Here is a 49,795-nt window from a genome sequence, read left to right on the forward strand (position 1 = left end):
CCTGGTTTTGATCCTCTTCCGTTGTTCCCTTGCCCATTTCCATTATTCCCTTGTTGTGATCCTCTTCCGTTGCTTCCTTGCCCATTTCCATTATTCCCTTGTTGTGATCCTCTTCCGTTGTTCCCTTGCTGATTCCCATTATTTCCTTGTTGAGCTTCTCTACTTTTATTCTCCTGTTGATTCCCTCTATTTTCTTGCTGAGATCCTCTTCCATTGTTTTCTTTTATTTGCTTCGATGGCTGTTCCTCTGTTTTCTTTTGTTCTTTCTGCTCTTGCTTTTCATATTTTTTTTCGTCTACAGGAGATAAATCCATTGATGCATCAGGAGATGACTCCGGCTGTGATTGCACCTCTTCTTCATTTTCCACCGGATTAGGCGGCGTGGCAGGAGGAGTAAGCGATTTGTTTTTCTCATTCTCTTGCTTTATATAGACACCTGTGCCAATTCCAGCTTTTCTAGCATTCTCTCGTACTTGCATCGTGCTACTTTGATATTCAACTGTAATATGTTTTAACTCATATTCTTTCTTCAATTCTTTCATTGCCTTTTCTAACTGTGGTTCTAGCGCCTTGTCCTTTGCAACAGCTGTTAGCATAACTTGCTTATCATTCGTTAAATACTTATCCTCTTGACTTTGCTTTATAATAGTACGTATTACTTCTTGTAATTGTTTATTTTCCCATTGCTTCAATTCTTTTAAAATACGCCTTCCATCATCATTACAAGCCTGTAAATCTATAACACGAAAATCCTTCGTTACGCTCACCTCTAAACTTGGGTTTATATCAACTGAGACGTAAGCAAATACTTTTTCTTCTGGTTGGTTGTAGAAAAACAGCACTGCAAATAGAAAACAAGCAACAAGTATTGATGCAGGTTTTAAAAAGGAAGGGATCGAAAAATGCGATGCTTTTTGTTCTTGCTCATCAAATGAGATTTCCTCCCCGATCATGCAAGAATCCCCTTTTCTTTTACACGTAATAAACTCTCCATTTGGTGTTAAAACAACTACGCTATGCTTTTTTATATCCATCACAATTCCTTTATTCATCATGCTTTTCCCCTCTTATGTAATCCAGAATATATGTATAGTTGTTTGCAAAAATAATACACATTGCAATAATGTATTTTCTATGTCGTTCCAACGTTTTACGACTTACCCTAACACGCGGTTCAATATGTTTAAGCGGTAACTTTTTCTTTCGGAACAGCTCTTCCATCATTTCCTCTTCTTTTATAATAATTTTTACAATTTCTATTAAGTGCTCACGCGTATCACGATGCTTAGGAGATTCTTTAGCAAGCTCTGAGAATGTGATTTTAAACTCAGCTAGCACACTTTGAAAATGAAGAATTTCCTCCTTACGGTTACTATTTTCCATCTCTTTCATATACTCCGTAAGCGACACTTGCATTTCTAACATTTCCTCTTGCTCATCTTCTTTTAAAAAGACAAAGTTATGTTTAGACTCCTTACGTATATAGTCAATTACATCTCTTTTTATAAGAAGATCAGCAAACGCTAAAAAGGATTTTCCTTTTGTATATGAATACTGTTCAATTGCTTCGTTAAACGCAAACAATCCAATGCTATATTCATCATCCTGTTCTGTAATATACCGGCGGCAGACAGATGAGATTGATTTTCTAATAAAAGGCTGATACTGTACGATAAATGCTTCTTTATCTTCTTCGTTGTTTTGTATGTTACATACGATATCTTCTATTTTCGGTTTTCTTAAGATCTTCATTACTAAACTCAACACTTGTAATCTCCCAGCCTCCTTCAAATAGCAAAATGGCCACTACACAAGTGACCATTTAACCAGATTTTCTTGGTACTTTTCTTCGGTCTTGTTTTCTTGCTGTTAGTTATATTTTTAGAGTCTAACGTTTTCTTAATGATTTTTCCTTTTCTCTCGGCACTACAGTTAAGTTTGTATTTTTATCTACTTTCTTATTTTCTACCGTTCGTTTTGCTTATTCTCTTTCTATTTTATCTGCAATCCTTGAATAACTCTTCTTTATATAATTGGTAATTTCATCCTTCCATTTTGGATGCCCACTTAATCTAGTAATTTTATTAATGCTTCTATATTCTTTCATAGTCATTTTTCTTCTATTTATTTTCTTCACTATACATATTCGGAGGAATACATAGTTTTATGGGGGTCAAAAAATATTTTCATAAAAAAATACATATTTATTTCAAAAATAAAAACCATCAATTTGAAAAAAGATAATCAAATTGATGGTTTTCTTATAATATCTATTAAATTAAGTTGGATTCTCATTATATCTAAAAAAGTACTAGCTATCCTCTGCCGATTTTCTCCATTTTCATCTTTCTTGGTTATCATAATATGTCTTATCTGCGTATTTTCTATCATTTCCTTTTAGATAAGCTAAAATTACTTTTGGATTTTTAAGTAAAGTCCAGTCTCCATATGTATCAAATCTTCTGCATGAAGTTATCATTCCATTTTTAATAGTACCGAATTTCTTATTATTTTTCTTTCCCCACTCTTTTAAACGTTTAGCGAAATCTGCATCTTCTGCCATAAGCATGTTTTCATTAAATCCGTTGATTGCCATAAAGTCTTTTCTATAGCACCAAAAAATCCCTACAGATATAGCTCCGTACTTAAAAAGTAAGGGGATTATGATTAACATTGCGGAGAGAAATATTCCTAAAGATATTCTTTCAAACTTACCATTCACCCCACCACCAATGTATGTACCTGAAGCTAAATATTTATCTACATTAAACAACATAGACTCTGTCATTATGGTATCAGCGTCTATAGTAACGATTATTTCTCCACTAGCTATTTTAGCCCCTGCATTTCGAATTTTAGATAAGTTTTTATCGTTATTTTTCAATGTAACACAATTATAAGATTTTGCTATTTCCTCTGTTTTATCTGTACAACGATTTAAAACAACTATAACTTCCGTTTGCTCTTTATATGCCTCTGATGCCTTTGCAATTGAATCTAAACATTTTCTAATGTACTTTTCTTCATTATGCGCAGGAATTATAATAGAAAACTTCACATCTTTTTTCAAATTAACTCCTGAAGATTCGTTTGTCTCAGTCATAATATTCCCCCCTTATTTTATAAGGTAAATATCTACTATACATAAATTATATTAATATTTATTAGGTTATATTATAGAAACTGACGGTAAAGAGGCTCTTACTGTCGACGTTCAAAAGCAAGACGTACAGCAAGCCCCGTTAAAACACTTGCCATAAGCCAACGCTGTACTCGTAGCCACGTCGGGCGTGTGCCAAACCATTTTGCAATTTTACTTGCTGTACATACAATTACAAGGTTAACTATAAAGCTAACAGTGATTTGCGTAAGCCCCAAAACTGCACCTTGAAAAAGCAACGACCCCTTCTCTGGATCTTCAAATTGAGGTAGAAGTGATACATACAAAATAGCAATCTTTGGATTCAGAAGATTCGTCATGAGTCCCATCAGAAATAATTTCCTTGGTGGCTCATTAGAAATCATACGAGGTTCCATAATAGATGTAGCACCCGGTTTAATCGAATTCCAGGCGAGCCAGAGCAAGTAAGCAGCACCTGCCCACTTTACCGCTTCATATACAGCGGGAACAGCAACGAATAGAACTGTAAGTCCAAACATAGTTGCGATTATATAGATTACAAATCCGAGCATGATGCCCAATAAAGAAATAAATCCCGCCATACGTCCTTGCGTAATGGAACGGGAAATGAGGTAAATTATATTAGGCCCAGGTGAACAAACCATGCTAAGCGAAACAATTGCAAAAGCTACCAATGTACTCAAGCTGACCATAAACCTTCCCCCTTTATGTTACATAAAATTTCCTATTGTACATTTTATCATGATTGAGGAGAGAAAAGATTAATATAAACCGATGCAGCTAAGTAATATTATCGGATCGAATGTATTGTAATCACATACTTCTTATTCTCTTAAGTAAGGATCTAAGAGTACCCTATCCATAGAGCTACTAAAACCACTACAAATAAAGCTAAACAACATGTGATATTTCGAATCCACTTTTGTATATCACCAAAATACCTTTCTATATATAGCGTTGATAGTAAGCATAAGAAATAAAACAAAGAAAGGCAGCGAGGTATAGGTCCATTTTTATCTTCATGGCTGGAATTATACCCCTTACCAAACTTCTAAATAAAATGTATAGCTGAGTAGTTACCTTATTTCCCCAAAAAAAATTCTGATTATTTCTTTTTCACTTCTTCTACAAATTCCCATGTCTCTCCGTTATCTTTTGATTGATAAAGTGCACTACTATCGCCATTGTAGTCTCCATCTGCCCCTTGTCCCACTAACATATTAAAAACCCCATCTTTCTCATATGGCATACTAGGTGAATCAAAAGGACTTATTGTGGACTGTGTATGATCTAATTTCACTTCATGCGGCGGATATTCTACCTTTTTGAAAGATACTCCCCCATCATCTGTGCGATATAACTCTCCTTCATTACCAGAAGGCCTAATTGCTCCTAAAAACCCAAGTTTATCATTTATAAAAGTGATTCCTGATACACTACCAATCCCCCCATTAAATGGATCTGGATTGATAACCTCCCATGTTTTCCCTTCATCACTAGTCTTGCTTAATGAATAAAAGGCGCTCCCTAATGCTTTATCTGTCATATTTAGTTTATAACCAACTTCTTTCGATAGGAAAAACTGTTCTTTTTCATTCTTTAAATCTTGTTGTTTCTTCTCTTTAAGCATATCTTCTTTTGGAGGCGTCTTTGATTTACTCCAACTTGCGTCACTTATTAAATTATATCTAGCAGGGACTAGCTCTTGCTCTTTTCCAGGGACAAATATAGATACAGTATATCCAATGATATCAGAAGCTGCTTTTTTAAGACTCTGCCCCTTACCATCCTCAGTAATATTAATAATTCCCTCTGTATTGGATCCCCAATTTCTTTTTCCATAATAAATCAACCCATACTTACTTTCATTCCATTTTCTAACCGTTTGCTTAACTGGAATCGCCTTAACCGTTTCAATTAAAGGTTCTACTAATTTATCATCATTATAATCAGGCTTTGCGTATCCGTCTCGTATTATAGTAATATCTTCTGACTTCTTCTTATTATAAGAGATTAAATAAGTTTCTTCTTTCCCATCATCATTTTTCCCATAAACAAATGTATCAAACGCTGTGATTGTTCCATCTGAATGAAATGTAAGATCAAAATCAGTTGCCATATACAATTTCTTTGGCAAAGGATATTTTTTATTTATATCTTCAAAAATACCTTCTACTCCAGACTTATATATATTATTATGTTTAAGTTTAACTGACCTTTCATGTTTTAACTTTTCTATAAACCATGCCAATTTACCATTGTAATTTATTGCACTTTTATAAATCTGCATCCCATAAAATGATGTAATTGCAACAATAATGATAATAGAAATGGATCTCCATGCTATTGAATTTGTTAATTTTTTAGATTCATATTCTCTATTTTTTATCACCCGCATTGTAGTAAATGTAGTTATGGATATAAAAAGTACTATACATAATAACAAAATGTAAATATTATAATTCATTCTTCCGTACTTACAGTATAAGGCCAACTCATAACAAAAAATCCCGTATACAATTATTAGTATTGGATTTGTTACTAATGACAGAAGTATCCTTTTTGTATTTTCTCTAAATATAGAAACCACCCCTAATTACATGAATTACTGATATTAAGTATACTTTATTGTAAAGTAACAAAAAAGCTATTTAATCTTGCCGCAAAAAATACAATAGACATCTTTCTATTAAAGCCGTTTACAAATCTAGTTGTTTCATAGACAATGGATTTTTGAGTGAATACTAAAGTTGCTTCATTTATATGAATTACAAATTCAAGCATGATGCTCAATAAAAAAATAAATCCTGCCATACGCCCCTACGTAATGGAATGAGAAATAAGATAAATCAAAATAGGCTCAGGTGAACAAACCATACTAAGTGAAACAAGCGCAAAAGCTAGCAAAGTACTCAGGCTCACCATAAACCTTCCTTCTTTATGTTACATAAAATTTCCTATTGTACATTTTATCATGATTGAGGAGAGAAAAAATTAATATAAACCGATGCAGCTAAGTACTAGTATCGGATCGAATGTAGTGTAATCACATATTTCTCATTCTCTTAAGTAAGGACTAAAAATAACCTATCCATAGAGCTACTAAAACCACTACGAATAAAGCAAAGCAACATGTAATATTTCGAATCCACTTTTGTATATCATCAAAATACTTTTCTATAAATGCAGTGTAAATAGAAAGCATAAGAAGTAGCACAATGAAAGTAAAAGATCCCAATTTATCGTTAAATTTTTCATTAGTAAATGTACTTACATGAAGGAATAGAAAAACAAACGTTACTATGAATAGCTCAAATAATCTTTTTTTATTCAATCTTCCACCACCTTACAACAATTCCCTTTTATTCCATTTTATCAGAACATACTGTGTAGCAGTATATGAATATTATATTCATTTCAAAAAGGCCAACAATACAAGATCGTTAGCCTCTACTTTCCATATTCGCACCTTTTATCACTTTACTTCCTAACAACCGGAATCCACATTTCACCAAATACTAGGCCATTTCTCTGTCCCATCTCAACCGTTGTATTCGGTCCACCAACATAGGCAAAATCCTTTGCTTCTGGTAAAGCTTGACCGAAGGCGATGCCAGTAAGCTTATTACTTAGCTCTTTAGCCGTTTTGTCTTCCCCTTTCACTACTAAGTATTCTCCCCTCGGAAACTGAATCACTCTAGATTCTTCTTCTATTTGTGCTTCTGTCATGACACCCGCATAATACATCATTTTGTTATTCACCGCTTCGCTCACGGAAAAAATGTATTCATTTGTAGCTAAAGCTTTTAAAGTGTCCAGCCTTCCATCTTCTTTAACAGCCGACCAAAAGTCTTCCTTTTCTTTATTTATTCCAGCAAAGTTTGTGTATTCACTCTTAATTTCAGTTCCAATACCTAACACAATAAAGCTATCTTTTTCTTCTATAGTATAATTTTTCATATTCAAAACCTGCCTCTTTTTTTATTAATCAAACGATTTATCTTTTCATCTGATACGTTTATAATACCTTTAAACCATGTCAAAAAATGATACTGTTTAGGAGACCAAAATGAAAAAAGTTGAACGGATTAATACAATTATGCGGTATATCAACAACCGCTCTCACTTTACAATTTCTGAAATTATACAAGAATTTAACATATCACGGTCGACAGCTATTAGAGACATTAGAGAAATTGAAGCTATGGGAATGCCACTGGTCGCTGAAGTTGGGAGAACGGGTGGATATTTTGTTATGCATAATTCTATCCTGCCCGTTGTTCGCTTTACTGATAATGAAGTGAAAGCTCTTTTTATTGCCTTTATGGCTACGAGGAATCAACAACTTCCCTACCTAAAGAGTCGTCAATCTTTAGCCGAAAAACTACTAGGACTCATCTCAGAAACCCAGCAAGCTGACCTCGTTCTTTTAAATCAACTCTTGCTTTTCCAAGGGACTAACCCTCATAATCCCGATCTACTTGAGCTTTCTGATCTCCCCCATCCTATGTTAGAAAAACTCATTCAAATCCTTCTTTTGGATAACCATTTATTGATTACTATGAAAGAAGATGAAGAAATCAAGTCTTATCCAATTTATCTATTGCACCTTTATCAAGAAAAAAGCCATTGGATCATTGAAGGGTTTGACTTAAAAAAAGAAAAGAAGATGATGTTTCCTGTCGATGATCTCATTAATATCGAACCATACACGACGAACAAAAGGCTAAATAAGAAAAAGATTTTAGAAAAACTAAGTAAGAAGGACGAAGCAATTAACCTTGTATTTGAACTTGGTCCGACAGCAATTGCCCAGTTCAAAAAATACCATCCTTTAAAAATTTCAATATCTTATACTAATCCTTACCAATCCACAGCCATTTTAAAAACTTTTATCAATGTTAACAATCCCGATGAAGTGACGGAAATAATAAATTGGCTGCTTTTTCTAGGGAAGGATATTAAAATCAAAGAAATACCCGATGAAGTATTAGCAGATTTACAAAAACGAGTGTGCTTATACATTCCATAAGCAGTGAGCCTCAAATATTAAGCTTTATCACTGGATAATTATCCTATTTTTAAATACCATTTCATTTACTACAATGAGAGCATGATAAATAATAAAAGCACGGAAAATCTCCCGTGCTTTTCTAAATATATATTATTCCTGAAGGTTTCGTTTATCACGTTTCTTACCCTAACTGACGTTTAAATGCTTTACTGGCGAAAAAGTAAGAGATGACCATTATACCTACGCACCAAGCAAGCGCAATCCAAATATCGTTTCCAACAGTTCCTTCATATAAAAGAGCACGAATCGCATTCACGATTGAAGTTACAGGCTGATTCTCTGCAAACGCACGAACAATTTTTGGCATCGTTTCGGTAGGCACAAAGGCCGAACTAATAAATGGAAGAAAAACTAGCGGGTACGAGTAAGCAGTCGCCCCTTCCATAGACCTCGCTTTCAATCCTGGAATGATAGCTAGCCATGTTAGCGCCAGCGTAAACATCCCAAGTATCCCAGCTACCGCGAGCCAATCTAGAATATTAGCACTGGAACGGAAACCCATTAAGAGTGCAACAAGAATAACCACCACGATAGTAAGTACATTAGCAACCAGAGAGGTTAGAACGTGAGCCCACAATATCGATGAGCGCTTAATAGGCATCGTAATGAAACGTGCCATCAGCCCACTCTTTACATCCGTAAAGAGTCGCACGGAAGTGTAAGCTACACCGGATGCGATAGCCATTAGCAAAATTCCCGGCAATAAATAATTAACGTAGTTTTCCGTTCCAGTTTTTATTGCGCCGCCAAACACGTAGACAAATAATAGCATCATCATAATCGGTGTAATCGCTACTGTAATAATTGTATCCGGACTGCGCATAATGTTACGCATTAAACGACCTAGTAATACACCTGTTTTACTTTTCATTTACATCTCCTCCTTTTTGCCAATGATCGAAAGGAATATTTCTTCCAATGTCGGTTGCTTCTCGATATACTCCACTTTTGCTGGCGGGAACATCTCTTTTAGTTCAGCAAGAGTACCTGTCTTAATAATTTTTCCGCCATGCAAAATAGCGATACGGTCTGCCAGTTGTTCTGCTTCCTCCAAGTACTGAGTCGTAAGCAAAATAGTTGTACCGCTACCAGCAAGTTCCTTGACTGTATCCCACACTTCGATTCGCGCTTCAGGATCAAGTCCAGTCGTTGGTTCGTCAAGAAAAATAACTGCTGGCGCCCCAATCAAACTCATCGCGATATCAAGCCGGCGCTTCATCCCGCCTGAATACTGATCTGCCCTTTGGTTTGCCGCATCAGTCAGGCTAAATCTTGCAAGTAGATTGTCAGCAACTTGAGCGGGATTGGAAACACCACGTAATTTGGCGATCATTATCAAGTTTTCCCTCCCAGTCAGCATACCGTCTAAAGCTGCGAACTGCCCTGTCAAACTGATACTTTGACGAACATGATCTGATTGACTCTGTACATCAAATCCACAAATACTTACTTCACCGCTATCTTGCTTCATTAGTGTCGAAAGGATGTTGACCGTTGTCGTCTTTCCCGCTCCATTTGAGCCTAGCAGCGCGAAAATTTCTCCACGCTGCACCTCAAAATCTACCCCTTTTAAAACTTCCTTGTCTTTAAAGGATTTTTTCAAGCCTTTTACAGAAATCGCTGCATGACTCATACTTTTTTCCTCCCTATAAAAATGTTTTGCGAAGACTATTTATTTACCTCTATCTATTTAGTATCACTGATATTCTGTATTACTTAGTACCGAGTTAAAAATATAACTGAATAGCTATGATGGCAATTCATATGTGTAACCAGCTAATCAGTCGGTACTACTTATTCCATTTATTTTTTTCTCAATTTCTTCATAATACTTTCATTCAAATCTTCACGATACTTGGAGACGTAAGTTTTAGCATTTGCCACTAGTTCGTCAGCAAAGGAAGCCACGTCATCCCCAGTAATGTCAAGCACTTGTCTTCCTTCCGCTGCACCCGCTTCGAACAAATCGATTAATTCATACTGTATGTGTAACATATCCATCCCGTTACCCGCTGAAAAATTCCACATGTAGTTTTGAATTTTCTTAAATACAAATTGGTAGTCCTCTGGCAGAGCCTCAACTCGTGCCATCATCATTTTGTACTCTTTTTTATCACCAATTAACTTTTTGAACATTTCTAACATCTTATTTTCCTCCTTTTTTATAAAACCGAACAAGAAATTCTCAAAATATCGGCCGGAACATTTTATCTTATGAACCTATTTTGACTTCAAGACGTTAATTTTTGACGATACAAAATCCCATTTTTTCCAAAACAATTCAAGCTCCTGGCGGCCTTCTTCATTTAATGAATAAAACTTACGCGGCGGTCCCATATCTGATGGTTTCTTTTCAATATTCACAAGCTTTTTCTTCTCTAATCGTACGAGGATGGTATACACCGTACCTTCCACAACTTCGGTAAACCCAAGATCATTCAGGTGGCGGGTAATCTCATAGCCATACGTTTCACGGCGACTAATGATTTCCAGTACACACCCTTCCAGTGAACCTTTCAGCATTTCAGTTAAATTTTCCATGTCCTGATCCTCCTTTACCCCCTATTCTGTCTGACTTATATTTAGTATCACAGAGTACTAAGGCGAATTTTTTACTGAATAGTTTTTGTGAATCCGAACTATTTAGTATCACTTATTACATCTACATTGTATGACTAAGTAGCGATAGATGTCAACTGATTTTTATATTTTTTCTAAAATCCGCTATTACCTATTGTCTACTGAAAATATTTTGAGAAACAAAACTACTCAGTATTGCTTATTACAAGTACATTGTATGACTAAGTAGCGATGAATGTCAACTCGATTTTTATATTTTTTCTAAAATCAACTATTACCTATTCAATACCAGCCTATTTTCTTTTTTTATTTTGCCCCATACCTATCCCACTAAGAAAAGAAAATACCCCAAAACAAAAATTCTACATTTTTATTTTGGGGCGCTATACTATACCAAAGTTAATGAATATGGCTAGCTCTTCTTATTAATAAGACAGATCATTTTTTATTACGATAACATCATAGCCATATCTTCTGCTGCATTTGTAATTAGTTTTAAACCAAATGTTTCTTGTAATACATCAAGCACGCCAGGTGAAATAAATTCAGGAGCCTTTGGACCGATGCGAATATCTTGAATCCCAAGACTAAATAGCCCTAGTAAAATGGCAACCGCTTTTTGTTCAAACCATGATAGTACAATACTTACTGGCAATTCATTCACTTCACATTGAAAAGCATCAGCTAAAGCAGCCGCTATTTTCACTGTAGAAATTGAATTATTGCACTGTCCTAAATCAATGTAACGCGGAATTTCCGTACCAGGTACAACACCGTAATCCACATCATTAAAGCGGAATTTCCCGCAAGAAGTTGTTAAAATAACCGTTTCTGGCGGAAGTGACGTTGCTAATTCACGATAATATTCTCCGCCTTTTCCCGGTGCATCACAACCGGCGATAACAAAGAAACGCTTTATCTTCCCCTCTTTTACTGCATCAATAATTTCTGGAGCTAATGATAATACTGTATTATGATGAAACCCTGTCACTAACTGTTCATCCGACTCCATATGTACTTCTGGAAGTTCTAGTGCTTTTTGAATCAATGATGTAAAATCATCATTTTCAATTTTTTGTACACCTTCTAAACCTGCAATTTCATATGAAAAGAATCGATCAGAGTACGAGCCTTTAATTGGCATAACACAGTTCGTTGTAGCTAATATGGCACCAGTAAATTTTTCAAAAAGGCGTCTTTGATCATACCATGCCTTACCGATGTTTCCTTTTAAATGTTTATATTTTTTCAGCTGCGGGTATCCGTGTGCTGGTAGCATTTCAGAATGTGTATAAATATTAATGTCTTTTCCTTCTGTTTGCTTTAATAGTTCTTCTAGTGCAAATAAATTATGGCCCGTAACTACAATTGCTTTACCTTCTACACGATTTTGTGTAATTTGTACAGGCTCTGGCACACCAAAATGATTCGTATGTGCCTCATCCAATAACTCCATCACCCGTAAAGCTGATTTCCCGACTTTCATAGCCATATCAATATGCTCTTGTTCGTTAAAATTAGAATTTGTTAATGTCATATATAAAGCTTCTTGTGTTGTAGCATCTACAAATGCATCCGTATACCCTAGCTGAGCAGCATGTGTGCGATAAGCTGCAATTCCTTTTAGCCCAAACACAATCGTATCTTGTAAACTCGCAATCGTTTCATTCTTGCCACAAACACCCATTACTTTACATCCGCCTGTTGGCGTTTGTTCACATTGATAACAAAACATATCATCCCACCCTCTCCCAATCATTCATTACACCTTAAGCATAATACCCATTGAAAAAAAGTGATGTGATATCAATCACAATAATATATAAAGATTTGTGACAGTTCATATTGTTGACATAATACTTTTATTGACATCCAAAAAAATATACATTAGTGTGCACACATCTTTCGATACTTTTAAATAGCTAAATAATTAATTTGGAGAAATATATACAACGAAAAAATTTTTTGAATCCCTTATACAAATAATTGCAATTCATCACATATGAAAATAGACATACAAATACGCTATTCTTTCTATCATTCAATAGAAAGAATAGCGTATTTTTTATTTTAAGGAACTATCATTTTTTTATTAAAGCCTTCATTGTAAACCTCTTTATTTACAATACATTTACACTATCTTAACATTACTTACATTATTTATATGATATATTTATATAGAAGCTACTTAAGAAATTTCATATACATTTTATCTTTATGATCTCTAATCTAATCAATAAAAAGATCATGTTATATTTTTATAACAGGGGTGAATTACGATGACTGAAACTTTAAAAACACTTATAATGCTTGATGCTACTTACGTTGTTATTGCAATTATGACAGTACTAGTATTTGTATACTTGGAATTAAAATCTCAGTAATATATGCTGACGTAATCGACAGATTCAGCATTTAAATATAGTTAGAAGAAAGAGAGGAGAAAATTATTTCTCCTTTCTTTTGTATTTCTACAATTTCTTATTTTAATAAATCCAATGTATGTAAAAGTAATCCCTTGTCTCCTACTTCTCCATGACCAGGTACTACCGAATTTATATTTCCATATCGCTTCAGCACATTCTCAATCGATGTAGACCATTCATTTACATACGCATCCGCAACATTTCCTAAATCTTTAGCTTCCGCAGATTTTACTAAACAGCCTCCAGCTAAAATTTGATATTGTGGCAACCAAACAACAATATTATCTTCTGTATGTCCTTTCCCTGGATAGAACGTTTCTACTTTTGTATTGCCAAACTTCAAACTCGTAATTGTTTGTAAATCTCCAAGCGGCTCTTCATATCCACTGTTCTTTGCTAGTTCTGCGGTTAATGCTGTACTATGCGCTTTAATGCCTCTTTCTTTCAACGCTGTTATTCCGCCAATTCGATCAGCGTGCGCATGTGTAATAATGACATCCGTTACGCGCTTCTGAAATTTCTTTTCTACCATTTCTATTAGTTCCTTCGTTAATTTGTTATCCCAAGAAGAATCAACAAGTACTAGCCCTTTAGAAGTATTAAGAACTAGACCGTTCGAAGGAACTGCTTCTCCATTAAAATAACCTAACTCCGTATGAACCCATACATTCTTGTTTAACTGAGATATTGAAATGGTTCCCGTCTCATTTTTGATTACTATTTGCTCTACCTTTTGTGATGCTTGTACAGAAGAAATCGTGCTAACAAATTGAGTTGTTCCTAATAAACTTACACATAATCCTACTTTTAACAACGTATTCTTTTTCATGTTATCAACCCTTTCTTTCAAGCTAAATAGTTATTACCTATATTAGACAATTCATCTCAAATCTTTGTTCCATCGTTTTTTTTTACATTTTTTTACATAAATGATAAAAAAGCGTACAAAATGTTGTACGCTTTAAAACTTAATCTTCCATTCCATAATTCTCAAACTCTTCCTCATTCCCATAAAATACATTCAAATCAATATACTTTTCTTTTCCATTATAACCGCTTAATCTCCCGCGGTTCGTGTATTGCCAAAACGTCCATTTTCTCTCATCAGATAAACTCGGTTTTGTAAGAACACTACGAATCCATATATCACATTTTGGATTCGCATCCTTTATATATAAATCATACGCCTCTTGCGTTGCATACAATATTACTTTCTTATCGTAATGTTTTTCTAGCATTTCAATCATGACCGCCAACTCTTTCGTAACATCTTCACGCTTAGGCGGATTATCTTTTTTGTTAGCGTAAAACTCAACATCAATCACGGGTGGCAGTGCTTGTTTATATTTTGGAACAGTTCGTATAAATTGCTCTGCTTGTGTTTCACCCTTACTATCGAAACTAAAAAAATGATACGCTCCGATGCGCATATCTGTCTTATTCGCATTCCTCCAATTTTTCGAAAAGTACTCATCCACAAACGAACTTCCTTCAGTCGCCTTTATAAACGCAAACTTCATATTTTGCTTTTCCAACTCTCTCCAATCTATATCCCCTTGATACGATGCGACATCTACACCTTTTATTTCATACTTATCAGCACTTATTTGATTCGGAATGAATATGCCTTGAAAAACTAAGTAAACGACAACACTTATTACACTTATTAAAGTAAAGATTCCTCCTATAAAAAGCTTCTTTTTCATTCATATCACCCATCTTTACAAATTAAAATTCTACTTACCATTCACGCTTTTTATTAATTTTCATTTTTTCTTTAAACGCCTTCTCTAAATCAATATTTAATTTATTTGCTAAATCACATACATTCCAAATTACATCAAACATTTCTAAACCGATTTCTCTTTTCGCATCTTGTATTGTATCACGCTTTAATATGACTTCCGCTAATTCACCTAATTCCGCCATCGTATATATCGTACGCTCTTCAATTGTTGTATCTTGAAATCCTTTTTCTTTACTGAAATTTGATACATACCTCTGAAACTCCACAATATTCATACTTAATCTCCCCTCATTACCAATACTCCATTTTTCTATTACACTTAAAACCTAAATTATATTTTGTTAAATTATAACATTCGGACTATAATTTATTTATAGCCCATTAACGGAGGTGTTTGCAATGACTCTCTTCGCTTCACCAACATTATTTATAGTAGCAATCATTTCATTTGCACTAGCTTATTTCATCGGAGTAAAGCAGTACACTTGGCTCTTATCAGGATTCAACGAACGCCGCGTGCCTGATAAAGTGAAACTATCAAAAATAGTAGGTCTTTATAATTTAATTGCTGGTGTCATTGCGACAATCGGTAGTGTCTTCACTACGCCTAATGTCACAATCGTTATTCCTATCACTCTAATTGGACACTTTATAATCGCCGCTTATGTAAATACACGCATGGTGCAGTGAAAAAGATCACCCAAATGGATGATCTTTTTTATAATTTATCAACATATTGCTTCGCTTCTAGTAAAGAAAACCCAAAAGCTTCTCTTACTCTCTTAACTGCTGTAATTTTTTTGCCTTCTTCTACAAGCTGGCGTAGTTCTTTATTAATTTCAGGTTCTCTTTCTATAATTCCCATTTCTTTCGTAATTAATTGTAATCTATCTTCAATTCTCTTTAAACGCGCATCATTTTTCTTTTCAATTGTAGTTAATTTTTCAGCGATATAAATGAAACCAACAGCTACTATCAGTATAACCATCCAGAATTCCATGAATGTTCCCCCTTACTAACTTTCATTTGCTTTATTCCACTAACTTATGTAAATTTTACCACAATACACATTTAATGTATAATATCACTATATCAAACTGTTAATAAAACCTATTATTTTAGGGGGACACTTTATGAAAAGATTTTTAAATACGTTACTTCAATTTGTAGTTCTTTCAATCGTGCTACATTTGTTATTTGATATAGTTGGTTGGCTTGTTTTCAATGCACCAATTAAAAACAAACAAATCATCATTTCTTTAATAACAATCTCATGGGTTATGTACATGTACCGAGACAAATTTTTTCAAAAGTTCACTTCAAACTAACTAAAAAAGAAAACACTTCATTGGTGAATGACGAAGTGTTTTCTTTTTTTTACTACTGTATAATAAAAATACTATTCTGTCTTTAAAGAAAGGAGTCACCATGAACTTAAAAAGTAGCAATATATACGAGAAAATGAACCAATATTCCGTTGCAGGTTTAAGCCTCGCTGTTATATGTAATGGCAAACTAGATGAAGCGAATGCCTTTGGAACACTTGAAGCTGGAACAACTAGAGCTGTTACTACAAATTCTCTCTTTAATTCTTGTTCTATCAGCAAATTCATCACTACAATGCTCGTACTAATGTTATCAGATCAAGAAATCTTGCATTTAGACGAAGACGTAAATGATAAACTCACATCTTGGAACATTCCTACTAATCTATTTACTTCACAAAAAAGTATCACTTTGAGAAACTTATTAAGCCATCAATCTGGACTCATTGATCCACCTAATAGTTTTGAACATTATACACCTGCAAAAGGCTTACCTAATATGTCTGAGCTCCTTTCCGGTAAAACACTATATTGCCCCGTACCTATAGAGGTAACTTATAAACCAGAAAGTGAATTTCACTACTCAGACGCAAACTTTTGTATAATCGAACTACTACTAGAAGATATTACAGGAAGATCATTTAGTCAGTTATTAGAAGAACACATCTTCCAGCCATTACAAATGAAAAATAGTACACTTTTTTCTCCAAAAGACATAGATAAAACCGATGTTTTTGCTTGCGGACATAATAAAGATAGAACTGTAACAAATGAGAAGTATCCATTTTATCCATTCGCAGCTGCTTCGGGTATTTGGACAACACCAACTGACTTATCAGCTTTAGTTATTGAAATCATTCATTCCTTACAAGGAAAGGGCAAACTAAAACTTTCTCAAAAATTAGTAATAGACATGATTTCTCCTCAAGGTTGCTCAAAATGGACTGGATTAGGTGTTTTTCTAGATGATTCTAATGAAGAATTACAGATTTATTCACTCGGATGGGGCGTTGGATTTCAATGTATGATGGTTTGTTATCCATACTGCGGGAATGGTGCTGTTATTATGACTAATTCCGATTTAGGTGTTCATCAAATGGAAGGGATCATTGGTGAGGTTGTAAAAACGTTATCCTTATAATGAAAATAAAGAAGCTGTTCCTTCCAGCTTCTTTATCTATATAACATTTTTCGCAACAATTTTTATATGTTCTGGTGCGATAATCTCCGTTATACTTTCTTGGAAATCTTCCCGCAACATTTCTTCCAAATGTTCTAACTGCACTTCAACATGAGTGCATTCTAAATTATGTATATTTAACAGTGCATAATGATCTTTTTTCTTAATTACTAAATATTGATTTTCCTCTGTCACAAGTACAGAACCTAATCGGACTCCTAGTAAGCGTTGATCATCAAACTTCATAATTACTTCTCCTTCCCTCATATAAACAAAACTACAATGAAAATAATTACATTTATGGAAAAACACGCTTATTTAGACTATATCATAATTTACTAAAATAGAAATATCTTTTTCTGTTTTAATAAAAATCCCTATTTTTTCATATATTTCGATACAAAAAACTTTCTCAACATGAAATTTGAATTTTCAGTTTTTAATTCCATGAAAATCTATTATAATAAAGTTAATAAATGTTTGACCTCTCCTAATTCATGTACATATGGATGATCAGTAGTTCTTGCTACTGATCTATTTTTTTGATTTCAGAAAGTACATACGCTGCATCCTTTCCTACACCACAAATAAGTGCGGAACCCCTTTGAGATTGCCACGGTAATCCGATATAATACAATCCTTTTACTGGACTGATTCCCTTTATATGATTAGGAAATCCTTTCTCATTCACTGCCTGTTCAATTTCAATCCAATTATAATTTTGAACAAAACCAGTTGACCATATAACGCTTTCTGCACTATAAATATCACCATTCTGAAACATAATGTTATTTCCTGATGCACTTACTGCTTTTTCTTGCAGTTTAATTGCTCCATTACGAATAAGTTTCTTACCTTCAAAACCGAAAATAGGGTCCTTTCTCTTCTGAAACCATCTTCCCCTCTTTGTATTTATTTCAGCATACAATAAACCCACTTTTTCTAGCAGATTAAAAATACTTTTCCCAAAAAGTTGTAACGGTAAAAACGTTAAAGGATGACTAATAGACACCGTAACTTCATGCGTTTTTGCAAGTTCTACTGCGATTTGCATTCCTGAATTTCCGCCACCTACTACTAGTACTTTTCCCTTAGGAATTTGTGATGGTGATTTATATTGTGATGAATGTATTTGAAAAATATGTGATGATAGATTTGCTGAAACTGAGGGAATAAACGGTTGCTGAAAACCACCTGATGCGATAATAACTTTTTTCGTTTGTAAAATTTCTGTAGGAGTGTGTAATTCAAATATTTCTTTTTCTTTCTTTATCTTTAAAACTTCCGTTTGTAATTGTACCGGTAATTGAAAATGTCTTGCATATTCTTCTAAATAAGTTGCAATTTCATCTTTATGTGGAAATTCATTTTTTTCACCTATTAACGTCATACCCGGCAAGCTACTGTAAGACCTTGAGGTAAAAAGCTGCAAAGAATCATATCGATTTCTCCATGAATCACCAACTCGTTTTCCTGCCTCAAGTAATAAAAAATTATACCCTTCTTGCTTCAAGTAATATCCCATTGTTAATCCAGCTTGACCCGCCCCAATAATAATTAGATCTTTCATTCTAATCCCTCCTCTTCTTAAACATATGAATACTTATTCATATGTTCATACGTTTCCATAATCATAACATTTTCTTTTTATATGATTCAATATCTACTCAAAATAAAAAAGAGCAGTTCACTGCTCTATGAACTACTCTTCATTCCATTTCTACAATTTTTCCTCGTATAGTGTAATTCTATTTGAAAACGGATCAATTACAGTTAATTCAATTGTACCCCAAGATGTTTTTTCTATATTCGGCTTCGAATAAGCATATTCTTTACTTAATAATACAGAATGATAATCCTTTACATCATCTATTTTGATCCGAATCGCACCACCTGGTGAGGCATCACCATGATGTTCTGATAAATGTATCACAGCATCCTGTAACGAAATTTGCAAATATAATGGCATATTTTCCTCATACCGATGTTCCCAATCCAGTTTAAATCCTAAAAAACCTAAGTAAAATAGTTTTGCTTTTTCAATATCAAAAATTCTAAATATAGGTGTTATCATTTATACTCTCCTCCTATTTATAAACATCTGCTGCCAATTCTCTCAAAACATCCACGTTTACTACTTCATAGCATCCATCGTTCTTCTTTATTATCTCTTTATCACAAAAAATATTTAATGTTCGCAACAAATGCCGATAGCTCGTTCCTAACAACTCCGCTATTTCCGTTAAATTCCCACTAAACACAATTCTATTTTCATGCTGAACTGCTCGTTCTCCTGCTGCTAACATGTAACTCGCAAGTCTATTTTCAAGCGGATACAATAAATTAATTGTACTGTTTTTGGAAAGTCGGTTTAATTTATGTGCCAATGATCCGCAAATACATCTTAAAAATTTCGCATCATGAAATAGCTTATTTCTCACCTTTCCTAAAGGTAAACCCACACAATACGAATCTGCCATCACTTGTACATTTGAAGTAATCCTTTGGGAATGAATTAACTCCACATCTCCAAGTAACTGCAAACTATCATAAAAACACAGTAATACGGATTTCCCGTTACTTAATGTGTTAAACGCTTTCGCTTTTCCTTCAACAAAGAAATATAAATAATCTATCTCTTCATTTTCTCTACAAATAAACTCATTCTTTTTAAAAAATATAAGTTCCATATATGGCTTCATATCATGACTAAAAAATGAATCAATATTATTTTTCTTCATATACTCTGCTAATTTAATAGAATTACATACTTTCTTCATAGTTCCCCACCTTTACAACTCATCCCCATTGTAATCAAAATTTTCTTCTTCCACTATGACATATGTCATAACAATACACAATTTCAGCATGATACAGTCATTACAAATATGAAATACAAAGGGGATATTACATTGTATAACTTTCTTTCTGTCTTTATTGGTGTGCTCATCGCCGTTATGCTTCCATTGAATGGGATTTTATCTGAGCTAATTGGCAAGTACACAGCAAGTGTGGTCATTCACCTTGTCGGTTTAATTGCAGTTATCTTCATTTTAATCATAAACAAAAATAAAATTCGTTTCGATAAAAGTATTCCACTTTTTTTATATAGCGCTGGAGCGATTGGAGTATTCACTGTTCTTTTTAACAATATAAGTTTCTCCGTCCTTGGTGCTTCTATTACGATCGCATTAAGTTTACTCGGTCAATCTATTGCTTCCATCGTTATTGATCATTTCGGATTATTAGGAATGAAAGTTGCAAAGTTTGAAAAGAAAAAACTAATTGGATTATGTTTCATCTCTTCTGGAATTATAATCATGACAATTTATTAATGGGGGCAAGAAAATGCTATATATTACGATTGCTATTTTAGCTGGTGTTTCTATCGTTGTTGCTAGAATTATTAACGCGAATTTAGCAAAGGAAATTGGAAACTGGGAAGGCACGTTTTTCAATTATATTACTGGATTATTTTTCTCTATGTTATTTTTAATTTTCAGTTCAGATTCATTGTATATCCCTATTCATAAGTTGCAATCTATTCCTATCGCCGTATACTTAGGCGGATTAGTAGGCGTTATCGTTATTTCATTATCCAACTATATTACTCCTAAAATATCAGCCTTTTATTTAACATTACTCATCTTTATCGGACAATTATTTGCGGGGACTATTATTGATTTCTTCCTGACAAATGAACTCTCAATTGGTAAAGTTATCGGTGGCATTTTCGTATTAATTGGGCTCACTTACAATTTACTCATAGATCGCCCGATAAAAACTGTGAAGCATAACCAAGTTCAACTATAATACTTTACGCTTACCTATCATATATTAATAGAAAAGCTCTTCACACGAAGTAATAGAGAGGAGAAAATCCTATTAAAAAAATTATTTTATTGCTAGGTAGCGTATTAATTATTTCTGGAATTGCATGGTTTATAAACTCGGGAAAATCTATTCAAGATCTCTATACTGCAAATAAACCGAAAAAGAAAGCTACTATTATTTCAAGCTCGCGAGATCCAAATGAGCCCCCTGTTTTTTTAGGAAAACAGGAAATAAAAGATATACATGTAGAATCAATTAAAACAAAACAGGATATCTTTCTCACAAAAACAGATGAATTAAAAACGTTTATTAACAGTATGAATACCGCAAAAAAAGGTAAATTAACATTAGATGAAGAAGGATCAGACTTAATAGATTGTGATATGTGGATTACTTTCGAGGATGGAACTTATAAAAAATATTTCATATGGGTAGTTGATCATCACAGCAGCGAAGTGATGATTGCTCAGCAAGATACTCCTGATGATGTAAACCTTACGTACTATCAGTTAAACGAAGATAGTTCAAAAAAAGTTTATAATTTATTTAAAAAAATTATTTAAACGAAAAAGTCATGAGCACGCGAACTCATGACTTTTTGCACTATATATACTCCGGGAACACTCTACAACCCTTTTCCTGCTCTATATCATGACCAAAGAAAACAATCGGTTTCTCTTTTGTCACAACTTCTTTTAAGCGTTTGATTGAAGATAAAGCTAATTCTGGATCAAATCCTGCGAACGGCACTTCATCTTCAAAATTCTCTTTGGTGTACGATGCATCAATTGTTAATAAAACTGAACCGGATTGCTCCGTCTCAATGAATAACGACTGATGGCCTGGAGAATGACCTGGCGTATACAATAATTGAACACCTGGTACCACTTCATAATCCCCTTCAATAATTTTGTAGTTCAAATGCGGTAATATACATTCTTTCATATATTCTTCTCTATGAAGTGCTGCCTCATATTCCGTTCGCTGCACAATAATCGGTGTATTTGTAAAAGCACCGTTTCCTCCTGCATGATCAAAATGTAAGTGAGAACTAATAATATATAGAAGGTCTTCTGGATCATACCCTACACGCTTTAAAATATTGACAATTCTATCTTCTTCAGTCATTTTCGGTAAAATCTGTCCCTCAACAAATGTACCGTTAAAAAGCCCTTCATTATTAACTGCACTTTCTGGCATACCAGTGTCTACTAAAATAGGACCTTCTTCCGTCTCCAAAAGATAACACCAAACCGGCAAGTTTAATAGTTTCCCCGGTGTTAACGTACTGTTAACAGACGCATGGTCCAACATGCAACGACCTGCTGGGATGAAATAAAGTTTCTTTACTGTCATTATGTATCCACCTTTACATTTAGTTTTGGATAAAGTAATACATTAAAAAATTCTTCTTTTTAGAAATAAACTCCTTCTAGACTATCAGTACAGCTTGCATAAAAAAGAGGGTATTTTTTTACATAGCAGTATTCCACCAACTATAATATAGAAATAAAGGATTCTTACTTTAATGGAGGGATTACAAATGAAAGCAATTGGTTTACATGAATACTTACCTATTGAAGAAGAAAACAGTTTAATTGATCTGGAAATTGAAAAACCTGTTGCCACAGGAAGAGATATACTCGTAAAAATTAACGCTATTTCCGTTAATCCAGTTGATACAAAAGTTCGATCTCCAAAAGAGAAAAAAGAAGATGTAGCGAAAATACTTGGCTGGGATGCTAGTGGTGTTGTTGTACAAACCGGCGAAGGTTGTACATTATTTAAAGAAGGCGACGAAGTATTTTACGCTGGAAGCATTACGAGACAAGGTACATATAGTGAATATCATTTAGTTGATGAAAGAATTGTCGGTAAGAAACCAAAAACGTTAAATGATGCTGAATCTGCCGCAATTCCTTTAACAGCGATTACAGCATGGGAAGGTTTATTCGAGCGTTTAGGCATTGATCATACTAAAAAAGATACGAATTCATTTAAAAACATTTTAATTATCGGCGGAGCTGGTGGTGTCGGTTCAATCGCAATTCAACTTGCAAAATGGGCTGGACTAAATGTAAGCGCAACTGCTTCCCGCGGCGAAACGATAGACTGGGTTAAAAAGCTTGGAGCTGACCATACAATTGACCATCATACCCCTTTAAAAGAGCAATTACAAATCCTTGGATTCAGCGATGTAGATTATATTTTCTGCTTAAACAATACAGATCAACATTGGCAAGCAATATGTGACCTCATTAAACCACAAGGCAAAATTTGCTCTATCGTAGAAAATGAACACCCTCTTGAAATGAGTATTTTAAAAAGTAAAAGTGCTACACTCGTTTGGGAGTTTATGTTTACAAAAGCGATGTATGAAACTGGCGATATGATTATGCAGCACGAACTATTAAATAAAGTAAGCGAACTACTAGATGAAGGCATTTTAAAGACTACCTTAAATGAAACATTAACACCGATTAACGCTGAAAACTTAAAGAAAGCACATGCACTACTTGAAAGCGGGCACACCATTGGGAAAATCGTATTAGAGAAATTTTAATCATGATAGTGACAGATAGTATGTGAAATTATATTAACGATTTTTCGAATATATCTATCATAACGTACAATATATCAACGATTTTTCAAATATATCTATCACAAATCAAATTATATCGATTTATCGACAAATAGCAACAATATGAAAAGGCTGTTCCAGATGAACAGCCTTTTCTTTATTTACTTGAAATCTCTTTATTATTTTGAACGTCTAACGGAGCTCGCTTTCCTATTCCAAAAGCATAGAAACTAATTGTAACGATAGCTAAGAAAATAATACCTACAACTAATGAAATACGAGTATCATCGTTAAACCACATTCCGATTAATACCATAATTAAAAAGGCAATCGTTAAATAGTTTGTTACAGGAGCAAATGGCATTTTGAACGGATGATCTTTCATCTCTGCTCCCTTTTCTTTTCTAAAATTAATTTGACTAATTAAAATGACAAACCATGGTACCATACCAGGGAGTACACTCGCGCTATATACGTATACGAATAAATTTTTCGGTGCGATGTAACTTAAAACAACACCAACCGCCAGACCGATAATTACGCCAACTGTACCGAATAAAGGTACACCATTTCCAGAAAGTTTCGTGAAATATTTCGGTGCTTGTCCATTTACACCTAACGTATAAAGCATACGACCAGCACTATAAATACCACTATTACAACCAGACATTGCTGCTGTAATAACAACAAAGTTAATAAGTCCAGCTGCTGCCGTAATACCAACCTTCGCAAAAGTTGCTACGAACGGGCTACCAATTGTACTTAATTGATCCCACGGATACACAGTTACAATAACGAAAATAGCACCGATGTAGAAAATTAAAATACGCCAAATTGTACTTTGAATCGCTCTTGTAAGTGTCTTCTTCGGATCCTTCGCTTCACCAGCAGTAATACCGATTAATTCCACACCTTGATACGCTCCAACTACAAGTGATAATGCAAAGAAGAATCCTGAAAAACCACCTGTAAAGAAACCGCCATTTGACCAAAGATTAGATATGCCAATCGCTTCTCCGCCGTTACCAATTCCGAAGAAAATAAGGCCAAATCCTGCAATAATCATTAATAGAATCGTAACGATTTTAATCATCGCAAACCAAAATTCAAATTCACCAAATGACTTAACAGAAATTAAGTTAGCTGCACCAAGAATAACCATTGCAATTATACCTGGTATCCAAGCTGGTAAATCCGGGAACCAATATTGCATATACGCTCCAACCGCGATAATTTCTGACATCCCAACGATAACCCACTGGAACCAGTTACTCCACGCTGTCATATAACCAGCTAGTGGATGAATATACTTATGACCGAATGTCGCAAATGAGCCTGTACTTGGCTCCATATACAACATTTCTCCCATGGCACGCATGATGAAGAAGATGAAAATACCTGCAATTGCATAAGCAAGCATTACTGACGGACCTGTCCATTTAATTGTGCTGGCTGACCCCATAAACAAACCAACACCAATCGTTCCGCCTAAAGCAATCATTTGAATATGACGTGCTTCTAAACCTCTTTTCAATTCTTTGTTTGCCACTTCACTTCCCCCTCTTAGATGATTCATAACCGCATTTTAACACAAGATGCTTTCCCCTAATTCCTTTCGGCCCTGAAAATGATGAAGCAAACGTCATTTTACACTAGCTTTAAAGCTATCCTAAAATCGTTTTGTGCTCCTAATAAAATTCTCAAAACCTTTCATCTTCCAATATTCTATAAATCTTAAAATTACTTACCTTATATTAATTCATTAATCTGAAAAATTCAATTATTTTTTCAATAAATTATTATACATAAGTCTGATTAATTTTTAACTAAATTAACAATAAAATACATCTATTCAATATGATTCCGGCATGTATATTATTACAATATAAATAACCGAGGAGATGCTATCTTCCTCGGTTTCACATCTCAAATACTTCAACCTTTATAGTTGATAACGTAATTTCCCACACATTCGATTCATATACCAATAAGAAATTTAATATATTAATAAACTACTAACTTCTTTACCCCAGCCAAAATATAAAAGAGTCTCATTAAAAAATGAGACTCTTTTACAATTTCATATTTAAATCGATTTCGAAGTTTGCTTACCAAAGATAAACACCCTAGTAAACACTACCATTATAACTACAATAACTAGAAAATAAAGTGGCATCACCATTAACGATCCTGTATGCAGTTGACTCATTCCCCAAATTGTCATCGTTACAATTACATAGTACCCTAAGCTAAACAATGCACCTGCTGTACCAATGACATCTTGAAAATCTACTAACGCTAAACTTAAACAATTAGGTAATGCTACTCCAATTCCTAATAGCAATATAAACATCGCTACTAAAAATCCAATCATATATATTATGTTTGGATTTGATCCAACAAACGTAATAACAGATAAAAGGATAGCTCCTCCTGTCATTACGAGACAACCGATATATATAATTTTCTCTGGTTTATAAGTAGCAAGTAAACGTTTCGAAACTTTCGCTCCAACAATAGAAGCAGACGCTACAACAATTCCTAGAAATCCATACATACTAGGCGATAATTGAAAGTATTCACTAAAGATAAACGGCGCTTCTGCATAATAGCTAAATAAAACACCATTTGCTCCTCCAATTAATAGCCCATATGTTACTACTTTCGGATTTGTAATTAGCCTCTTCAAGACTGAAAATACATTTATTTTATTCGTTACTGAGCCCGTTTTTGTTTCAGGAAGAGAAACAAACGTATACAGAAAAATACCGATACTCATAACTACTAAACTTAAAAATACTATTTTAAATCCAAACATTTGATCAAGAAAGCCACCAATTAACGGTCCTATCGCTGGTGTAAAAGCAATGACTGCCGAGATTTGAGCAAACATAACATGCCTCTTATGCCCTTCTACACTTTCACGAAGAATCGTTTGCGTCACAACTGATCCTGCACTTGCTCCAAACGCTTGAATAAAACGACTTACCAATAAAAATTCAATGGAATTTGCAATATAGCATAAGAAACTCCCAGCGCCATATATTACAATTCCAAATAACATTGCTGGGCGACGGCCAATTATATCTGATAGCCATCCAATAAAAAATACACCTAAAGCAAATCCAGCAAAATACACACTAAGCGTTAACTGCACCTCATTATTACTTACATGTAACGCCTTTGAAATATCAGGTAAAGACGGTGTGTAAATCGTTTCACTAATTTGCGGAAATGCGACAAGAACAATCATTAACAAAAGTGATGGTACTGAGACTTTTTTCATTTTTCATACCCTCCTATAACTTTGAAAATCCCAGAAATAAAAAGACTTTCCTTAGCTACGGAACAGGAGGGGCCATTATAGAAATCCGGTCATAAAACAACAAAGAAAACACCTCAATTACGTATGTTAATACTTATAGGAGGGTAATATTAACATCGATTTTTAAATATACTTTTTCAATTATATTACATATTACTTTTATTTTTCTAGTATTAACGTTCAAATGTTCTTTTTATATTAGTGAACAACTAATACACGCCATAGAAGATAACTACTTGATATAACCACCTTATTATGGAATAATTAGAAATAGTTTGAATCTATAAACCTAATTATAAAATGATATACTCATATATTCCTAATGTCATAAAGCTGAACAAGTAGGAGGACTTTCGTAATGATTGAAATTTTAAGGACAGTAGTAAACTTTCTAATTTCTCTATTCTCAGGAGAATTACCATTTGTATATTATGTATGGATTATTACCCTATTCCTAATTCAAATAACCCAATCTACTCTAAACTATAAACTCTTTAACAAGAAAGACAATTTCAGCACTTATATATTGGAAGGATTACTTTCTTTTATTATTTTATTGTTTGGAGGAATATTAGTATCTAAGTTACTTGCTTACATAATAGACGATCCTACTATTAATATGACGAATTTAACACATTATTTTGTTTCTCTTATCATATTAACTATATTTGTCGTAATAACCTGTGTTAAAGACTTTATAGAGACATCTATAAAGAATAAAAATATATCTCTTTTGAGCTTTTTAGTAATTTCCTTCATAACAAGTATACTTTCATTCAAGTTTTTATCACCTTTAATTCAAGGTTCTTTTTCTCTTTCTAAATCTTTTATCACCACTTTAATCATTCTTGTAACTATATCAATCCCTCTATTAATTTCCTTAGAGGATAAGTATGCAGACGAAAAGGAAACGGAAAATTTATAGTTTCTCATTTACATAAAAGAAAGAGGGAGCTCCCCTCTTTCTTTTAAATCATCCCTTTTAATATCAATCCTAAAACTGACATTATTATCGCGCTAATAATAATTCGCAAAATCCAAGTAGTGTTTGTACTTATTTTTTCTAATTGCTTATTGATTGTTGCTATGTCTTTCTCATTAATAGTAGTACGCGTTTCTAAATTTCGAATGTCTCTCATCATTTCTTTTTGCTCCGCCTTGAGACTGTCAATTTTAGCGTAAACATCTTCCATATATTCACACCCTCTGTTCATCTTAATAGAAAAATCTATATATATTATGAGACAACCCTCTTACCTGTGAATACATTGCGTATATCCGCGTACCAAATTATTTGTACAATCTAATTGAATTACTCACATGTTTCCATTCTTCTATTTATAAATTAGCGTTAAGATAGATTAAAATTTAAAAAGGAATCCCTTGTTTATTTAACAACAAACAAGGTGCAATCCAACATTCGGGAGCACCTACGATAATTTCTATTGTTTTCATATTTACAACTCAATATAATCAGTATGATTTTCTGAAGAATCCACTTTTTGAACTGCTTAAAGTATACTAATATGAATACGAAATAGCTGTATTGATAAACTCTCTAGAACAATAAATATACTGGCTGAAACGGATCTATATCCAATATTTTTTCCAGTAACATGAATGGTTATTTCTGATAAATGCGTTTGTATATCATTGTTTTCAAAAATTTCATCCTCAACCTTTACAATATCTGCTTCACAATCTACTTCTTTAAAAGTTTTCAATAATTTTGTTTCCAATATACTACAATCAAAATTCTCATCTTTTATTACGGCAAATTTAACTTTCATATCGATTTCCCCATTTTTAACAAACTAAAATCACTAAATCAATATAAATATATATTATTCTATTAAATAATTCAAAATATATGTTTCTTATAAATCACTACTAAATATCAATTCTAAGGATTTAGATAAAAAAGAAAACAAATAAAGTGAAATTCTAATCAGTAGGTGGTTTGTCCATTCCCCGCTGATTATTTAGTTAAACCAATCGGACATTTAAGAGATTAAAAAATTACTCTTTCAATCACCAAGCTAATTAATAGATAATCCCCCTGTGCTCAGTGATTCAAAAAAAATTTTATTTTTAATTCATAGCTTCTGAGAACTTTTTGCTTTAATATTGATAAGTTGCTTCTTACATTCTGTAATATTGGAAATAACTATATAGTAAAACAAATTAACTATTAGGAGTGCTATTTATGTTTGATATACTTCGTCTCTTAATTATATTTCTCATTGCTATCTTTTTATTTTTCTCCATACTAATGGAGTTTAAAAAACCTCAAAAAAGTGTATTTTGGTTTTCAATTGAAGTCTTATCTCTTCTAGGGATTATAATGCTTTTTAAAGATTTTTTATCAAAAATATAACTTATTCCACGAATAATGACGTGTTTCAATACAATATCTTTATCTTTTGAACGATCTTATTTCTTAACACGGACTCTACCTCAAGTTGTCTTTTCTTTATAAAAAAATAGCCTGCCTATTTCCGTAGGCAGACTATATCTTTATTCCTCAATACAAAAGTATACTTTCTTTTTCACTCAAACTTTATGTAATGATACAGATTCCAAATAAATTATTGTCTTTTCTGTATTTTTATCATTGATTTTTTGTTCATAAATTCGTAACACATATAGATGAGTTATCATGCTAAAATTAGCTTATTCAAAAGAAGTTATTCTTAATGAATCGATAATTTTTAATACCCTGTTTAAAGCCTCGCCCCCCTGCGAGGCTTTTTCCTATTTAACTAGAGTAATGGTTATCAACTGTTACTATGCTGCTACGGATCCTACTTTTAGCTATTCAGTATCAGCACACGTAAAATTCTTTCCTCCATCATTTGATTTACAAACTGTATTTATCGATTTTTCGGTTATTTTTTCACTTTCATTAGAAACTTGATCTAAATTCATTCGATATAATTGTTCCGGATTTTCTTTTGAATTTCCTTCAATATGAATTGTATGATTGAACATCTCAGCCTTGAAGCTGCTAGATGTATTTATCATTTTTACTCCATTATTTTCACCTACATAGCGTTCAACTACTCTTTCGGCTTCTTTAAGTTGTTGAGATGTAGGATACGGTATAGATTCCGCTAAAATAACTACACCTACTAAATATGTAATATACAAACCACCTGCAATCAAGATAACTTTCTTTACTGTTTTATTAATCATGCTCTAACTCCCTTTTCTTATTTCTCTATTAATATATATAATTTCTCTAATTTACATCAATTTCTTTTTAATACATAACATTCGTTTTACATTTTATAAAAAGCACCTCTCTTACTAATTTTCAATTTGATAATATCATTTTATTTATTGTTTTTCAATAAATAATTATTATTAAGCGTTTTATTTTTACTGTTTTTTATTTTTGATTCAATTTAAAAACAAGTGACTTATTTAAGTCCACTACATCATCAGCAAGTTTGAAAATTTGTTAATTAATAAAATAAAAAGAGCAACTATATGTAGTCTCTCTCGTTCTATCTATGTAGATTAGTAGTTTAACTTCAGCACTCACTCTATTCAAGAATACTTTACTGAATATTCAATCTGATGATAAAATTGACCTAATTAATATTTTCTTCCATCACTGTATAAAAAATTACAATAAAAAAATAGCACTCTCACAATTAAGTAAACGCAAACTGTTTCTTCTATCTACTTACTATTTAAGGTTAATAATGATATAATCTGATTTAAAAATTCGACTTAAATTCATTGATGAATGGAGAGGTTTATATGAAATTAAAAGACAAAGTAGCAATCATAACTGGTGGTGCAAGTGGAATTGGCGAATCTACTGTTCGTCTTTTTATCAAAGAAGGTGCAAAAGTAGTTATTGCTGATTTTTCTGAACGTGGAAAAGAACTATCAGATGAATTGAATGCACATGGATACAATACGTTATTTATTAAAACCGATGTAACAAATGAGGCAGATATTAAACAGCTCATTCATGAGACAGTAAGTACATACGGTAAATTAGATATTATGTATGCAAATGCCGGCGTTGCTGATGATGCACCGGCAAACGAATTATCCTATGAAAAGTGGAAAAGAACTATTGATATTAATTTGTCTGGGGTATTCCTTTCTGATAAATATTCAATTGAACAATTTCTTAAACAAGGTACAGGTGGTGTCATCGTTAACGCTGGTTCGATTCATAGTTTTGTTTCATTACCTACCCCAACAGCATACTCCTCTGCAAAAGGTGGTGTGAAACTATTAACTCAAAATTTATGTACTGCCTACGCTAAATATGGAATACGTATTAATGCGGTGTGCCCTGGTTATATTGACACCCCTTTACTAGGTAGTGTTAATCCTCAACAAAAAGAATATTTAGCTTCACTTCATCCACAAGGCAGACTTGGAACACCAGAAGAAGTCGCTAAAGCTGTCTTGTTTTTAGCAAGTGATGATGCTAGTTTTGTTAACGGTACAACACTTCTTGTTGATGGAGGCTATACTGCACGTTAATTTAAAATTTTTGAAGCACCCTAAGAAATATATAGTCTTCAACAAGAAAAAGCACCATCACAAGTGACGGCGCTTTTTCTATGTAAGAGCAACTAGAAGGTATCCTTCTAGCCTACTCCCATTTATAAGTCCAAAACTGTTCAAGTTGCAGCCATTTTAATGTTGCTGCATCTTTGTTTTTTATTTTTGCATGCGTGTCTTCCAGCATTGCTTCTGTTTGTGAACGGTGCGCACCTAATGCAGTTAATTTATGATCAAATACTTCACTAATGTTATTTACAACATCCGGTTCTCCTAATACTGCTTCACGATTTTTCGTAATCGCAACAGCATGGATAACTGGGCGCTCTTCTTTTGGCATACGTGATACAGCGCGAACGACAGCGCGGCCAAATGCATTATGATCTGGATGTACACCGTGCTCTGGATAAAATGTAATAATTCGAGATGGATTTACTTCTTGAATGATTGCTTCAATTTTGTCAGCAACGAAATCAACATCTTCAAATTCTAACGTTTTATCATGGAAGCCAAGCATTCTTAAATCTTTAATACCCATCGCTTCACAAGCATCTTTCAATTCTTTCTTACGGATATTTGGAATCGTTTCACGGTTAGCGAATACGTTCTTACCCATGTTACGTCCCATTTGTCCTAGAGTACCACATGCATATGTTACAGGTACTCCTTGATCTGTTAATAAGCGAATTGTTCCTCCCGCAGCATATGCTTCATCATCTGGATGCGGAAATACAACAAGTACATGTCTCTCCATAAGTTTCCCTCCTTCTTATTTAAATGGTGTTAAGCTCAACTCAAGTGCAACTGCTAAGCGACCTAAATTATCATGTCCAGCCAGTAATAAACGCTCTTGATCGTCTACTTCCCAGTGCGTAATACCTTCAGCATATACCCAACCGTGATCCATTTTCAGACCAACTCGGTATGGATTTGTTCCAGTTATCTTCCCGCGTTCAAAACGGATAATTGCATTTCGAATGAAAGCACCAACTGTCATCATCTTTTCATTTATGTGTGATGCATACGCTCCGTTTGTCGTTTCTAAATGAATATATACATCTTTATTTACAAAACGTTCAATTTCATTTTGAATAAGAGAACTATCTTTTACTATTTCCATCGGAATTCACCTCTTTAAACCATTTTACGCAAAAATAATGTAAATTGCTATCTCTATATTAGAGGACAACGCTCACTTTTCCTAATAATTTGCACTGTGTTTTTTATATTTTTTATATGATATGTAAAAAATACATTTTTTCCTTCACTTTGTTAAATAGTTTTCTTTCTTTTTTGAATTTGCTACAATATATTTTATCCCGTATTATTGCAGCGAGATACATTTCGACAATTGAATACATAATTTAAAGAAGGTGACATGATTGGAACAGTCAGCACATGAAGTAGCAAATTGGCAATATTATTTTGCAATTGCCGTATTTTTAATCACGTACGGATTTATTATTTCTGAGAAATTGAATCGTGCTGTAATCGCACTATTCGGTGCTGCTATTATGATTATTTTTGGAGTTGTAGATTTACATACTGCTTTCACATCACATATTCAATGGGAAACGATTACCCTTTTAATTGGGATGATGATTCTCGTACATATTACGAGTCAATCAGGCGTCTTTGAATTTGTGGCCATTAAAGCGGCAAAAGCAGCTGGCGGAAAACCGATTCGCATTTTATTATTACTATCCCTATTAACTGCTGTCGGATCAGCATTTTTGGACAATGTAACGACTGTTTTATTAATCGTTCCTGTTACATTATCCATTACACGTATTTTAAAAGTAAATCCTGTGCCTTATTTGATTTCAGAAGTGCTGTTTTCAAATATAGGCGGAACAGCAACATTAATCGGTGATCCACCTAATATTATGATTGGATCAGCAAACAAGCATTTAGACTTTAACGCCTTTTTACTTAACTTAGCTCCAATCGTAATTATTATTTCTATCGTGACACTTGGCATTATTTACTTCATGTATCGTAACAAACTAAAAACAACACCTGAACAAATCGAAAAACTAATGGCATTAAACGAAAAAGATTACATTAAAGATCAAAGCCTCCTTTTAAAATCTATTTCGATTTTAGGACTAACTATTTTAGGCTTCGTACTTCATTCGATTATTCATGTAGACGCTGCTGTTATCGCGATGACAGGCGCTACACTTCTTATGTTAATCGGCGTGAAAGAACATGATATTGAAGATGTATTTGCCCACGTTGAATGGGTAACCATTTTCTTCTTCGCCGGATTATTTGTTCTCGTTGGCGGGTTAATTGATATCGGACTTATCTCTTCACTTGCAAAAGAAGTAATCGACGTAACAAACGGTGACATCGGATTTGCATCTATACTTATTTTATGGGTATCTGGCATCGCATCTGCGACAATCGACAACATCCCATTTGTCGCAACGATGATTCCTCTTATTCAAGACTTAGCTACAGGACTCGGACTATCTGTCGATTCTCCGCAAATCGAAGTACTATGGTGGGCGTTATCTCTTGGAGCTTGCTTAGGAGGAAATGGAACGCTAATCGGAGCATCTGCAAACGTAGTCGTTGCTGGTATTGCAAAACGTGAAGGACATGCTTTCTCTTATATGGACTTCTTAAAAATTGGTTTACCATTAACTATTGTTGCACTCTTGTTATCACATGCTTATATATATTTACGTTATTTAATGTAAAAGTTGTATTGCATGAAATTATATCGTCAAATACAAAAGGTTTGCAGCATCGTGCTGCAAACCTTTTTTTATCACCAAAATATACCGATAATTGCTAATCCACCCAATATCATACCACCAATTTGTCCAACGATTGCTGGTGATAATTGAACACCTTTTCTTACTTCAACAACCGGTCTTTCATGCCTTAATTGCTGCACTTCACTTTGAAGTTGATGTACACTTCCGTGTAATTCTTTAATTAATTCCTTTAATTCAGCGACCTCTTCATTTACTGGTTTACTTTTTTCTAAATTCATTTTTCATGACTCCTTATAAGTTCAATCAGTACATTGTAAAAATTCGCCAATTATCATTATATCTCCTGCATACTACATATATAATTTTGAATGTACTTTCTAACCTTGCAGCTCTATCCATTCATCCCGCAATATCCCCATAATGATACGATCAAAACACTTCCCATCTCTTTGAACCGCTTCTCTCATACAGCCTTCCATCCGAAAACCCATCTTTTTATACAACTCAATAGCAGCTTTATTATAAGAAATAACATCAAGACCGACGCGGTGTAAATTCAATTCATAAAAAGCATATTTTAAGATAAGATAGATCGCTTCTCTTCCATATCCCTTCCCCCTATCATTCGCATCTCCTATACCAATAGCTAATAAACCCGTTCTGTTATTCCACTCTATGCCATGAATTGCAACAAAACCAATTAAGCGATCATCTTGAACTGTCCTTAACATGAAAGAAACACTATTCGATCTCCGTCCCTTTAATAGCCCATCACTTGCTATTTCTTGTATCGATTGCGGGAATGCTACATCTGTATCTACATTCCTTAAATACTCACTATCTTCTTGCCACATAGCCATTACTTCAGCATCTGCTTCTCTAATAGCTGATAATTTAATCGTTTTATTTTGAAAAAGATTCATTGTCATTTCAAACTCCCCCTTTTTTAATAACAGGGATAATTATTAGCCTATTTATCCCCTTATTCTATAAACTGCTTTATACACGGGATACTTACAATAAGCGCTGACATTGGCACATCTCCTCTACACGAAATTAACTTCATTGTATAATTTTTCGTTTATTCAAACAATAATAAAAAGCCCTCCAAATTTAGAGGACCTTTCCTAATAGCGAAACTATATTATTTCGTAAACATTTTCTCCGCTTCATCCATTGCCATTTTGTTACCTAAAGCAGAATAGTCAAGCCATGGTTGGTCATTAATAATGTATACGTGCTTACCTTTAACAGCTTTTAAGTCTTTCCAAATTGGTGTTTCTTGAAGTTGTTTAAATGCAGCTTTCGCTTTATCATCTCTGTTAACGACAACGAAAATAGCATCTGCATCAAAGTCAGGTAATACTTCTTGTGAAATGACTTCGAAAGGACGGTTTCCATCAATTTTCTCTACACCATTTGCAGGTTGTAATCCTAAGTCTTGGAATAAAATTGGTCCCATCGGTCTTTTCGTACTAAATACTCGTAATTCTTTTGCAGTAACACGAATTGCCATTACTTTTTCGTTATTACCTAATTCTTTATCTATTAAACTTTTTACTCGTTTTGATTGCTCTTCGTAATCTTGAATATATTTATCCGCTTCTTTCTCACGGTTTACAAGTTTACCAACTTGTTTTAACTGATCTCTCCACGTGCCTTCATCTAAGTTGAAAGAATGTGTTTTTGCAATTTTTTCGTATTTCGCTAAATCTTTGCCCGCGTATTTTTCATCCACATAAATGTCAGTTGGCTTCAATTGAAGTAACGCTTCCATATTCGGATCTGTTACAACACCAAGTTTCTTCGTATCTTTCAACTGCTCTTTTGCGTGCGGTAAGAAATCTTTTAAATCTCCGCCAATAACAGAACCTACTGGTGTAATTCCTAATGCAAGTAAATTATTTGTTAAATGAATGGACATAGAGGCGATTTTTAGATCATTACTTTTTTCCGTTTTTTTCGTTGCCTCTTCATTAGCTTTCGTTTGACCACATGCTGCTAATACTAAAATACACATCATGCTAAATAAAATAGTAAGTTTCTTTTTCATATGTTCTCCTCTTTGAAGTATTTATTTTGTTTTTGTAAGTAAATAAAGAAAATACGGTGCTCCTAATGCCGCCACTACTACACCAGCTGGAATAGAGTTTGGCTCAAATATAGAACGACCTATCGTATCTGCTAGCACTAAAATAATCATTCCGATAATGCCAGCTAAAGGAAGAAAGTGTTGATATGTAGTACCTACTAACTTCCTTGCGATATGCGGAGCAACTAAACCGATAAAACCAATCCCTCCTGCCATCGATACACTTGCGCAAGATAATCCAACCGCTGTAGCTAAAAGTAATAACCGTTCTTTTTGAACAGAAACACCAAGTCCTGCCGCTACACTATCACCTAGTGACAATGCATTTAACGTTTTAGATTTTAGCCACGCATAAGGGGTTAGTATGAAAATCCAAGGTAATAATGCAAGGACATGAATCCAATCCCTTCCCCACACGTTACCAACTAGCCATCTAGAAGCGAATGTATACGTCTCATCATTTAACTTGAGAGAGAAAAATAACGAAATTGCACTAAAACCAGCTGAAACTGCAATACCAACGAGAATAAGTCTAATGGGAAGTAAACCATTTGACCGATCACTCGCAAGTAAAATAATAAGAAATGCAGCTAATACTCCTCCGCCAAATGTAAATAACGGTATTAAAATAGATGCACTTTCATTAATAGAATGAAAGAATGTAACGAATATAATTAGCCCGAAAGATGCACCTGAATGCAGTCCAAGAATACCAGGGTCTGCAAGTGCATTACGGGATAATCCTTGCAAAATCGCACCGGAAATCCCAAGGCCAATACCGGCTAACATTGTGATTATAATTCTTGGCATACGATAATCATATAGCACGGTTGCGCTCTCAAAATCACCATAACCAAAAAGTGTTTCAATTACTTTAAGTGGCTCTATACTCAGTGTCCCTGTATTTAGACTGATTAAAATTACAGCGATACTTACACATCCGAATATTGTAGTTACAGTAATAGCTCTCTTTTTATCCGTGTTAAAAAGATCTTTCACTTATAACGCCCTCCCAACTTTACGTGCTATATAGAGGAAGAACGGAACTCCAACAAGAGCTACCATAATCCCTATCGCAAGTTCCTTAGGAGGATTTACTGTTCTAGCTCCTAGGTCAGCTACAACTAATAACATAGCTCCTAATAATGCTGACATAGGAATAATGAGTCTATAATTCACACCAACTAATTTTCTAGCAATGTGCGGGATAACTAGTCCTACAAATCCAATAGAACCAACAGCTGAAACAGAAACACCTGCTAGAATAACTACTATAATCATCCCTAGTATTCTCGTTCGGTTCGTTTTCACTCCTAAATTTGTAGCAACATCATCCCCCATTGATATGAGTGAAATAGATCTCCCTAACACTATTGCAAAAATAATCGTTATAAGAATAATAGGGACTAAAAATTTCAAGTGTTCCCACTTAACCCCTGCAACACCACCAGCATACCAAAACGCTAAATCTTGGCTTAAATCATAATAAATCGCAACACCTGAACTTAATGAATGTAAAAGCGCTGCCATAACAGCTCCAGCAATCGTTAACCTCATTGGTGTTAACCCACCTGATGTTGCTGATCCAATAACAAAAATAAGTACTGTACTTAAGACTGCTCCAATAAAGGAAACAATCATTAAATAGGAATACGGCATATGCGGAAAAAAAGCAAAACTAAGTGCTACTACAAACATCGCTCCTGCATTTATGCCAAGTACACCTGCATCAGCTAAAGGATTTCTTGTTACTCCTTGCATAACCGCTCCAGCGACCGCAAAAGCTGCCCCTACAACTGCTGCTCCAATTACTCTCGGGAGCCTTAATTCATAAATAATTTGGTGCTGCGTTAATTTCGGATTGTAATCCAAAACCGCAGTCCACACCGTTTGTAAATGAATATCCTTTGCACCAAATGAAATGGCTAAAAATATAGATCCAATTAAACATAAAATTGTTAAGCTCATGAAACATATGAACTTAATATGTATCCAGCGGTTATTACCAGCATGTACAGTAGACTTATGTAACATGTTTCATTTCATCCTTTATATTCAGTTGTTTTTTGTAATTATTTTTTATTTATAATTATTATTGATAATAATTATCATTTTCATTTAGATATTATATCCCCACTTTTTTTAAATAGCAAACTATTTTTTCACTTTTCTACAATATTAAAATACTCATTACAATTCCCTTCTAAAACTTACAAATACATGCAAAATAGACTACTGGATTATTTTTTAAATTGTAGTATACTTATTGATTATTTTGATTTTCCCAATAAAAACATCGAAGGTGACACAATGTTCTATATAAAACAACTACTACATTTCACTTACGAACAAGCATTATCTTGCTTATTCCCAGTCATTATTTTCTTAACACTAGCCCTTTCAAAAATTGTTTCAATCCCAGGGTTATACCGCTATGATTTCATACTCATCGTATGCCTTCTTATGCAGTGGATTATGTACAAGACGGGTCTTGAAACAAAAGACGAACTAAAAGTAATTACCATCTTCCACCTCATCGGCCTTTTACTAGAAATATATAAAGTACATTTCGGTTCATGGAGTTATCCCGAAGAGGCATATTCAAAGGTTTTTGGAGTTCCGCTATACAGCGGTTTTATGTATGCGAGTGTCGCGAGTTACATATGTCAAGCGTGGAGAAGGTTGCATTTAAAAATGCATCATTGGCCGAAAGCTATTTTTGCCGTGCCGTTAGGAGCTATGATTTACTTCAATTTTTTCACACACCACTTTACATACGATTTTAGATGGATATTAACTTTACTACTATTCATTGTTTTCTCTCGCACATTTGTACAATTTTCATTACAAGGCGTTACATATAAAATGCCACTCGTTCTCTCCTTTTTCCTTATCGGATTTTTCATTTGGATTGCAGAGAACATCGCAACATTTTTCGGAGCATGGCAATATCCAAATCAACGGGAAGCATGGAGTCTCGTTCACTTAAGCAAAATTAGTTCATGGTTTTTACTCGTTGTTATTAGCATTATGATTGTCACGCAGCTCAAACATTTGAAGGAATCAAAAAGATAATGCTGATTATGTAAAAACAGTTAGCCCATCACTCATTAGAGAGTGATGAGCTAACTGTTTTTAGTAATATTTTTTAAACCGTCCTTATCAAGGGAGTTATAATTTACAAGAGTATAAGCAATTACACATTATGAACTGCTACTAGCAGAAGATGTTGCTACAGATGAAGCGGCAATCGTTGCCATCATGGCTGCCTGTTGTGCTTGTATGAGGACTTCTATCATTGTTTGTAAACCTGTGTTAGTAGCTTTACTTTCCTCACCTTTCTGACTTACGAACAGTTGAATAGCAATAAGAATAGTTGTATCTGTATGCCAACGGAACAATTTATCCCCCTGCAATTTTTCAATAAATGCTCGAATAGAATGAATCTCTTTTTCTCCGTCCTCGAGTAACGCTAGTAGCCCGATAGCTGGGTAATGCATCTGTTTTACTTTTACCTTTTCTTGCTTTAACAAATTCCATATATTTGTACATTTTGCAACTAATAGTTCTTCCCTGACATCCTTCTTTAGTGAAAGAATATGACTCAAAAATTGAAGATCATTCCCTTTACGCAAACCAGCTGTCGCTAGTTTCTGATAAAGACGTTCCACTCGGTCCATAAGTGTTTCTACATGCTCTGATTGTCCTGCTAATAAAACTGCGAGCGGATAATCATTTGTACTTGTAAGAAAGAGGTGATCCTTTTTCATGCGTTTATATACTTGCATTGAACGCTGAATATGTGTGTCATGCTGTTCATTTTCTTCTGTTAAAAGCACAGCTGCTGCGAGATAAGTAAATATACTCCGGCTAAAGCCACCAGTGACCAATTGTTCATATAAATCTAAAAACTTCCGAAAAGCTTCCTTGTAATCTGTAAAGTGAATATCTAATGTTGCGGCCACTACAAAACGATGATAAGACTTTAAGTATGAAAACATCCCTACCTGATTCTTAATATAACTACTAATTTCTAAAAAACGTCCGAGATCAAACAATTTATCACTACCTGCATACATAGCAGCAATCATCATTCCTGTTCGAGAATCACTCGTTTTCCATTTTAGTTCTCCCTTTAACTGTACATATGTATGTTTATATTGCTCCAACTTTTGCTCTAATGTAATCATAGTATTCACCCCTATTTCTAGTTCTTCTCTATCATTATACATATATTCCATATTTAGGAATACTACAATTAATAATCACACCATAAAAATTATAAAATTCTCTTATCCTTCTTCATCAGCACCACGATGATAATCCCTAATCCTTCAAGAAGTTATACAAAAAAGGTAGATAATAATTTATCTACCTTTTTTGTATATATTATTTAACATTACAACTGTATCGCTTGTTATATGCAATTAAGACTAAAGAGCTTTAATAATACGTTCCATCGCTTTCATTTGCCCAATATGATCAGCTTCATGATAAAGCATCATACCGTAAAGCTCCCCTACTGTTTCCAATCCTAGGAATGGCTCTGGCAGTTTATTTTCAAATGCTTCTGCTGGAATTTCGTTAATACGTTTTGCTTGTTCTTTTAATTGAGCCGTTAACACTTCTAACGATGGTCCTTCTGTTTTCCATTTAGATGGTCGTGATCCATACCCAAACATACCTGGATATTCAGTTGGTAATTGTTTGAATTCTTTTCCAAACATGAAAACTTCTGCTGCTGTTAACACGTGACCGATATGCCAACGAATTGTATTGTTAAAACCCTCTGGCTGCGTATCCGCAGTTTTATCATCTAACGTTTCCATAAATTTAAGTAACGCCCCGCGCGTTATTTCAAATTGTTTTAAACCCACTAGTCTATTCATTTTATCGTTCCCCTTCTTGATGTACAATTTATTATGAACTAATAATGTTCAACTTATTAAAATTTCACCTTGTTTAATCTATCAGAAACAAATAAGAAATACATCTAATATGCTTATTAAAAATAATAAAAAGGTTCACTCCTCGTAAATATAGAATTACTTACTATGTAAATAAAAGAGGAGTGTACTTGCATGTTACATATTTTAAAACAACAATATAATCTTATTAGCTCTACAAGAGAAACTCTATTTTCGTTTTTGGAAGAAATCCCAGTAGAAAAATTACATAGCACAGTTCCTAATTTCGGAAACGGTAGCATTATAAAGACTCATATTCATGTAGCCGATTGCTATCAATACTGGCTTGGATCATTCGCATTCAAGCAAAAAAGAGCAGATTTTTCATTTGCTAGCGATTACGAAATTGAGCATGCAGATGTGGAAAAAGTCCGTGCTAGATTTAAGTTAGTAGACGAAACTGTACAACGTTTTTTAGATGAATACAATGACCGTTGGCTCGAAAATATAGCAAATGAAGTGAAATGGCAAAAAGAACCTTGGAGCACAACTCCGCTATGGCTTTTAACTCATACGGAGACGCATGAATTTCACCATAAAGGACAAATTGTATCTATGGCTCGTCACCTTGGATACAATCCTCCTGATACAGACCTTAGTTAATTCAATGGTCCATGATTACCGAAAAAATTAGAATGAATACAAATCGAGCATGTTTTGAAATCCAATCAAAACATGCTCTTAAAATATTCTATCTTACAATCTCCATATCCTCATCAATACCAAATAGTCTCAGCATAATTATATGCATCACTATTTGGTATTGCATGTTTCCCCTGCGCTTGTGCCTTTCTTGGATCTAAGTCATATACCATTGGCGTATAGCATGATGTTTGCCCTTTATTTACAACACCATTTCCTCCAGCACTTCCACAAGTGTATGCCTTTCCATCTGTTTTTCTAACAATCCTTGCATCAGCTTCGTTATTATAAACTGCCAGGCGAGTTACAGTAACTTTTGCCCACGCTGTCTTACACGTCGTGCTAAATTTTAATTCCACATAAGAATTTGAATCAATCCACTTCTTTTCTTTCGTTACTGCAGATTGATCACAGCTGTTATAATAAGGACTTTTCCCATCATATGAATGGTCTTCTGCGTATACTTTATCGCTATTAGTCGCGCTAAACATACTAGTTACAACGAGTAAAGATAGCAATAAACATGCACTCGTCTTTTTTAAAAGTTTCATATCATTTCACTCCTTTATTAATAACGTGCTGTTTTCCCGTAACCGTTATTAAACGTAACTGCTTCAGCATCTGCTGTGTATCCGAAATCAGCAGTTAAATCAAATACCATTCCTGTATAAGTGCTCGTTTGACCTGTTTTTATTGTGCCGTTCCCCTGATTAGAAGTAACTGATTTTTGGAATACACCATTTTTGTATTTATTCACAACAGCGTACGCGTACACTCCTCCCGAAACAGCTGGTGCTGGTTGATCTAAAACAAACTTAGCCCATGCTGCATGACATTTATTACTGTAACGTAAATACACTGTCCCTACTTTTTTACTACCTTCATATACAGCTGTAGATTTTGCATTAAATCCATCTGCATCACACGTCGTACTTCCCCCGTATACTTTCGTTGTTGCTGGATTTTTCCCATCATAATAACTACTTAAATCAGTAGCTGCAAATGTACTTCCTTGAAAACTAAATAATACACCTATACTTGCCGCACTTAACACGCATACTTTCATTAACTTTTTAAACATTTTAAATTCCTCCTCACAATAAGTACGTATACTAAAGACAAGCTATACTGCTATGTAAGTCCTCCTTTCACGCTTCCTAGAGGCATCTTGCAGAAACGAATAAACGTTGTAAATTCCCTTATGATTATTGGAATATACGAAGAATTTTACTTATCCTTGTAAGAAAAAAAGTTGAGAAATACACATTTTATAGCATTCTATATTTAAAACATAAAAGAACCGATACTTGTTATATTCAAGCATCGATTCTTTATACAAAATTGCCATTTTTTCTTTTATATAAAATAAATATTTCTCCACTTAATCCGTTACAAAAAACTCCCTCGTTACATCAATAAATTGTCGCAGTGGCACTGTCATCCATTTGTCTTTATGCCAAGCGATTTGTGTATAAATTGGAGATATTGTTTCGTTTAACATTAACTCCTTTAACGTCCCTTCCCGTATATCTTTTTCTACTACTATCGCTGGTAAAACGGCTATACCTAAATCTGCAATAACACATTGTTTAATTGCTTCAACACTAACAAATTCAATTTTATTTGCTGGATATACATCTTCCCAGCGAAATAGCTCTTCAAATAAAGTCCGATACGAGCAGCCTAATTCTGTTAGTAAAAGTGTTTCACTCTCTAAATCTTTTATAGAAACTGAAGGTTGTTCAAGTAAACGATGCATAGGAGCAGCTACTACTTTTAATTCTTCTTTCATAAGTGGTTCCACATGTAAAACATCTTCTGTTTTACATTCGTCCAAAATAAATGCAAGATCTACTTTCCCCTCCATCAATTGTTCCTTCGCATCTTTATTGGAGTGTGCTGGTTTAAATATAAGTTTTATTTGAGGAAATTGTGCTTTAAACTTCTTTAATATAGAAGGCAGTCTGTATGTACATTGACTTTCTTGTGCACCAATTATTAACGTACCTGCTATTTCTTCATCATCTTTCACAGCCATTTTCGCTTCGTTACTGAGTGCAATCATCTTGTCGGCATATAGTTGAAACTTCCTACCTGCTTCAGTTAAGAAAAGACGTTTCCCTAATCTCTCAAATAGTGGTGTACCGAGCTCAGCCTCTAATGTTTTAATTTGTGCTGTAACGCTCGATTGGGCAAAGTTTAATTTCTTCGCAGTTTGTGTAAAGTTCAAAGTATGTGCCGCTACTTTAAATGTAATTAACTGTTTTATTTCCATTTATCATCCCTCTTTTCAATCGATATTTTCGATTGATTCCATCGAAATAATCCTCTTTGTCTATTGATATTTGTATTGTATGATAAAGAACATCTATAAACAATATAAATGGAGGTATTCCATATGAAAGCACTTTGTTTCGAAACATTCGGAGACGCTAATGTTCTACACTATAAAGAAATACACGATCCAATCATAAGTCCAAATGAAATTCTTGTCCGCACGAAAGCAATCGGATTAAACTTCGCTGATATTTATAGACGCCGCGGCGATTATCATCTTGCTGGCAATCCGCCTTATGTATTAGGTTATGAAGGAGCTGGAATTGTTGAAAAAGTAGGAGCTGACGTTACTACTATCAACCTAGGAGACCGTATTGCATTTGCGGACGTCCCATTTGCAAATGCAGAACTAGTTGCCGTTCCATCTGAAAAAGTAATCCCACTACCAGATTCTATTTCTTTTGAAACAGCCGCTTCTGTCTTATTACAAGGATTAACTGCACATTATTTAACGCACGATAGCTATCAACTAAAACAAGGTGATATAGCTTTAGTACACGCTGCAGCTGGTGGCGTCGGTCAACTTCTTATTCAAATGATTAAACTACAGGGCGGAACAGTAATTGGTCTTACATCATCAAAAGAAAAAGCAAAGATAGCTACATTAGCTGGTGCCGATCGCGTATCTTTATATAACGAAGAATGGCATACGAAAGTACTTGAAATGACTAATGGAACTGGAGTAAATGTTGTGTATGAATCAGTAGGTTCTACATTAGGGGAAAGTTTTAACGCTACTAAAATTGGCGGTACTGTCGTATTTTACGGAATGGCTGGTGGTAATCCTGCGCCAGTTGATCCGCGTATGCTTATGGATACTTCAAAAACTTTAACTGGTGGAGACCTTTGGAACGTGCTTACCACTTATGAAGAACGTAAAAAACGATCTACTCAATTATTCGATTGGATCGCAACTGGAAAATTAAACATTTCAAATCCTACTACATTCTCTTTACAAGACGGTGCTCTTGCTCATGAATTATTAGAGAGCCGTAAAAGCACAGGGAAGATTTTATTAATCCCATAATTCACAAAATGAAAAGGAAGCTAGATTTCTCTACCTTCCTTTTCTTATTTCTATTTGAGATTTAATTATATTTCCACACTTTCTTTCCCTTTTGCAACATAACTCATATCTCCAACCGACTCGACTGTATATGTTCCATCTTGGTATACAATCTTCGTCACACTAGCATTTTCCACCCCAAGTTTTGTTTTGCTACTGTCTAACATTTCTATTAAGGTAGTAATCAAAAGCCCATGAACGACAACTAAAACGTTACCGCCACCATTTCCAGCAGCTTCTTCACTAATTTTATCTATCTCAGCTTTTATGCGAGTAGAAAATAATTCCCAATCTTCCGCCTGTTTTGTAGGATCTGCTACTCTAATAAGATTAATCACTTCTTGAATAGAAAACTTCATAAGTTCTTCTGGTGATGCAACGCCTGCAGCTTTTCCAACCACATCCCACATATTCTCAAGTTTTTCACCTTCAAAAATACCGAAATTTAATTCTCGCAAATCTTTTCTTTGCTCAAGTTTTAATTTTGATTGCTCACTATATTTTAATACTAAATTAGCAGTTTCAATCGCTCGGCCGCTATCACTACTATACGCATTCATAAAATGAATATCTTTTAATCCTGTTCCTAAATTTGTGGCAACTTCAACACCTTTTTCTACTAATGGAGAATCAGCCCAACCTTGCGCGCGATGATTCGTATTTAATATTGTTTTACCGTGTCTTGTAACATATAAAGTAACTGCATTCTCATTACTATCTGTTTCTCGCTTATTCATTTCATTCTCTCCCTTTACGTTTCTATATCAATTTTACCACCTCAATTATTCATTGAGCAAAATATACGTCAGTAGATCCGCTTAATAAAAAAGCTATCTTTCTGTATATCCATACAAAAAGATAGCATCTTTTATGATTACATTTCTTAACCGTTACTCCTACTCAGCAAAAGCACTCGAATATTGTACAATTCCTTCTACACCTCGAAGAGAATTTTCTGTTAATTCCATTATCATAAATACCTCTTCAGGCACTTCAAACGGTGCTTTTATATTCCACTCACTTGCTTTCTTAAAACCAAATTTCGGGTAGTACTCTGGATGTCCCAATACTACAACTGATCCGTATCCAAGCTCTTTCGCTTTTTCTAATGCAGCTACAATCAGGTTTCCACCAATTCCTTTTTTCTGATGACCCCTAGCAACTGAAACTGGTGCAAGTGCTAACGATTCTACAGAAGTTCCATCTTGTTCTATTGTAATTTTCGATAACATAATGTGACCAACTATATCTTCATCTACCGCAACAATTGATAACTCTGGAACAAACGCGTCACATTCTCTAATACGTTTTACAAGTTCATGTTCTGTTTTATCACTAAATTCTTCCTTTAAAAATGCTTCTTTTATGACTTCTTCTGTTTTTCTATAATCATTTTTTTGTTCTTGTCTAATCGTTACCATTTTAACTTATCCTCTATCCTTTCTTATTTCTTTTTGAATTTTACGCAGTGCTTTTTTCGATCCGCGCTCAATATCGTGTTGCATTTTTCTTTCTTTATAATCAACAAATAGTGTATTTAAATCGTATCCTTCTGGATATAACTCCTTCGCTGCTACTTCTAAAGTAATACGTTTTACATTTACTTCAACGAATTCACCGTTATAATATACAACAACGTTATAAAAATTATCTTTTTCCTTATAGATGATACCAAAATCATCATGATCCAATAAATTAACGCGATCGCCGATTTTGTACTCATAATGAGATTCTCTTTTTTCTTGTACAAATTTCGGTTTTCTAATTTTACTTTCATTCACTTTTTCTAAAGCGTACTCTTTATTTCCCATATACTCTTTCGCTCTTTTCAGTACATGTTCTTTTACGCTCATTTTATTCGCAATCCAAAGTGCATTACTTTCTCCTGATTTTCCGATAACTAATTTATAAAGCGGCTCTAGCGTTTCACTATTAAACTGCATCGCTGCATTCATAAAGTCATCATGCATTTCTGAGAATCGTTTAATTTCTCCGTAATGCGTACTCGCAACGGTAATACATCCCGCAAAGTACAACTCTTCTAAAATAGAAATTGCAAGTGCTGCACCTTCATTTGGTTCTGTACCGCTCCCTATTTCATCAAATAAAAGTAACGTATTATTATTTGACATCCTCATAATCTCAGAAAGATTTTTCATATGAGACGAAAATGTACTTAGTGCATTTTCAATACTTTGATTATCACCAATATCTACGAATACATTTTCGAAAATAGCGATTTCTGTACCTTTATCTCCTGCAATATGAAGACCTGACATTGTAGCTAATGTTAACAATCCAATCGTTTTTAACACAATTGTCTTTCCGCCCGCATTCGGCCCTGTAATAATTAAACTACGATACTCTTGACCAATTTTAAAATGTAACGGTACAACTTGCCCTGTTAAAAGCGGATGCTTACAATTCACTAAATGAATGTAGCCATGATCGTTTAACTTCGGTTCTATTCCATCAATCGATTTACTAAACTTCGCTTTCGCAAATACCATATCATACTGACTAATTAGCTCCATGTTAATCTTTATACTATATATGTTTTCTAAGACCATTCCTGATAAAGTCGCTAAAATCTGATACTCTTCAAGCGCTTCTTCTGCTTTCAAACCTGCTAATTCTGCATTCAATTTCGTAACCGTATGCGGTTCTATAAATACAGTAGAACCTTTTGCCGAGGCTTCAATAATACTTCCAGCAACTTGATTTTTATAGGAAGATTTAATTGGAATCGTATAACGGTCATCCTTTTTACTAATAAAGAATTCCTGAATGAATTTCTTATTTGCACTACTATTTAAAAACTTCGTTAAACGTTCTTTTATTTTCCCATCTACAGAATCGATATTATTTCGAATTCGTTTTAACTCTTTACTTGCAGCTACATCAATACTATTTCCTTTAATTGAAAAGTTAATTTCCTCTTCAATACTTTTATATTCAGTCATTGAATTTGCATAAGAAGCTAATACTGGTGCAAAAAATTCTTTATCTAACATAAACTTTTTAATCTTTCTACACCCACGTAAAAAATCTGAAACACTTACTAATTCTTCTGGATCTAAAATCATCCCTTTTTCTAATTTTTGAATTGTACTAGCAATATTAGAAATGCCGAAGAAAGGAACATGCCCTTCTGCATCTAATATAGCTCGTGCTTCTGTCGTTTCATTCAAGCGATTTCTCACTACTTTTATACTCGTACTCGGCTCTAATTTGTTTACTAATTCCTTACCTAATCCACTTACACAATAAGATTTCACTATATCCTTTAATTCGTTATATTGTAACTTTTCAAAAGTCATCGTATTCATTTTGTTTCTCCTCACTATGATTGATTTTTATCATAAATGAAGATACCTACTCATTAGATTCCAATGAGCTCTACATTATTTAATTACCATTTTTATACATTAAAAATATATACAAAAAAGCTGCGGGGATACCGCAGCTTTTACATTTACAAGGCATGAGTAATAACATATGAGGAAATAAGCCATAAAAAACAGATGGCAATCCCCTTATTACACGCTTTATAAAGTATTGTAGGTATCTTCATAGGTATTGAAATAAATCCATGACAAAGCTAGGGGTATGGTATACATAAAAATCCCCTGTTCTTATCTGATTTATTTCATTAAATTTTTCCTATTTAGTACCTACCGCACTCACAAAAAGCACCTCTCATTAATTTATATTATAGTCATTGAAATCTAATTTATTGAAATCATCATACTATATGTTACGTGAGAAGTAAAGGTGCCATACTTCAGTAGTACGCAACTCTACACTTCAATATTTCTTAAATTAGACCTATATTCGCTGAGGAGAAATTATAAGAAGCGCCTCCGCTATTGCGAATGTCATTTCCTTCCCCTGATACATTTAATAATTATGACAAGCAATAATAGGAGGTTTACTATATGAGTGAAGAATATAGTATTTTACATGGAACTGCTCTAGAACCAAATTTAATCGGTCCCACACTACCATCAATTCCACCATTTACATTACCCACCGGACCTACTGGAATCACAGGTCCTACCGGTGCGACAGGTTTTACCGGAATTGGAATAACTGGTCCTACTGGGGTCCTACCGGAATCGGAATAACTGGTCCTACTGGGGGTACAGGTCCTACCGGAATCGGAATAACTGGTCCTACTGGCGTTACAGGTCCTACCGCCATCATAATAACTGG

The 49,795-nt window shown here is 34.0% G+C and carries 55 protein-coding genes and 4 pseudogenes (1 of these 59 running past the window's edge); 16 read left to right on the forward strand and 43 right to left on the reverse strand.

What is annotated here, in order from left to right; translation table 11 throughout:
• The 9 genes and pseudogenes from DN400_RS24820 to DN400_RS24860 form a co-directional block, all read right to left on the reverse strand.
• Positions 1-1,055, reverse strand: a pseudogene (locus tag DN400_RS24820) (anti-sigma factor domain-containing protein); the annotation flags it as partial.
• Entirely contained in the window at positions 1,045-1,767 is a 723-nt protein-coding gene (gene sigI, locus DN400_RS24825; protein ID WP_002082432.1) for an RNA polymerase sigma factor SigI, read from the reverse strand. The pseudogene DN400_RS24820 and the gene sigI, both read right to left, overlap by 11 nt.
• 574 nt (positions 1,768-2,341) lie before the next feature.
• Complete coding sequence (locus DN400_RS24830) at positions 2,342-3,103, reverse strand: glycosyltransferase family 2 protein (protein WP_000141007.1); 762 nt, start codon at positions 3,101-3,103, stop codon at positions 2,342-2,344.
• Positions 3,104-3,201: 98 nt separating this feature from the next.
• The gene (locus DN400_RS24835; RefSeq protein ID WP_065229136.1) at positions 3,202-3,834 is read right to left on the reverse strand and encodes a LysE family translocator; all 633 of its coding nucleotides are present in this window, start codon (positions 3,832-3,834) and stop codon (positions 3,202-3,204) included.
• 152 nt (positions 3,835-3,986) lie between these two features.
• Positions 3,987-4,140 (reverse strand): annotated as a pseudogene (locus DN400_RS24840) (DUF3963 domain-containing protein); the annotation flags it as partial.
• Positions 4,141-4,247: 107 nt separating this feature from the next.
• Positions 4,248-5,732 (reverse strand): WD40/YVTN/BNR-like repeat-containing protein, encoded by a 1,485-nt coding sequence (locus DN400_RS24845; RefSeq protein WP_074048016.1) that lies wholly within the window; start codon positions 5,730-5,732, stop codon positions 4,248-4,250.
• 169 nt (positions 5,733-5,901) lie between these two features.
• Positions 5,902-6,067: pseudogene (locus DN400_RS30060) on the reverse strand (LysE family translocator); the annotation flags it as partial.
• A 151-nt stretch (positions 6,068-6,218) separates the two neighbouring features.
• Complete coding sequence (locus DN400_RS24855) at positions 6,219-6,476, reverse strand: DUF3963 domain-containing protein (protein ID WP_001036208.1); 258 nt, start codon at positions 6,474-6,476, stop codon at positions 6,219-6,221.
• Between the two features lie 146 nt (positions 6,477-6,622).
• Positions 6,623-7,102, reverse strand: a complete 480-nt coding sequence (locus DN400_RS24860) for a GyrI-like domain-containing protein (RefSeq protein ID WP_000801052.1) — start codon at positions 7,100-7,102, stop codon at positions 6,623-6,625.
• A 109-nt stretch (positions 7,103-7,211) separates the two neighbouring features.
• Between DN400_RS24860 and DN400_RS24865 the strand changes: the two genes are divergently transcribed.
• Complete coding sequence (locus tag DN400_RS24865; protein ID WP_147801997.1) at positions 7,212-8,174, forward strand: helix-turn-helix transcriptional regulator; 963 nt, start codon at positions 7,212-7,214, stop codon at positions 8,172-8,174.
• Between the two features lie 163 nt (positions 8,175-8,337).
• Here the strand turns inward: DN400_RS24865 and DN400_RS24870 are convergent, their stop codons facing one another.
• The 8 genes from DN400_RS24870 to DN400_RS24905 form a co-directional block, all read right to left on the reverse strand.
• Complete coding sequence (locus tag DN400_RS24870) at positions 8,338-9,087, reverse strand: ABC transporter permease (RefSeq protein ID WP_000837816.1); 750 nt, start codon at positions 9,085-9,087, stop codon at positions 8,338-8,340.
• Positions 9,088-9,849, reverse strand: a complete 762-nt coding sequence (locus tag DN400_RS24875; protein WP_065229138.1) for an ABC transporter ATP-binding protein — start codon at positions 9,847-9,849, stop codon at positions 9,088-9,090.
• A 170-nt stretch (positions 9,850-10,019) separates the two neighbouring features.
• A complete protein-coding gene (locus DN400_RS24880) occupies positions 10,020-10,361 on the reverse strand; it encodes a DUF1048 domain-containing protein (protein ID WP_000891986.1) in 342 nt (113 codons plus the stop codon).
• A 75-nt stretch (positions 10,362-10,436) separates the two neighbouring features.
• Positions 10,437-10,757 carry a PadR family transcriptional regulator gene (locus DN400_RS24885; RefSeq protein ID WP_000429488.1) on the reverse strand — a complete coding sequence of 107 codons (321 nt, stop codon included), beginning with the start codon at positions 10,755-10,757 and terminating at the stop codon, positions 10,437-10,439.
• Between the two features lie 487 nt (positions 10,758-11,244).
• Positions 11,245-12,531 carry a hydroxylamine reductase gene (gene hcp / locus DN400_RS24890; protein WP_002098191.1) on the reverse strand — a complete coding sequence of 429 codons (1,287 nt, stop codon included), beginning with the start codon at positions 12,529-12,531 and terminating at the stop codon, positions 11,245-11,247.
• A gap of 746 nt (positions 12,532-13,277) precedes the next feature.
• Positions 13,278-14,051, reverse strand: coding sequence for a BcII family subclass B1 metallo-beta-lactamase (gene bla2, locus DN400_RS24895; RefSeq protein ID WP_000742483.1), 774 nt, complete (start codon positions 14,049-14,051; stop codon positions 13,278-13,280).
• 139 nt (positions 14,052-14,190) lie between these two features.
• The gene (locus tag DN400_RS24900) at positions 14,191-14,928 is read right to left on the reverse strand and encodes a glycoside hydrolase family 25 protein (protein WP_065229139.1); all 738 of its coding nucleotides are present in this window, start codon (positions 14,926-14,928) and stop codon (positions 14,191-14,193) included.
• A gap of 34 nt (positions 14,929-14,962) precedes the next feature.
• Entirely contained in the window at positions 14,963-15,244 is a 282-nt protein-coding gene (locus tag DN400_RS24905; RefSeq protein ID WP_001028132.1) for a MazG nucleotide pyrophosphohydrolase domain-containing protein, read from the reverse strand.
• 124 nt (positions 15,245-15,368) lie between these two features.
• On the opposite strand from DN400_RS24905, the gene DN400_RS24910 reads away from it, so the two are divergent.
• Complete coding sequence (locus DN400_RS24910; RefSeq protein WP_000171773.1) at positions 15,369-15,659, forward strand: DUF3784 domain-containing protein; 291 nt, start codon at positions 15,369-15,371, stop codon at positions 15,657-15,659.
• A 28-nt stretch (positions 15,660-15,687) separates the two neighbouring features.
• Here the strand turns inward: DN400_RS24910 and DN400_RS24915 are convergent, their stop codons facing one another.
• Positions 15,688-15,969 (reverse strand): hypothetical protein, encoded by a 282-nt coding sequence (locus DN400_RS24915; RefSeq protein ID WP_000397724.1) that lies wholly within the window; start codon positions 15,967-15,969, stop codon positions 15,688-15,690.
• 133 nt (positions 15,970-16,102) lie between these two features.
• On the opposite strand from DN400_RS24915, the gene DN400_RS24920 reads away from it, so the two are divergent.
• Both DN400_RS24920 and DN400_RS24925 read left to right on the forward strand, forming a co-directional pair.
• Entirely contained in the window at positions 16,103-16,297 is a 195-nt protein-coding gene (locus DN400_RS24920; RefSeq protein ID WP_000819660.1) for a hypothetical protein, read from the forward strand.
• Positions 16,298-16,397: 100 nt separating this feature from the next.
• Positions 16,398-17,435, forward strand: a complete 1,038-nt coding sequence (locus DN400_RS24925) for a serine hydrolase domain-containing protein (RefSeq protein ID WP_147801998.1) — start codon at positions 16,398-16,400, stop codon at positions 17,433-17,435.
• Between the two features lie 36 nt (positions 17,436-17,471).
• Here the strand turns inward: DN400_RS24925 and DN400_RS24930 are convergent, their stop codons facing one another.
• From DN400_RS24930 to yeiL, 4 genes are all read right to left on the reverse strand, one after another.
• A complete protein-coding gene (locus DN400_RS24930; protein ID WP_000666948.1) occupies positions 17,472-17,720 on the reverse strand; it encodes a hypothetical protein in 249 nt (82 codons plus the stop codon).
• Between the two features lie 280 nt (positions 17,721-18,000).
• The gene (locus DN400_RS24935; RefSeq protein WP_147801999.1) at positions 18,001-19,044 is read right to left on the reverse strand and encodes a flavin-containing monooxygenase; all 1,044 of its coding nucleotides are present in this window, start codon (positions 19,042-19,044) and stop codon (positions 18,001-18,003) included.
• A 150-nt stretch (positions 19,045-19,194) separates the two neighbouring features.
• Positions 19,195-19,548: a glyoxalase superfamily protein gene (locus DN400_RS24940; protein ID WP_000632404.1), complete on the reverse strand. Its 354-nt coding sequence runs from the start codon at positions 19,546-19,548 to the stop codon at positions 19,195-19,197.
• 13 nt (positions 19,549-19,561) lie between these two features.
• Positions 19,562-20,254, reverse strand: coding sequence for a transcriptional regulator YeiL (gene yeiL / locus DN400_RS24945; RefSeq protein WP_000754827.1), 693 nt, complete (start codon positions 20,252-20,254; stop codon positions 19,562-19,564).
• Positions 20,255-20,362: 108 nt separating this feature from the next.
• Here yeiL and DN400_RS24950 point away from each other — a divergent pair, with 108 nt between their 5' ends.
• The 3 genes from DN400_RS24950 (at position 20,363) to DN400_RS24960 (ending at position 21,871) form a co-directional block, all read left to right on the forward strand.
• Positions 20,363-20,809 carry a DMT family transporter gene (locus DN400_RS24950; protein WP_002039063.1) on the forward strand — a complete coding sequence of 149 codons (447 nt, stop codon included), beginning with the start codon at positions 20,363-20,365 and terminating at the stop codon, positions 20,807-20,809.
• A gap of 13 nt (positions 20,810-20,822) precedes the next feature.
• Positions 20,823-21,287: a DMT family transporter gene (locus DN400_RS24955; protein ID WP_000965811.1), complete on the forward strand. Its 465-nt coding sequence runs from the start codon at positions 20,823-20,825 to the stop codon at positions 21,285-21,287.
• Positions 21,288-21,376: 89 nt separating this feature from the next.
• A complete protein-coding gene (locus DN400_RS24960; protein WP_000901701.1) occupies positions 21,377-21,871 on the forward strand; it encodes a hypothetical protein in 495 nt (164 codons plus the stop codon).
• 40 nt (positions 21,872-21,911) lie between these two features.
• Here the strand turns inward: DN400_RS24960 and aiiA are convergent, their stop codons facing one another.
• A complete protein-coding gene (gene aiiA, locus DN400_RS24965; protein WP_000216571.1) occupies positions 21,912-22,664 on the reverse strand; it encodes a quorum-quenching N-acyl homoserine lactonase AiiA in 753 nt (250 codons plus the stop codon).
• 187 nt (positions 22,665-22,851) lie between these two features.
• Here aiiA and DN400_RS24970 point away from each other — a divergent pair, with 187 nt between their 5' ends.
• The gene (locus DN400_RS24970; protein ID WP_065229142.1) at positions 22,852-23,871 is read left to right on the forward strand and encodes a zinc-binding alcohol dehydrogenase family protein; all 1,020 of its coding nucleotides are present in this window, start codon (positions 22,852-22,854) and stop codon (positions 23,869-23,871) included.
• A gap of 175 nt (positions 23,872-24,046) precedes the next feature.
• Here the strand turns inward: DN400_RS24970 and DN400_RS24975 are convergent, their stop codons facing one another.
• Positions 24,047-25,438: an amino acid permease gene (locus DN400_RS24975; protein ID WP_001284404.1), complete on the reverse strand. Its 1,392-nt coding sequence runs from the start codon at positions 25,436-25,438 to the stop codon at positions 24,047-24,049.
• 537 nt (positions 25,439-25,975) lie between these two features.
• Positions 25,976-27,175 (reverse strand): multidrug effflux MFS transporter, encoded by a 1,200-nt coding sequence (locus tag DN400_RS24980; protein WP_098205467.1) that lies wholly within the window; start codon positions 27,173-27,175, stop codon positions 25,976-25,978.
• A 397-nt stretch (positions 27,176-27,572) separates the two neighbouring features.
• On the opposite strand from DN400_RS24980, the gene DN400_RS24985 reads away from it, so the two are divergent.
• Positions 27,573-28,139, forward strand: coding sequence for a DUF5823 family protein (locus DN400_RS24985; RefSeq protein WP_000570042.1), 567 nt, complete (start codon positions 27,573-27,575; stop codon positions 28,137-28,139).
• Between the two features lie 43 nt (positions 28,140-28,182).
• On the opposite strand, the gene DN400_RS24990 is transcribed toward DN400_RS24985, so the two are convergent.
• The 3 genes from DN400_RS24990 to DN400_RS25005 all read right to left on the reverse strand — a co-directional run bounded on the left by DN400_RS24990 (position 28,183) and on the right by DN400_RS25005 (position 30,409).
• The gene (locus DN400_RS24990; RefSeq protein ID WP_000390469.1) at positions 28,183-28,407 is read right to left on the reverse strand and encodes a hemolysin XhlA family protein; all 225 of its coding nucleotides are present in this window, start codon (positions 28,405-28,407) and stop codon (positions 28,183-28,185) included.
• Positions 28,408-28,725: 318 nt separating this feature from the next.
• Positions 28,726-29,004 carry a hypothetical protein gene (locus DN400_RS24995; RefSeq protein ID WP_000865000.1) on the reverse strand — a complete coding sequence of 93 codons (279 nt, stop codon included), beginning with the start codon at positions 29,002-29,004 and terminating at the stop codon, positions 28,726-28,728.
• 1,024 nt (positions 29,005-30,028) lie between these two features.
• Positions 30,029-30,409: a hypothetical protein gene (locus DN400_RS25005; RefSeq protein WP_065229143.1), complete on the reverse strand. Its 381-nt coding sequence runs from the start codon at positions 30,407-30,409 to the stop codon at positions 30,029-30,031.
• A 573-nt stretch (positions 30,410-30,982) separates the two neighbouring features.
• Here DN400_RS25005 and DN400_RS25010 point away from each other — a divergent pair.
• A complete protein-coding gene (locus tag DN400_RS25010; protein WP_000768026.1) occupies positions 30,983-31,726 on the forward strand; it encodes an SDR family NAD(P)-dependent oxidoreductase in 744 nt (247 codons plus the stop codon).
• A 112-nt stretch (positions 31,727-31,838) separates the two neighbouring features.
• On the opposite strand, the gene bshB2 is transcribed toward DN400_RS25010, so the two are convergent.
• Together bshB2 and DN400_RS25020 are read right to left on the reverse strand one after the other, a co-directional pair.
• A complete protein-coding gene (gene bshB2, locus DN400_RS25015) occupies positions 31,839-32,501 on the reverse strand; it encodes a bacillithiol biosynthesis deacetylase BshB2 (RefSeq protein ID WP_000439489.1) in 663 nt (220 codons plus the stop codon).
• 15 nt (positions 32,502-32,516) lie between these two features.
• Complete coding sequence (locus tag DN400_RS25020; RefSeq protein ID WP_000407045.1) at positions 32,517-32,867, reverse strand: YojF family protein; 351 nt, start codon at positions 32,865-32,867, stop codon at positions 32,517-32,519.
• 262 nt (positions 32,868-33,129) lie between these two features.
• Here DN400_RS25020 and DN400_RS25025 point away from each other — a divergent pair, with 262 nt between their 5' ends.
• Entirely contained in the window at positions 33,130-34,455 is a 1,326-nt protein-coding gene (locus DN400_RS25025) for an ArsB/NhaD family transporter (RefSeq protein ID WP_000437985.1), read from the forward strand.
• A 71-nt stretch (positions 34,456-34,526) separates the two neighbouring features.
• Here DN400_RS25025 and DN400_RS25030 read toward each other — a convergent pair whose 3' ends face one another.
• The 5 genes from DN400_RS25030 to DN400_RS25050 form a co-directional block, all read right to left on the reverse strand.
• A complete protein-coding gene (locus DN400_RS25030; protein WP_001047523.1) occupies positions 34,527-34,754 on the reverse strand; it encodes a coiled-coil domain-containing protein in 228 nt (75 codons plus the stop codon).
• 99 nt (positions 34,755-34,853) lie between these two features.
• Positions 34,854-35,405 (reverse strand): GNAT family N-acetyltransferase, encoded by a 552-nt coding sequence (locus DN400_RS25035; protein ID WP_147802000.1) that lies wholly within the window; start codon positions 35,403-35,405, stop codon positions 34,854-34,856.
• Positions 35,406-35,620: 215 nt separating this feature from the next.
• Complete coding sequence (locus DN400_RS25040) at positions 35,621-36,529, reverse strand: iron-hydroxamate ABC transporter substrate-binding protein (RefSeq protein WP_000728212.1); 909 nt, start codon at positions 36,527-36,529, stop codon at positions 35,621-35,623.
• 21 nt (positions 36,530-36,550) lie between these two features.
• On the reverse strand, positions 36,551-37,567 hold the full coding sequence (locus DN400_RS25045) for a FecCD family ABC transporter permease (RefSeq protein WP_000653826.1): 1,017 nt from the start codon (positions 37,565-37,567) through the stop codon (positions 36,551-36,553).
• A complete protein-coding gene (locus DN400_RS25050; RefSeq protein ID WP_000902726.1) occupies positions 37,568-38,602 on the reverse strand; it encodes a FecCD family ABC transporter permease in 1,035 nt (344 codons plus the stop codon).
• Between the two features lie 276 nt (positions 38,603-38,878).
• On the opposite strand from DN400_RS25050, the gene DN400_RS25055 reads away from it, so the two are divergent.
• A complete protein-coding gene (locus DN400_RS25055; RefSeq protein ID WP_000499377.1) occupies positions 38,879-39,643 on the forward strand; it encodes a DUF817 domain-containing protein in 765 nt (254 codons plus the stop codon).
• A gap of 128 nt (positions 39,644-39,771) precedes the next feature.
• On the opposite strand, the gene DN400_RS25060 is transcribed toward DN400_RS25055, so the two are convergent.
• Complete coding sequence (locus DN400_RS25060) at positions 39,772-40,809, reverse strand: DUF4003 domain-containing protein (protein WP_025117957.1); 1,038 nt, start codon at positions 40,807-40,809, stop codon at positions 39,772-39,774.
• Between the two features lie 192 nt (positions 40,810-41,001).
• Positions 41,002-41,457, reverse strand: coding sequence for a DinB family protein (locus DN400_RS25065; RefSeq protein ID WP_001081119.1), 456 nt, complete (start codon positions 41,455-41,457; stop codon positions 41,002-41,004).
• 192 nt (positions 41,458-41,649) lie between these two features.
• On the opposite strand from DN400_RS25065, the gene DN400_RS25070 reads away from it, so the two are divergent.
• A complete protein-coding gene (locus DN400_RS25070) occupies positions 41,650-42,138 on the forward strand; it encodes a DinB family protein (RefSeq protein ID WP_147802001.1) in 489 nt (162 codons plus the stop codon).
• Between the two features lie 113 nt (positions 42,139-42,251).
• Here the strand turns inward: DN400_RS25070 and DN400_RS25075 are convergent, their stop codons facing one another.
• The 3 genes from DN400_RS25075 to DN400_RS25085 all read right to left on the reverse strand — a co-directional run bounded on the left by DN400_RS25075 (position 42,252) and on the right by DN400_RS25085 (position 44,452).
• Positions 42,252-42,728: a DUF2690 domain-containing protein gene (locus DN400_RS25075; protein ID WP_000771159.1), complete on the reverse strand. Its 477-nt coding sequence runs from the start codon at positions 42,726-42,728 to the stop codon at positions 42,252-42,254.
• Between the two features lie 17 nt (positions 42,729-42,745).
• A complete protein-coding gene (locus DN400_RS25080; protein WP_000473732.1) occupies positions 42,746-43,258 on the reverse strand; it encodes a YjfA family protein in 513 nt (170 codons plus the stop codon).
• A gap of 300 nt (positions 43,259-43,558) precedes the next feature.
• On the reverse strand, positions 43,559-44,452 hold the full coding sequence (locus tag DN400_RS25085) for a LysR family transcriptional regulator (RefSeq protein ID WP_000403893.1): 894 nt from the start codon (positions 44,450-44,452) through the stop codon (positions 43,559-43,561).
• Positions 44,453-44,575: 123 nt separating this feature from the next.
• On the opposite strand from DN400_RS25085, the gene DN400_RS25090 reads away from it, so the two are divergent.
• On the forward strand, positions 44,576-45,541 hold the full coding sequence (locus DN400_RS25090; RefSeq protein ID WP_000645269.1) for a quinone oxidoreductase family protein: 966 nt from the start codon (positions 44,576-44,578) through the stop codon (positions 45,539-45,541).
• 65 nt (positions 45,542-45,606) lie between these two features.
• On the opposite strand, the gene DN400_RS25095 is transcribed toward DN400_RS25090, so the two are convergent.
• From DN400_RS25095 to DN400_RS25105, 3 genes are all read right to left on the reverse strand, one after another.
• Positions 45,607-46,317: a histidine phosphatase family protein gene (locus tag DN400_RS25095; protein WP_001042044.1), complete on the reverse strand. Its 711-nt coding sequence runs from the start codon at positions 46,315-46,317 to the stop codon at positions 45,607-45,609.
• 159 nt (positions 46,318-46,476) lie between these two features.
• Positions 46,477-47,001, reverse strand: a complete 525-nt coding sequence (locus DN400_RS25100) for a GNAT family N-acetyltransferase (RefSeq protein ID WP_000256462.1) — start codon at positions 46,999-47,001, stop codon at positions 46,477-46,479.
• A 6-nt stretch (positions 47,002-47,007) separates the two neighbouring features.
• Entirely contained in the window at positions 47,008-48,909 is a 1,902-nt protein-coding gene (locus tag DN400_RS25105) for an endonuclease MutS2 (RefSeq protein WP_097821695.1), read from the reverse strand.
• A 609-nt stretch (positions 48,910-49,518) separates the two neighbouring features.
• Between DN400_RS25105 and betA the strand changes: the two are divergent.
• Positions 49,519-49,730: pseudogene (gene betA, locus DN400_RS30350) on the forward strand (collagen-like exosporium glycoprotein BetA); the annotation flags it as partial.
• Positions 49,704-49,795, forward strand: partial view of an exosporium leader peptide gene (locus tag DN400_RS30190; RefSeq protein ID WP_481747370.1) — the 5' portion only. It continues 574 nt past the right edge of the window; the window shows 92 of its 666 coding nt (coding positions 1-92); the start codon lies at positions 49,704-49,706; the stop codon falls past the right edge of the window. The pseudogene betA and the gene DN400_RS30190, both read left to right, overlap by 27 nt.

Source organism: Bacillus sp. AR8-1 (genome assembly GCF_008042345.1).
Classification (GTDB): domain Bacteria; phylum Bacillota; class Bacilli; order Bacillales; family Bacillaceae_G; genus Bacillus_A; species Bacillus_A cereus.

Bases quoted from the DNA above. Each gene is read 5' to 3' on its own strand.
- DN400_RS24830 (WP_000141007.1), bottom strand. From the start codon at position 3,103: ATGACTGAGACAAACGAATCTTCAGGAGTTAATTTGAAAAAAGATGTG.
- DN400_RS24835 (WP_065229136.1), bottom strand. From the start codon at position 3,834: ATGGTCAGCTTGAGTACATTGGTAGCTTTTGCAATTGTTTCGCTTAGC.
- DN400_RS24860 (WP_000801052.1), bottom strand. From the start codon at position 7,102: ATGAAAAATTATACTATAGAAGAAAAAGATAGCTTTATTGTGTTAGGT.
- DN400_RS24865 (WP_147801997.1), top strand. From the start codon at position 7,212: ATGAAAAAAGTTGAACGGATTAATACAATTATGCGGTATATCAACAAC.
- DN400_RS24870 (WP_000837816.1), bottom strand. From the start codon at position 9,087: ATGAAAAGTAAAACAGGTGTATTACTAGGTCGTTTAATGCGTAACATT.
- DN400_RS24875 (WP_065229138.1), bottom strand. From the start codon at position 9,849: ATGAGTCATGCAGCGATTTCTGTAAAAGGCTTGAAAAAATCCTTTAAA.
- DN400_RS24880 (WP_000891986.1), bottom strand. From the start codon at position 10,361: ATGTTAGAAATGTTCAAAAAGTTAATTGGTGATAAAAAAGAGTACAAA.
- DN400_RS24885 (WP_000429488.1), bottom strand. From the start codon at position 10,757: ATGGAAAATTTAACTGAAATGCTGAAAGGTTCACTGGAAGGGTGTGTA.
- hcp (WP_002098191.1), bottom strand. From the start codon at position 12,531: ATGTTTTGTTATCAATGTGAACAAACGCCAACAGGCGGATGTAAAGTA.
- bla2 (WP_000742483.1), bottom strand. From the start codon at position 14,051: ATGAAAAAGAATACGTTGTTAAAAGTAGGATTATGTGTAAGTTTATTA.
- DN400_RS24900 (WP_065229139.1), bottom strand. From the start codon at position 14,928: ATGAAAAAGAAGCTTTTTATAGGAGGAATCTTTACTTTAATAAGTGTA.
- DN400_RS24905 (WP_001028132.1), bottom strand. From the start codon at position 15,244: ATGAATATTGTGGAGTTTCAGAGGTATGTATCAAATTTCAGTAAAGAA.
- DN400_RS24910 (WP_000171773.1), top strand. From the start codon at position 15,369: ATGACTCTCTTCGCTTCACCAACATTATTTATAGTAGCAATCATTTCA.
- DN400_RS24915 (WP_000397724.1), bottom strand. From the start codon at position 15,969: ATGGAATTCTGGATGGTTATACTGATAGTAGCTGTTGGTTTCATTTAT.
- DN400_RS24920 (WP_000819660.1), top strand. From the start codon at position 16,103: ATGAAAAGATTTTTAAATACGTTACTTCAATTTGTAGTTCTTTCAATC.
- DN400_RS24925 (WP_147801998.1), top strand. From the start codon at position 16,398: ATGAACTTAAAAAGTAGCAATATATACGAGAAAATGAACCAATATTCC.
- DN400_RS24930 (WP_000666948.1), bottom strand. From the start codon at position 17,720: ATGAAGTTTGATGATCAACGCTTACTAGGAGTCCGATTAGGTTCTGTA.
- DN400_RS24935 (WP_147801999.1), bottom strand. From the start codon at position 19,044: ATGAAAGATCTAATTATTATTGGGGCGGGTCAAGCTGGATTAACAATG.
- DN400_RS24940 (WP_000632404.1), bottom strand. From the start codon at position 19,548: ATGATAACACCTATATTTAGAATTTTTGATATTGAAAAAGCAAAACTA.
- yeiL (WP_000754827.1), bottom strand. From the start codon at position 20,254: ATGAAGAAAGTATGTAATTCTATTAAATTAGCAGAGTATATGAAGAAA.
- DN400_RS24950 (WP_002039063.1), top strand. From the start codon at position 20,363: ATGAAATACAAAGGGGATATTACATTGTATAACTTTCTTTCTGTCTTT.
- DN400_RS24955 (WP_000965811.1), top strand. From the start codon at position 20,823: ATGCTATATATTACGATTGCTATTTTAGCTGGTGTTTCTATCGTTGTT.
- aiiA (WP_000216571.1), bottom strand. From the start codon at position 22,664: ATGACAGTAAAGAAACTTTATTTCATCCCAGCAGGTCGTTGCATGTTG.
- DN400_RS24970 (WP_065229142.1), top strand. From the start codon at position 22,852: ATGAAAGCAATTGGTTTACATGAATACTTACCTATTGAAGAAGAAAAC.
- DN400_RS24980 (WP_098205467.1), bottom strand. From the start codon at position 27,175: ATGAAAAAAGTCTCAGTACCATCACTTTTGTTAATGATTGTTCTTGTC.
- DN400_RS24985 (WP_000570042.1), top strand. From the start codon at position 27,573: ATGATTGAAATTTTAAGGACAGTAGTAAACTTTCTAATTTCTCTATTC.
- DN400_RS24990 (WP_000390469.1), bottom strand. From the start codon at position 28,407: ATGGAAGATGTTTACGCTAAAATTGACAGTCTCAAGGCGGAGCAAAAA.
- DN400_RS24995 (WP_000865000.1), bottom strand. From the start codon at position 29,004: ATGAAAGTTAAATTTGCCGTAATAAAAGATGAGAATTTTGATTGTAGT.
- DN400_RS25005 (WP_065229143.1), bottom strand. From the start codon at position 30,409: ATGATTAATAAAACAGTAAAGAAAGTTATCTTGATTGCAGGTGGTTTG.
- DN400_RS25010 (WP_000768026.1), top strand. From the start codon at position 30,983: ATGAAATTAAAAGACAAAGTAGCAATCATAACTGGTGGTGCAAGTGGA.
- bshB2 (WP_000439489.1), bottom strand. From the start codon at position 32,501: ATGGAGAGACATGTACTTGTTGTATTTCCGCATCCAGATGATGAAGCA.
- DN400_RS25020 (WP_000407045.1), bottom strand. From the start codon at position 32,867: ATGGAAATAGTAAAAGATAGTTCTCTTATTCAAAATGAAATTGAACGT.
- DN400_RS25030 (WP_001047523.1), bottom strand. From the start codon at position 34,754: ATGAATTTAGAAAAAAGTAAACCAGTAAATGAAGAGGTCGCTGAATTA.
- DN400_RS25035 (WP_147802000.1), bottom strand. From the start codon at position 35,405: ATGACAATGAATCTTTTTCAAAATAAAACGATTAAATTATCAGCTATT.
- DN400_RS25040 (WP_000728212.1), bottom strand. From the start codon at position 36,529: ATGAAAAAGAAACTTACTATTTTATTTAGCATGATGTGTATTTTAGTA.
- DN400_RS25050 (WP_000902726.1), bottom strand. From the start codon at position 38,602: ATGTTACATAAGTCTACTGTACATGCTGGTAATAACCGCTGGATACAT.
- DN400_RS25055 (WP_000499377.1), top strand. From the start codon at position 38,879: ATGTTCTATATAAAACAACTACTACATTTCACTTACGAACAAGCATTA.
- DN400_RS25060 (WP_025117957.1), bottom strand. From the start codon at position 40,809: ATGGAATATATGTATAATGATAGAGAAGAACTAGAAATAGGGGTGAAT.
- DN400_RS25065 (WP_001081119.1), bottom strand. From the start codon at position 41,457: ATGAATAGACTAGTGGGTTTAAAACAATTTGAAATAACGCGCGGGGCG.
- DN400_RS25070 (WP_147802001.1), top strand. From the start codon at position 41,650: ATGTTACATATTTTAAAACAACAATATAATCTTATTAGCTCTACAAGA.
- DN400_RS25075 (WP_000771159.1), bottom strand. From the start codon at position 42,728: ATGAAACTTTTAAAAAAGACGAGTGCATGTTTATTGCTATCTTTACTC.
- DN400_RS25080 (WP_000473732.1), bottom strand. From the start codon at position 43,258: ATGTTTAAAAAGTTAATGAAAGTATGCGTGTTAAGTGCGGCAAGTATA.
- DN400_RS25085 (WP_000403893.1), bottom strand. From the start codon at position 44,452: ATGGAAATAAAACAGTTAATTACATTTAAAGTAGCGGCACATACTTTG.
- DN400_RS25090 (WP_000645269.1), top strand. From the start codon at position 44,576: ATGAAAGCACTTTGTTTCGAAACATTCGGAGACGCTAATGTTCTACAC.
- DN400_RS25095 (WP_001042044.1), bottom strand. From the start codon at position 46,317: ATGAATAAGCGAGAAACAGATAGTAATGAGAATGCAGTTACTTTATAT.
- DN400_RS25100 (WP_000256462.1), bottom strand. From the start codon at position 47,001: ATGGTAACGATTAGACAAGAACAAAAAAATGATTATAGAAAAACAGAA.
- DN400_RS25105 (WP_097821695.1), bottom strand. From the start codon at position 48,909: ATGAATACGATGACTTTTGAAAAGTTACAATATAACGAATTAAAGGAT.